The organism is Pseudomonas sp. FH1 (assembly GCF_000510895.2).
Taxonomy (GTDB): Bacteria; Pseudomonadota; Gammaproteobacteria; order Pseudomonadales; family Pseudomonadaceae; genus Aquipseudomonas; species Aquipseudomonas azotoformans_A.
On record NZ_AOHM01000064.1, the window covers coordinates 57,672 to 114,384 of the forward strand.

At 61.0% G+C, this 56,713-nt stretch carries 59 protein-coding genes (1 of these 59 running past the window's edge); 10 read left to right on the forward strand and 49 right to left on the reverse strand.

The genetic code is table 11. From position 1 onward, the window contains the following. Positions 1–202: 202 nt before the first annotated feature. From H096_RS20635 to H096_RS20685, 11 genes are all read right to left on the reverse strand, one after another. A complete protein-coding gene (locus H096_RS20635; RefSeq protein WP_010208429.1) occupies positions 203–544 on the reverse strand; it encodes a ribonuclease E inhibitor RraB in 342 nt (113 codons plus the stop codon). A 212-nt stretch (positions 545–756) separates the two neighbouring features. After that, positions 757–993: a hypothetical protein gene (locus H096_RS20640; protein WP_025999984.1), complete on the reverse strand. Its 237-nt coding sequence runs from the start codon at positions 991–993 to the stop codon at positions 757–759. 103 nt (positions 994–1,096) lie between these two features. Continuing rightward, on the reverse strand, positions 1,097–1,702 hold the full coding sequence (locus tag H096_RS20645) for an START domain-containing protein (protein WP_033901241.1): 606 nt from the start codon (positions 1,700–1,702) through the stop codon (positions 1,097–1,099). Between the two features lie 54 nt (positions 1,703–1,756). Beyond that, positions 1,757–2,011, reverse strand: a complete 255-nt coding sequence (locus H096_RS20650; RefSeq protein ID WP_016979374.1) for a YkgJ family cysteine cluster protein — start codon at positions 2,009–2,011, stop codon at positions 1,757–1,759. 162 nt (positions 2,012–2,173) lie between these two features. After that, on the reverse strand, positions 2,174–2,659 hold the full coding sequence (locus H096_RS20655; protein ID WP_033901242.1) for a hypothetical protein: 486 nt from the start codon (positions 2,657–2,659) through the stop codon (positions 2,174–2,176). Between the two features lie 104 nt (positions 2,660–2,763). Further along, the gene (locus H096_RS20660) at positions 2,764–4,203 is read right to left on the reverse strand and encodes a PLP-dependent aminotransferase family protein (RefSeq protein ID WP_015885400.1); all 1,440 of its coding nucleotides are present in this window, start codon (positions 4,201–4,203) and stop codon (positions 2,764–2,766) included. Between the two features lie 192 nt (positions 4,204–4,395). Then, entirely contained in the window at positions 4,396–5,211 is an 816-nt protein-coding gene (locus tag H096_RS20665; protein WP_033901243.1) for an OmpA family protein, read from the reverse strand. After that, positions 5,208–5,570: a DUF4398 domain-containing protein gene (locus H096_RS20670; protein ID WP_033901244.1), complete on the reverse strand. Its 363-nt coding sequence runs from the start codon at positions 5,568–5,570 to the stop codon at positions 5,208–5,210. The genes H096_RS20665 and H096_RS20670 overlap by 4 nt, the downstream gene beginning before the upstream one ends. A 9-nt stretch (positions 5,571–5,579) precedes the next feature. Beyond that, entirely contained in the window at positions 5,580–6,395 is an 816-nt protein-coding gene (locus H096_RS20675; RefSeq protein WP_033901245.1) for a transporter substrate-binding domain-containing protein, read from the reverse strand. A gap of 70 nt (positions 6,396–6,465) precedes the next feature. Then, entirely contained in the window at positions 6,466–7,395 is a 930-nt protein-coding gene (locus tag H096_RS20680; protein ID WP_016980004.1) for an FAD-binding protein, read from the reverse strand. A 2-nt stretch (positions 7,396–7,397) separates the two neighbouring features. Beyond that, positions 7,398–8,147 carry an electron transfer flavoprotein subunit beta/FixA family protein gene (locus H096_RS20685; protein ID WP_033901246.1) on the reverse strand — a complete coding sequence of 250 codons (750 nt, stop codon included), beginning with the start codon at positions 8,145–8,147 and terminating at the stop codon, positions 7,398–7,400. Positions 8,148–8,653: 506 nt separating this feature from the next. On the opposite strand from H096_RS20685, the gene H096_RS20690 reads away from it, so the two are divergent. Then, positions 8,654–10,318, forward strand: a complete 1,665-nt coding sequence (locus H096_RS20690) for an electron transfer flavoprotein-ubiquinone oxidoreductase (RefSeq protein ID WP_016980002.1) — start codon at positions 8,654–8,656, stop codon at positions 10,316–10,318. 42 nt (positions 10,319–10,360) lie between these two features. On the opposite strand, the gene H096_RS20695 is transcribed toward H096_RS20690, so the two are convergent. Further along, a complete protein-coding gene (locus H096_RS20695; protein ID WP_033901247.1) occupies positions 10,361–11,254 on the reverse strand; it encodes an AraC family transcriptional regulator in 894 nt (297 codons plus the stop codon). 181 nt (positions 11,255–11,435) lie between these two features. Here H096_RS20695 and H096_RS20700 point away from each other — a divergent pair, with 181 nt between their 5' ends. Beyond that, on the forward strand, positions 11,436–12,488 hold the full coding sequence (locus H096_RS20700) for an NAD(P)-dependent alcohol dehydrogenase (protein ID WP_033901248.1): 1,053 nt from the start codon (positions 11,436–11,438) through the stop codon (positions 12,486–12,488). Here H096_RS20700 and H096_RS20705 read toward each other — a convergent pair whose 3' ends face one another. From H096_RS20705 to H096_RS20730, 6 genes are all read right to left on the reverse strand, one after another. Continuing rightward, positions 12,489–13,292 carry an IclR family transcriptional regulator gene (locus H096_RS20705; protein ID WP_016979999.1) on the reverse strand — a complete coding sequence of 268 codons (804 nt, stop codon included), beginning with the start codon at positions 13,290–13,292 and terminating at the stop codon, positions 12,489–12,491. It lies immediately after the preceding gene. Positions 13,293–13,338: 46 nt separating this feature from the next. Next, complete coding sequence (araH, locus tag H096_RS20710) at positions 13,339–14,304, reverse strand: L-arabinose ABC transporter permease AraH (RefSeq protein ID WP_028617559.1); 966 nt, start codon at positions 14,302–14,304, stop codon at positions 13,339–13,341. A gap of 17 nt (positions 14,305–14,321) precedes the next feature. Beyond that, positions 14,322–15,821 (reverse strand): L-arabinose ABC transporter ATP-binding protein AraG, encoded by a 1,500-nt coding sequence (araG, locus tag H096_RS20715; protein ID WP_033901249.1) that lies wholly within the window; start codon positions 15,819–15,821, stop codon positions 14,322–14,324. Next, the gene (locus tag H096_RS20720; RefSeq protein WP_033901250.1) at positions 15,818–16,798 is read right to left on the reverse strand and encodes a substrate-binding domain-containing protein; all 981 of its coding nucleotides are present in this window, start codon (positions 16,796–16,798) and stop codon (positions 15,818–15,820) included. Before H096_RS20720 ends, araG begins: the two co-directional genes overlap by 4 nt. A gap of 32 nt (positions 16,799–16,830) precedes the next feature. Then, positions 16,831–17,652: an SDR family oxidoreductase gene (locus H096_RS20725; RefSeq protein ID WP_033901251.1), complete on the reverse strand. Its 822-nt coding sequence runs from the start codon at positions 17,650–17,652 to the stop codon at positions 16,831–16,833. A gap of 157 nt (positions 17,653–17,809) precedes the next feature. Continuing rightward, positions 17,810–18,289, reverse strand: coding sequence for a GNAT family N-acetyltransferase (locus H096_RS20730; protein ID WP_010208407.1), 480 nt, complete (start codon positions 18,287–18,289; stop codon positions 17,810–17,812). A gap of 184 nt (positions 18,290–18,473) precedes the next feature. Between H096_RS20730 and H096_RS20735 the strand changes: the two genes are divergently transcribed. The 3 genes from H096_RS20735 to H096_RS20745 all read left to right on the forward strand — a co-directional run bounded on the left by H096_RS20735 (position 18,474) and on the right by H096_RS20745 (position 20,397). Next, positions 18,474–19,664 (forward strand): MFS transporter, encoded by a 1,191-nt coding sequence (locus H096_RS20735; RefSeq protein WP_033901252.1) that lies wholly within the window; start codon positions 18,474–18,476, stop codon positions 19,662–19,664. A gap of 85 nt (positions 19,665–19,749) precedes the next feature. Continuing rightward, complete coding sequence (locus H096_RS20740) at positions 19,750–20,082, forward strand: hypothetical protein (protein WP_033901253.1); 333 nt, start codon at positions 19,750–19,752, stop codon at positions 20,080–20,082. Between the two features lie 51 nt (positions 20,083–20,133). Then, positions 20,134–20,397, forward strand: a complete 264-nt coding sequence (locus H096_RS20745) for a hypothetical protein (protein ID WP_033901254.1) — start codon at positions 20,134–20,136, stop codon at positions 20,395–20,397. Between the two features lie 122 nt (positions 20,398–20,519). Here H096_RS20745 and H096_RS20750 read toward each other — a convergent pair whose 3' ends face one another. The 20 genes from H096_RS20750 to H096_RS20845 all read right to left on the reverse strand — a co-directional run bounded on the left by H096_RS20750 (position 20,520) and on the right by H096_RS20845 (position 38,047). After that, entirely contained in the window at positions 20,520–21,437 is a 918-nt protein-coding gene (locus H096_RS20750; RefSeq protein ID WP_033901255.1) for a PfkB family carbohydrate kinase, read from the reverse strand. After that, a complete protein-coding gene (locus H096_RS20755; RefSeq protein WP_033901256.1) occupies positions 21,430–22,896 on the reverse strand; it encodes a cytosine permease in 1,467 nt (488 codons plus the stop codon). The genes H096_RS20750 and H096_RS20755 overlap by 8 nt, the downstream gene beginning before the upstream one ends. A 78-nt stretch (positions 22,897–22,974) precedes the next feature. Next, on the reverse strand, positions 22,975–23,976 hold the full coding sequence (locus H096_RS20760) for an ADP-ribosylglycohydrolase family protein (protein ID WP_033901257.1): 1,002 nt from the start codon (positions 23,974–23,976) through the stop codon (positions 22,975–22,977). Then, the gene (locus H096_RS20765; protein ID WP_033901258.1) at positions 23,973–24,686 is read right to left on the reverse strand and encodes a GntR family transcriptional regulator; all 714 of its coding nucleotides are present in this window, start codon (positions 24,684–24,686) and stop codon (positions 23,973–23,975) included. Before H096_RS20765 ends, H096_RS20760 begins: the two co-directional genes overlap by 4 nt. Before the next feature lie 70 nt (positions 24,687–24,756). Next, positions 24,757–25,317, reverse strand: coding sequence for a DUF1285 domain-containing protein (locus H096_RS20770; RefSeq protein WP_033901259.1), 561 nt, complete (start codon positions 25,315–25,317; stop codon positions 24,757–24,759). Between the two features lie 16 nt (positions 25,318–25,333). Next, positions 25,334–25,939, reverse strand: a complete 606-nt coding sequence (locus H096_RS20775) for a DUF4823 domain-containing protein (protein WP_033901260.1) — start codon at positions 25,937–25,939, stop codon at positions 25,334–25,336. A gap of 116 nt (positions 25,940–26,055) precedes the next feature. Then, positions 26,056–27,024, reverse strand: a complete 969-nt coding sequence (locus H096_RS20780; RefSeq protein WP_033901261.1) for a radical SAM protein — start codon at positions 27,022–27,024, stop codon at positions 26,056–26,058. Between the two features lie 115 nt (positions 27,025–27,139). Continuing rightward, positions 27,140–27,793: a TetR/AcrR family transcriptional regulator gene (locus tag H096_RS20785; RefSeq protein WP_016979740.1), complete on the reverse strand. Its 654-nt coding sequence runs from the start codon at positions 27,791–27,793 to the stop codon at positions 27,140–27,142. Between the two features lie 445 nt (positions 27,794–28,238). Beyond that, complete coding sequence (locus H096_RS20790; protein ID WP_033901262.1) at positions 28,239–29,024, reverse strand: TatD family hydrolase; 786 nt, start codon at positions 29,022–29,024, stop codon at positions 28,239–28,241. A 63-nt stretch (positions 29,025–29,087) separates the two neighbouring features. Next, on the reverse strand, positions 29,088–30,077 hold the full coding sequence (locus H096_RS20795) for a DNA polymerase III subunit delta' (protein WP_033901263.1): 990 nt from the start codon (positions 30,075–30,077) through the stop codon (positions 29,088–29,090). Then, complete coding sequence (tmk, locus tag H096_RS20800) at positions 30,070–30,702, reverse strand: dTMP kinase (protein ID WP_033901265.1); 633 nt, start codon at positions 30,700–30,702, stop codon at positions 30,070–30,072. The genes H096_RS20795 and tmk overlap by 8 nt, the downstream gene beginning before the upstream one ends. Positions 30,703–30,721: 19 nt before the next feature. Next, positions 30,722–31,855, reverse strand: coding sequence for an endolytic transglycosylase MltG (gene mltG, locus H096_RS20805; RefSeq protein ID WP_033901266.1), 1,134 nt, complete (start codon positions 31,853–31,855; stop codon positions 30,722–30,724). Between the two features lies 1 nt (position 31,856). Next, positions 31,857–32,672 (reverse strand): aminodeoxychorismate lyase, encoded by an 816-nt coding sequence (pabC, locus tag H096_RS20810; protein ID WP_033901267.1) that lies wholly within the window; start codon positions 32,670–32,672, stop codon positions 31,857–31,859. Beyond that, positions 32,672–33,916: a beta-ketoacyl-ACP synthase II gene (gene fabF / locus H096_RS20815; protein WP_016979749.1), complete on the reverse strand. Its 1,245-nt coding sequence runs from the start codon at positions 33,914–33,916 to the stop codon at positions 32,672–32,674. The genes pabC and fabF overlap by 1 nt, the downstream gene beginning before the upstream one ends. Positions 33,917–34,044: 128 nt before the next feature. Then, positions 34,045–34,281, reverse strand: coding sequence for an acyl carrier protein (gene acpP / locus H096_RS20820; protein WP_003175607.1), 237 nt, complete (start codon positions 34,279–34,281; stop codon positions 34,045–34,047). Positions 34,282–34,472: 191 nt separating this feature from the next. Then, on the reverse strand, positions 34,473–35,216 hold the full coding sequence (gene fabG, locus H096_RS20825) for a 3-oxoacyl-ACP reductase FabG (protein ID WP_005790544.1): 744 nt from the start codon (positions 35,214–35,216) through the stop codon (positions 34,473–34,475). Positions 35,217–35,240: 24 nt separating this feature from the next. Continuing rightward, positions 35,241–36,179 carry an ACP S-malonyltransferase gene (gene fabD / locus H096_RS20830; RefSeq protein ID WP_033901268.1) on the reverse strand — a complete coding sequence of 313 codons (939 nt, stop codon included), beginning with the start codon at positions 36,177–36,179 and terminating at the stop codon, positions 35,241–35,243. 126 nt (positions 36,180–36,305) lie between these two features. Then, positions 36,306–37,316: a phosphate acyltransferase PlsX gene (gene plsX / locus H096_RS20835; RefSeq protein WP_082461687.1), complete on the reverse strand. Its 1,011-nt coding sequence runs from the start codon at positions 37,314–37,316 to the stop codon at positions 36,306–36,308. Positions 37,317–37,320: 4 nt separating this feature from the next. Next, entirely contained in the window at positions 37,321–37,503 is a 183-nt protein-coding gene (gene rpmF, locus H096_RS20840) for a 50S ribosomal protein L32 (protein WP_008152339.1), read from the reverse strand. A 13-nt stretch (positions 37,504–37,516) separates the two neighbouring features. Further along, positions 37,517–38,047 (reverse strand): YceD family protein, encoded by a 531-nt coding sequence (locus H096_RS20845; protein ID WP_017737760.1) that lies wholly within the window; start codon positions 38,045–38,047, stop codon positions 37,517–37,519. 105 nt (positions 38,048–38,152) lie between these two features. Here H096_RS20845 and H096_RS20850 point away from each other — a divergent pair, with 105 nt between their 5' ends. Further along, entirely contained in the window at positions 38,153–38,731 is a 579-nt protein-coding gene (locus tag H096_RS20850) for a nucleoside triphosphate pyrophosphatase (protein WP_033901270.1), read from the forward strand. Positions 38,732–38,779: 48 nt separating this feature from the next. On the opposite strand, the gene H096_RS20855 is transcribed toward H096_RS20850, so the two are convergent. From H096_RS20855 to rluC, 3 genes are read right to left on the reverse strand one after another with little or no spacing between them, the layout of a single operon-like run. After that, complete coding sequence (locus tag H096_RS20855; RefSeq protein WP_033901271.1) at positions 38,780–39,763, reverse strand: S49 family peptidase; 984 nt, start codon at positions 39,761–39,763, stop codon at positions 38,780–38,782. 21 nt (positions 39,764–39,784) lie between these two features. Beyond that, entirely contained in the window at positions 39,785–40,447 is a 663-nt protein-coding gene (locus H096_RS20860) for an HAD-IA family hydrolase (RefSeq protein WP_033901272.1), read from the reverse strand. Continuing rightward, positions 40,434–41,393, reverse strand: a complete 960-nt coding sequence (gene rluC / locus H096_RS20865; RefSeq protein WP_033901273.1) for a 23S rRNA pseudouridine(955/2504/2580) synthase RluC — start codon at positions 41,391–41,393, stop codon at positions 40,434–40,436. The genes H096_RS20860 and rluC overlap by 14 nt, the downstream gene beginning before the upstream one ends. Positions 41,394–42,161: 768 nt before the next feature. On the opposite strand from rluC, the gene rne reads away from it, so the two are divergent. Next, positions 42,162–45,302 (forward strand): ribonuclease E, encoded by a 3,141-nt coding sequence (gene rne, locus H096_RS20870; RefSeq protein ID WP_191983018.1) that lies wholly within the window; start codon positions 42,162–42,164, stop codon positions 45,300–45,302. A gap of 63 nt (positions 45,303–45,365) precedes the next feature. On the opposite strand, the gene H096_RS20875 is transcribed toward rne, so the two are convergent. The 3 genes from H096_RS20875 to H096_RS20885 form a co-directional block, all read right to left on the reverse strand. Next, on the reverse strand, positions 45,366–45,950 hold the full coding sequence (locus H096_RS20875) for a nucleotidyltransferase family protein (RefSeq protein WP_033901275.1): 585 nt from the start codon (positions 45,948–45,950) through the stop codon (positions 45,366–45,368). Further along, positions 45,947–46,933 carry an XdhC family protein gene (locus tag H096_RS20880; protein WP_033901276.1) on the reverse strand — a complete coding sequence of 329 codons (987 nt, stop codon included), beginning with the start codon at positions 46,931–46,933 and terminating at the stop codon, positions 45,947–45,949. The genes H096_RS20875 and H096_RS20880 overlap by 4 nt, the downstream gene beginning before the upstream one ends. Positions 46,934–47,072: 139 nt before the next feature. Beyond that, positions 47,073–48,404: a dicarboxylate/amino acid:cation symporter gene (locus H096_RS20885; protein WP_033901277.1), complete on the reverse strand. Its 1,332-nt coding sequence runs from the start codon at positions 48,402–48,404 to the stop codon at positions 47,073–47,075. A 338-nt stretch (positions 48,405–48,742) separates the two neighbouring features. Here H096_RS20885 and H096_RS20890 point away from each other — a divergent pair, with 338 nt between their 5' ends. Continuing rightward, positions 48,743–49,741, forward strand: coding sequence for an AraC family transcriptional regulator (locus tag H096_RS20890; RefSeq protein WP_033901278.1), 999 nt, complete (start codon positions 48,743–48,745; stop codon positions 49,739–49,741). Positions 49,742–49,787: 46 nt separating this feature from the next. Here H096_RS20890 and H096_RS20895 read toward each other — a convergent pair whose 3' ends face one another. The 3 genes from H096_RS20895 to H096_RS20905 are packed head-to-tail and all read right to left on the reverse strand — an operon-like array spanning position 49,788 to position 52,135. Next, positions 49,788–51,134, reverse strand: a complete 1,347-nt coding sequence (locus H096_RS20895) for an ATP-binding protein (RefSeq protein ID WP_033901279.1) — start codon at positions 51,132–51,134, stop codon at positions 49,788–49,790. Beyond that, on the reverse strand, positions 51,131–51,808 hold the full coding sequence (locus H096_RS20900; protein WP_016973689.1) for a response regulator transcription factor: 678 nt from the start codon (positions 51,806–51,808) through the stop codon (positions 51,131–51,133). Before H096_RS20900 ends, H096_RS20895 begins: the two co-directional genes overlap by 4 nt. An 18-nt stretch (positions 51,809–51,826) precedes the next feature. Continuing rightward, positions 51,827–52,135 (reverse strand): hypothetical protein, encoded by a 309-nt coding sequence (locus H096_RS20905; protein WP_016979766.1) that lies wholly within the window; start codon positions 52,133–52,135, stop codon positions 51,827–51,829. Between the two features lie 146 nt (positions 52,136–52,281). On the opposite strand from H096_RS20905, the gene H096_RS20910 reads away from it, so the two are divergent. Beyond that, on the forward strand, positions 52,282–52,998 hold the full coding sequence (locus tag H096_RS20910) for a 4'-phosphopantetheinyl transferase superfamily protein (RefSeq protein WP_033901280.1): 717 nt from the start codon (positions 52,282–52,284) through the stop codon (positions 52,996–52,998). Here H096_RS20910 and H096_RS20915 read toward each other — a convergent pair. Together H096_RS20915 and H096_RS20920 are read right to left on the reverse strand one after the other, a co-directional pair. Further along, a complete protein-coding gene (locus H096_RS20915) occupies positions 52,995–54,605 on the reverse strand; it encodes an ATP-binding protein (RefSeq protein ID WP_033901281.1) in 1,611 nt (536 codons plus the stop codon). The two genes, H096_RS20910 and H096_RS20915, sit on opposite strands and share 4 nt — an antisense overlap. Beyond that, positions 54,602–55,327 (reverse strand): response regulator, encoded by a 726-nt coding sequence (locus H096_RS20920; protein WP_033901282.1) that lies wholly within the window; start codon positions 55,325–55,327, stop codon positions 54,602–54,604. The genes H096_RS20915 and H096_RS20920 overlap by 4 nt, the downstream gene beginning before the upstream one ends. 553 nt (positions 55,328–55,880) lie before the next feature. Between H096_RS20920 and H096_RS20925 the strand changes: the two genes are divergently transcribed. Continuing rightward, positions 55,881–56,713: the 5' end (the start) of a ribonucleoside-diphosphate reductase subunit alpha gene (locus H096_RS20925; protein ID WP_033901283.1), read on the forward strand. The gene runs 2,065 nt beyond the window's last position; the window shows 833 of its 2,898 coding nt (coding positions 1–833); the start codon lies at positions 55,881–55,883; the stop codon falls past the right edge of the window.

Genomic DNA, 56,713 nt, shown 5'->3' on the forward strand with positions numbered 1-56,713 from the left:
GCGGATAATCGGCCCCATCTGCTGAACAGGACTCGTCCTACAGTTTCAGCGAACCGCTCTTCCCTTTAAGCCACCCTCTTGGGTGGCCTTTTTTTTGGTGCGCAAAAATCGCGCGCAAGTTCCGAATATTTTCCCACGGCACAAACAAAATCGGCCGACCCAAAGGTCAGCCGATACGCTGTGTTTCTCATACTTCAAGCTGCTACATGGGTAACCCACGCACCTCCTGCTTCACGCCCCATCCCTCGATGATCCCGCCCAGCGGCTCGACCACAGCCCCAAAGTCTTGCTCGAAGTCGCCAATGCCGTCGTAGGTAGCGGACATGATCTTGCTCAGCTCCAGGTACCAGGCGCCATCGTCGCGCGCACTGACCTGGGCATTCAGGGATTCCCCACGAAACTCACCCGCAGCCCGGCGCGCACGTTCCTCATCCGGGAAAATGGCGTAGAACTCGATGGGGTGGAAACGCGAGAAGTCGAAACCGCCTTCTTTCATGCGGCGCAGAACGTTGGTGCTGATGTCTTCTTGATAGGCTGTGCTCATGAAAAGTGCTCCTCGAATTGATGGATAGACTTTCCGTGCTTCCCGAAGCCCACGCCTTACTGGCGTGGGAACTACGGCAACAACATCACCGCTGGAAAACAAGCATGTAGCTGACAAGACCAGAACTAGCGATTCATTCGCTGATCTCACTTGCAGAGTAGCGCGAAGCTATCACCTCCACCAGAGGTGCTTGAAGGGTGGACAGGGAATGTTCAGGCGGCGGGAGAGATGTCGAGGATCTGGATACTGTTCTGGTCTTTGAGGATCTTGACCGTAGGCTCGGGCTTGCGGCCCTCAAGGTCATTGAGGTCCAACTCGGCGGCAACGGGCACCAGCTTGTTGCGAATCATGTGTGCCGCATCTTCGAGGCTGGGCTTCTGCTCGCAGGTGAACTGCTCGACGGACTTCACGCCGTGATCATCAACGAAGGTAATCTGCCACTTTTGCATCGGTGCCTCCTCGATAAAACCCGTGTGTGGGCTTACCTCTATCTGGACCTTGGGGGCTCGGCAAACGTTCCACCCAAGGTAGGAGACACCTGATCAGCTGCGCTTACTTCTCAGCGTGTTCTTTCAAGGCTTTCAAGGTGTTGAACGGCGCGTCCACCACGAACTTGTTGGCCAGCCACGAGGGCACGCTGCCGCCTGGCTCGGTGTGAACCTGGTAGGTGACTTCGGTCTGGTTGTCGCCCTTAGGCACCAGTTTCCAGAAGCCGTCGACCTGGGCGACACGTACGTAGCCTTTTTCTTCCGGCTTGTAGGTCGGCACGCCTTCCAGCTTACGGGTCAACGTGCCGTCGGCCGCCTTGGTGGTGGTGATGTGCAGGTAGGAATCACGATCCGTCACAGGGAACGGGGCTTTGAATTGGGTGTAGGTCCAGCTCTCGTCGCCTTTTTTGTCGACAAGCTTCTGGGACTTGCACTCGTGGATCCAGGCACAGGCACCGGCGACGTCTTCCTGGAGTGCGACGATTTTGGCTACTGGCGCCTTGATCACGGTCACACCGCGATACGCCTTGTATTTGGAGCCGGCAATTTCGCTCAGGGACACCTTGATACCGTCTTCGTCCTTGGCGACTTGCCAATCCTCAGCCTGGGCAGTGGCAGCAAACAACACCGTAAACCCGCACACCACAGCCATTCGTTTCAGCGAACCCATTGTTGTATTCCTTATTGTCGAAGTTCCGAAAAAAAGTTCCGATAGTAAAGCCCATCAAGCCGCCGTCATCTGCTCCCACCAGCCGATCAAGCGGATCGCATCGGCCTGGTCGGTGCCGCAGACCTCGAGATCCGCCTTGAAATCACTGCACACTGCCGGTCGCTCCGGTTGGCCGAAAATCTGGCATAGCAGTTCGACCGACAGGTGCACACAGCGAACGCCCGCCGGTTTGCCCTGTGGCATTCCGGGTAATGGCGAACTGATGGAGGGGGCGATGCAGCATGCGCCACAGCCTTCACGGCAATTCATGACCAGCAGGTCCTCGACGACTCAATGTGGATGGCCGGGCTAGAGTACGCCCTAAAACAGCCGTTTTAAAATGGTCTAACAGGAGTTTTTCGCAGAAAACAAAAGTGACTGACCAGTCTCCGACACATGGTCGGCGGTCGACGTCACCTTTGTGGGAAAAGTTTACTGCTTGAATTCGAATTCCAACGCCGCGCCTTCCACTTCGCGCCGTTCTTCGTTGCGCAATTGCAGCTTCATTTCATTGCTGAGCAAGCGGCCATTGATCTGGAAGGCGCTGTTGTCGGTGGGCTTCTCGCCGAACATCGGCGGCAACAGGGGCACGCTTTTGGGTTTGGGCATGGTGCCGATAGGCTGCAAGTGCCTGACCATGTCCGACGGCAGCGACAGGTCTAACTGTGCCGGTGGCAATTGCGTCTGCGTCACTTCGCGGGACGCCTTGGACTTACTGGCCGCACGTTTCTTGGCGGCGGCGGTGGTTTTTTTCACCGTTGGCGCTTGTTTTACGGGGGCTGGCTTTTTCGCGGGGGTCTTCTGCTCGGTACTGGCGGCGGGCTTCGTTTCGCTCACAGGGGCTGCCGCCAGCGCTGTGCCGACGTTGCACAGGCTTAACAAGCCAATCACCAAAACCGCGCGAACAATCGAAGTCATATTGCCTACAGCATTAACGGCAGAGGGCCATATGCTCGCTTGTTGTGCGCGGCATGACAAGCGCGGTGATTAGCGTGCTATAGGATTTGTCCCCGTTCTGAGCGTCACAGTCCGGCTGCCGTCTCCTGGCACAACTGACTCGCCAGCATCCCCAAAGTCATGAGCGCACGCTCTGCCTCGCGGTTCCACGGCGTACCGCAGTTGAGGCGAATACAGTGGTTGAACTGTTCGGTATTACTGAAAATCAGCCCCGGCGCGATGCTGATGCCCTGTTGCAGTGCGCGCACGTGCAGTTCCTGGGTATTGACCCGTCCGGGCAAACTGACCCACAGGATGAAACCGCCGGTCGGACGCGTCATCTGTGTGCCTTCCGGGAAATATTGCTGCACGGCCAGTTGGAAGGCGCTGAGGTTCTTGCGGTACTCCTGACGGATGTAACGCAGGTGGCGATCGTAGCCGCCGTTCTCCAGGTACGCGGCGACGCCCATCTGCGTGACGCTGCACGCGGAGTGGGTGCTGAACATCTGCAAGCGCTGGATTTCCTGCTGGTACTTGCCGGCGATCATCCAGCCGATGCGCACGCCGGGGGACAGCGTCTTGGAAAAACTGGAGCAATAGATCACCCGATCCAGGCGGTCATAGGCCTTCAGGGCCTTGGTGCGGCCCAGTTCGAACATCAGCTCGCCGTAGATATCGTCCTCGACAATCTGGATATCGAAGTCCGACGCCAGGCGCAGCAACTGTTTCTGCCGTTCTTCAGGCATGGTGCCGCCCAGCGGGTTACTCAGGCGCGTGGTTAACACCAACGCCTTGATCGACCATTGGTTGGCCGCCAGTTGCAGGGCTTCCAGGCTCATGCCGGTGGACGGATCGCTGGGGATCTCGATGACTTTAAGGCCCAACAGGTCGGCCAGTTGCAGCAAGCCGTAATAGGTCGGTGACTCTGCGGCAATCAGGTCGCCCGGCCGCGTCAGCACGCGCAGCGACATCTGCAACGCATCGACGCAACCGTGGGTGATCACCACTTCGGAAGGGTCCACCACCACGCCCGCATCGCGCATGCGGATCGCCACCTGACGGCGCAGCGGTTCGAAACCGGGGCTGAACATGTAACTGAATGCCCGTGGGCTCTGGAAGCGCGTGACCTTGGCCAGTTGCTGATGTAGCGCACGTACTGGCAAGTAGTCCACGCTCGGCACGGCGGCGCCCAGTGGGAACACGCCTTCACGGCGCGACTCGCCCAATACCTGCTGGATGATGCTGCTGCGGGTGACCAAGCCCGGGCGTTCGACCCGGGCGATGTCCGGCGTCGGCGCGGTGAGTGCTGGCGTCTGGTGCACGTAATAGCCGGACTGCGGCCGCGCCCGGATCAGGCCCTGGTCTTCCAGGTTGGCGTAGGCCTGCAACACCGTGGCGTGGCTCACGTTCAACTGCGAGCTCATCTTGCGCACCGAAGGCACGCGCTCGCCCGGTTGATAGACACCGCGGCGGATATCCTCAGCCAGTTGCTGGGCGATACGTTGGTAAAGCAACAGATTGGTCATGACGCAGCACTCGATTTCACGGGTATTTTATTTTTGTGTGAAACATACCGGCACAGTTTAGAAGTGTACGGGGACAGTTGCCACAATAGTCGAGCGCGCGTTGGAGTGACAGCAAAAACTGTAAGGGTTGGGTCATGGAGTTACAGGCAACAAAAACCCGGGATAAACCCGGGCTGATGGGAGAAGGCAGGTTTATCGAGCGGCGCCCAATTGACCTTTCTCATCCGAGAACACAATTTCCACCCGACGGTTCTGCGCCCGGCCCCGCTCGGAGGCGTTGGCTTCGACAGGATACTGGTCGCCGTAGCCTTCGACCTGGATGCGTTTTTCGTCGATCCCCAGGTCGACCAGCACATCCGCCACCGACTGCGCGCGGTCACGCGACAGTTTGAGGTTTTCGCGTTCGCCACCGGTGTTGTCGGCATAACCCTCGATGCGCACCACGCGCTTAGGGTTGAGTTGCAGGAACTGTACGATTTTCAGCACCGTGCGGTTGGCTGAGTTTTTCAGCTCTGCTTCACCGGTATCGAACAGCACATCGCCCAGGGTCATCACCAGGCCGCGATCGGTCTGGGTAGTGGCCAGGCTGGCGATCTGTTCTTCCAGCCACTTGCCCTGTTGCTGCACACTGGTCAGCTTGTTTTCACGCAGGGCCAATTGCAGGCGCTGACGCTCCAGTTCGAGCTTGACGCGGCGTTCTTCGTTCAGCCCCTGCTCGGTGTGTTCGCGAGCAATCGCACTGTAGCGCTGGCTCAGGTAGGCGTAATGCACCACGTCGGCGCCGCTGCCCCAGTAGCTGGACAAACGGTCGGCACGGGCCAGGGATTCACCGGCGCGGATCACGTCCTTGGGCGCAAAGCGCAGCACGTTGGCGTCTTCCTTGACTTGCTGGAAGTCGTTACCTGCCTGCTGCAAGGCCTGCTCGCTGTCGGGATGGCTGGCGCAACCGCCCAACACGGCGGTGCCCAACAGCACCGCACAGCTCAAACTACGGATCATCGGGCTCATTGGGCTTCCCCCAACTGCAATTGCTTGCGCAGGCGGGTAATACGGCTGTTGAGCACGTTCAGTTGTTCCTGGCTCTTGCGCGTCAGCACCTTGGCTTCGGCCAGGCGTGCGTCCAGCTCGGATTGCTCGAAACGCATACGGGCATTTTTGTAGGATTGGTCGGCCATGCTCGACTTGGCCCGGGCGAACTTGGCTTCGGCCAGTTTCAATTCGGGCGATTCATCCGCGTTGGCCCCCACGGCACTGGCTTGCTCCAGGGCTTGCTGGGTGAGGCGCATTTGTTCATTCGGCGCAGGATCGGCTGCACATCCCGCCAGAGCGACAACGGCGAGGGCCGCGAAAAGAGGTCGAAGAGTCACTGAAAATCCCTACTTTGTTGGGGTGCCGACGGGTTGCTGCAATTGCGCTTTCCAGCGCTCCAGATTGCTCTGCAACGCAGCTTGCGCCACACCGGACGCGGGCAATTCTGTCATCTTTTTGGCCAGCTGTCCGCGTAGCCACGGATCATTGCAGGCCGAGTTGTGGGAAATCGCCAGGTACAGGCCCGGCTGGTCGATTGGGATATCGCGGGCCATCAGGTCGTTGCTCATGCCCAGGGTCTGCGCCATGGCCATGCCGGAATAACGCCCGGCCAGCACGTAGTCGACTTCACCCAGCAGCAGCTTCTGGAACGCCGGCGTCAGCGACGGCAGGCGTTGCAGGCTCAGTTGCTCACCGGCGAAGGTTTCGAAGGCCGCGCTCAAACGCGCACGTTCCGACACCGCGCCTTTGTGCCCGTGCAGGTCGGCGGCTGTGGCATAGGCCAGCGCCGAGTCCTTGCGCGTCCACACCAGGTAGTCGAGTTGCACCAAGGCTGGGTGGATGTAATCGAGGGTTTCCAGCTCACCCAGGTTCAGCGGTGCGTCGGCGAGGATGTCCATGCGCCCGCTGCGCACTTCCTCCAGGGCCAGGGAGCGCTTGCCACCGTAGAGCAGGTCGATTTTCAAGCCGAGGTCCTTGCCCACTTGTTGCAACACATCGGCGGTGGCGCCGATCAGGTGCGTGGGGTCTTGCGGGTCGCGCCAGAGCAACGGCGGCGCATCCGGGCTGCCGGTGATCACCAGGCGATCGCATTTGCCGGCGGCCAGCGACAGCGTCGGCAGCAATGTGAGGCCCAGCAGTACCGCCCAAGGGCGCAATTCCATGGCGTGTGTCTCCAAGTCAAAAAAAAGCCCGGTCACAAGGACCGGGCTCTTTATAAGTGAAGCCGCTGGTTTAGACCAGCTTCTCCAGCTCAGGTACAGCTTCGAACAAGTCCGCCACTAGGCCGTAATCAGCCACCTGGAAGATTGGTGCTTCTTCGTCCTTGTTGATCGCAACGATCACTTTGGAGTCTTTCATACCGGCCAAGTGCTGGATCGCGCCGGAGATACCGACGGCGATGTACAGCTGTGGCGCAACGATCTTGCCGGTCTGGCCGACCTGCATATCGTTGGGTACGAAACCTGCGTCGACGGCCGCGCGGGAAGCGCCGACCGCAGCGCCCAGCTTGTCGGCCAGGGCGTACAGGTGCTTGAAGTTGTCACCGTTCTGCATGCCACGCCCGCCGGACACGACGATCTTGGCAGCGGTCAGCTCAGGACGATCCGACTTGGCCAGCTCTTCGCCAACAAAGCTGGAAGTGCCAGCGTCGTGGGCAGCCGCGACGGCTTCAACGGCAGCCGAACCACCTTCGGCGGCAACCGGGTCGAAACCGGTGGCACGCACGGTGATGACTTTGACCGAAGCGTTGGACTGTACGGTAGCGATGGCGTTACCGGCGTAGATCGGGCGCTTGAAGGTGTCGGCGCTTTCAACCGAGATGATCTCGGAGATCTGGTCAACGTCCAGCTGCGCGGCAACGCGTGGCAGGATGTTTTTGCCGTTGGAGGTAGCGGCAGCCAGGATGTGGCTGTAGCCAGCGCCCAGCTCTGCAACCAGAGGGGCAACGTTTTCCGGCAGTTGGTGAGCGTACGCGGCGTTGTCGGCCAGCAGCACCTTGCTCACACCAGCGATTTTCGCAGCGGCCTCAGCCACGGCGCCAGCGCCCTGACCTGCAACCAGCACGTGGATATCACCACCGATTTTCGCAGCGGCAGCCACGGTGTTCAGGGTGGCCGGGGCCACTACCTTGTTGTCGTGTTCAGCGATTACCAAGATAGTCATGATCAGATTACCTTCGCTTCGTTTTTCAGTTTCTCGACCAGTTCGGCCACCGACTTGACCTTGATGCCCGCGCTGCGTGCAGCCGGTGCTTCAACCTTGATGGTCTTGTTGGTGGAGGCGGTGGAAACGCCCAAAGCTTCAGGAGTGACCGACTCAAGCGGCTTCTTCTTGGCTTTCATGATGTTTGGCAGGGACGCGTAGCGCGGCTCGTTCAAACGCAGGTCGGTGGTGACGATGGCCGGCAGTTTCAGGGAAACGGTCTGCGCGCCGCCGTCGATTTCACGGGTCACAGCCACGCTGTCGCCGCTCACTTCGACTTTGGAGGCGAAGGTGCCCTGGCCGTAACCGGTCAGCGCAGCCAGCATCTGGCCAGTCTGGTTGTTGTCGCTGTCGATGGCCTGTTTGCCGAGGATCACCAGTTGAGGCTGTTCCTTGTCGACAACGGCTTTGAGCAGCTTGGCAACGGCCAGGGAGGTCAGGTCTTCAGCGGACTCGACCAGGATAGCGCGGTCGGCACCCAGTGCCAGGGCGGTACGCAGCTGCTCTTGAGCAGTGGTAGGGCCGATGGAAACCACGACGATTTCAGTCGCCACGCCTTTCTCTTTCAGGCGGACGGCTTCTTCCACAGCGATTTCGCAGAAAGGGTTCATCGACATCTTGACGTTAGCAAGGTCGACGCCGGAATTGTCCGCCTTGACGCGAACTTTCACGTTGTAATCGACAACGCGTTTGACAGCTACAAGAACCTTCATGGATTCCTCGTTACTCTCCGGTGAAAAGAAAGTCGCCTAGGCGAACCTGGCGGTTGATGCTCATCGGCACACAAGGGCACCTCCAAAAACGCAGGCGGTGACCTTGCTCACGGGAAATGATGACCGTTCGTCAGTGGTGACTGAGAGGTCATTCTTTATCGCAGCGTGTAAACTGCGCGCCAGTGTCTGGACGCGCGCCACCTGTCTTGCTTTTGGACGTGCTCTTGAAACCTGCAGTCTGCCTACGGTTAGCGCAAAACCGACCGTATATTGACCGGAACACCTATTCTGGTCAATACGGCAAAATAGCCAGTCATAAGCCGCACCACTTTGATTTACCTAGCCTGCGGGCAATTCAAACGAACGTTTGTATTGGACGCTAGCAGTGGTGTAGATATAATGCGCCACCTAGAGAGAAAGGTGGGTCTTGCCGTTGCCGCAAGACGACACCGAACCTCCACCCATTAGAAAAAAAAGCCTGTTGAGCCTTGAGTAGGAGATAGCCTGTGGAACGCGAATACATGGAATTCGACGTGGTCATCGTCGGCGCTGGCCCGGCGGGACTGTCTGCCGCCTGCCGACTGAAGCAGAAGGCCGCCGAAGCCGGTAAGGAAATCAGCGTCTGCGTGGTCGAGAAAGGCTCCGAAGTCGGCGCGCATATCCTCTCCGGTGCCGTGTTCGAACCCCGCGCCCTGAACGAACTGTTCCCGGACTGGAAAGAACTCGGCGCCCCGCTCAACACCCCGGTGGTGCGCGACGACATCTATGTACTGCGCAGCCCCGAAGCCTCCACCAAGGTACCTGACTTCTTTGTGCCCAAGACCATGCACAACGAAGGCAACTACATCATCTCCCTGGGCAACCTGTGCCGCTGGCTGGCCCAGCAGGCCGAGAACCTGGGCGTGGAAGTCTACCCAGGCTTCGCTGCCCAGGAAGCGCTGTTCGACGAAAACGGCGTAGTGCGCGGGATCATCACCGGCGACCTCGGCGTCGACCGTGAAGGCAACCCGAAAGAAGGCGTCTACACCCCAGGCATGGAACTGCGCGGCAAGTACACACTGTTCGCCGAAGGTTGCCGTGGCCACATCGGCAAGCAACTGATCCAGCGCTTCAACCTGGACAGCGACGCCGACGCCCAGCACTACGGCATCGGTCTGAAGGAAATCTGGGAAATCGACCCCGCCAAGCACCAACCTGGCCTGGTGGTGCACACCGCCGGTTGGCCGCTCGACATCATGAGCGCCGAAAACACCGGCGGCTCGTTCCTTTATCACCTGGAAAACAACCAGGTAGTCGTTGGCCTGATCGTCGACCTGTCCTACAGCAACACGTTTTTGTCGCCGTTCGATGAGTTCCAGCGCCTCAAGCACCACCCGGTGCTGGCCCAGTACCTGGAAGGCGGCAAGCGCATCAGCTATGGCGCCCGCGCCATCTGCAAAGGCGGCCTGAACTCGCTGCCGAAGATGGTCTTCAAAGGTGGCGCATTGATCGGTTGCGACCTCGGCACCCTGAACTTCGCCAAGATCAAGGGCAGCCACACCGCGATGAAGTCTGGCATGCTCGCCGCCGACGCCGTGGCCGACCGCCTGTTCGCCGAATCCGAAGGCGGTGATGAACTGACCGCTTACGTCGACAGCTTCAAATCCAGCTGGCTCTACGAAGAACTGTTCGCCAGCCGCAACTTCGGCCCGGCAATGCACAAGTTCGGCCCGATCATCGGCGCCGGCTTCAACTGGTTCGACCAGAACATCCTGGGCGGCAAGATGCCGTTCACCCTGCACGACACCAAGCCGGACTACGCCTGCCTCAAGTTGGCCAAGGACAGCAAGAAGATCGACTACCCGAAACCCGACGGCAAGCTGAGCTTCGACAAGCTGAGTTCGGTGTTCCTCTCCAGCACCAACCATGAAGAAGAGCAACCGTGCCACCTGAAGCTGAAAGACCCGAGCATCCCGATCGGCACCAACCTGCCGCTCTACGATGAACCGGCGCAGCGCTACTGCCCGGCTGGCGTGTATGAAGTGATCACCAAGGAAGACGGCGAGAAACGCTTCCAGATCAACGCCCAGAACTGCGTGCACTGCAAGACCTGTGACATCAAGGACCCTTCGCAGAACATCACCTGGGTCACGCCGGAAGGCGCGGGTGGGCCGACTTACCCGAACATGTAAGCCCGCTGCTTGAACAAAAAGGCTCCCGAATGGGGGCCTTTTTTATGCGGCGCGCTCTTCGCCGGGATTGCGCAGGAAGTAGCGTTTATATTCCCGGCTGAACTGCGACGTACTCTGATACCCCACGCTATGCGCCGCCTGCGCCACACCCATGCCGTCCACCAGCAACAATTGCTGGGCCTTGAGCAACCGCAAACGCTTCAGGTACTGCACCGGCGACAACAACGTACAGCGCTTGAAATGCTCATGAAACGTCGACGCACTCATGTGCGCGTACCCCGCCAGTGTCTCGATATTCAGCGGCTCGGCGTAATGGGCATGCAAGTGATTCAACGACGTGGCGATCCGCGAAAACTGCCCCTGCTGTTCCACCAACGCCCGCAACACATCCGCCTGCGGCCCGCGCAATGCGGTGAACAACACTTCCCTGACCCTCGCCGGGCCCATGATCCGACTTTCCAGTGGATCGTGCAGGCATTGCAGTAACCGTTCTACGGCGCCGCGCATCGCGTCATCGAGCATTACCGAACTCATCGACTCCAGCGTCTGCGCCGTCGGTGGCGGCCCGGCCTGAATGCCCATGGCCATGACCAGTTCCCCCAGCACCACGCGGTCAATGCCCACCGTGACGCCGTACAACGGCGCATAGGACGCCATGGCAAACGTCTCGCATTCGAACGGCACCGGCATCGCCTGGATCAGGTAATGCCCGGCACCATACTCCAGCGTACGCGGGCCCAGGTAGGCGACTTTGCTGCCCTGGGCCACGAACATCAGGCTGGGTTCATAGATCTGCGGCCCACGCGCCACGTCGCAACTGGCGCGCAGCACTTGCACGCCAGGCAGGTTCGTCGGGGAAAAACCGTCGCAGGGCGTAAGCCCCTCAATCAAGGCCACCAGTGTGGCGTTGGCGTCGAGATGGCGGGTGAGCAGCATGGCAAAAAACTTCGCGAAAAGGGGATGAGAACATCATCGCAGGTCTGGCGTCACAAGGATCCAAACACGGGGCACTCCCGGACGAATAGGCATGAGACTCGGAGCAATCGCCATGGCCGCATCAGGACCCGGCGCGGAGAATGCGCCACCTCACCTGTCATTGCTTTTGCGAGGTTTCCCCATGTACACCGCCATCGGTTACGCCGCCCAGTCGGCCACCACTCCCCTCGCCCCCATGTCGTTCCAGCGCCGCAGCCCGCGCGTCGATGACGTGGCCATCGAGATCCTGTACTGCGGCGTCTGCCACTCCGACATCCACCAGGCGCGCAACGAGTGGGGCATCGCCGTGTACCCACTGATGCCCGGCCACGAGATCGTCGGCAAGGTCACCGCCATTGGCGCCAACGTCACCGCGCACAAAGTCGGTGACCTGGTGGGCGTGGGCTGCATGGTCGATTCGTGCCGTCACTGCGACGCGTGCCAAGCGGACCTGGAGCAATACTGCCTCGAAGGCCCGACCATGACCTACGCCACCCCGGACCGCGTCGATGGCAGCAACACCATGGGCGGCTACTCCAACAGCATCGTGGTCAGCGAACATTTCGTGGTGAAGATCCCGGCCAAGCTTGACCTGGCCAGCGCCGCGCCAATCCTCTGCGCCGGCATCACCACCTACTCGCCGCTCAAGCACTACGGCGTGAAGGCCGGCGATAAAGTCGGCGTGCTGGGCATGGGCGGCCTCGGCCATATGGGCATCAAGTTTGCCAAGGCCATGGGCGCGGAAGTGACCTTGTTCACCCGCTCGGCAAGCAAGGCCGAAGAAGGTCGTCGCCAGGGCGCCGATCACGTGATCGTGTCCACCGACGAAGCCCAGATGAAAGCCGCCGCCGGCAGCTTCGACTTCCTGCTGGACACCATCCCCGTGCAGCACGACCTGAACCCCTACCTCGACGTGCTGCGCTTTGACGGCGTGCACATCCTGGTCGGCCTGATCGAGCCGGTGGACCCGCCCGTCAACGCCGCCAAGCTGGTGCTGGGCCGCAAAGTGCTGGCCGGTTCGTTGATCGGTGGTATTGCAGAAACCCAGGAAGTCCTGGATTTCTGCGCCGAGCACGGCATCACCTGCGACATCGAAATGCTCGACATCCGCCACATCAACGAAGCCTACAGCCGCATGATCGCCGGCGACGTGAAGTACCGCTTTGTCATCGACATGGCGACGTTGAAGGCCTGATCAGGCCTTCGCGCCCAACTCCGCCGACAGCCGGGCTGCGACCTGTTTGACCACAGGAATCAGCTCGGCCATTTTCTCCAGCGGCATGTAGGGCACGGTACTGGCGATGCTGATGCCGGCGACGATGCGCCGGCTGGCATCGCGCACCGGAGCGGCCACGCAACGGATCGACGGTTCGTTGTCTTCCAGGTCGAACGCATAACCGCCCACCACGTATTCATGCATGCGCTGCTCGAACTGTGCCCAGGACTGCTCCGGGTGCTGCGGCCATTGCAGGCTTTTCCCACCCGCCGGCAAGCTGACTTCGTACAGGCGCTGCCACTCTGCGACCGTGTCATCTAGCAGCAACGCCTTGCCGATCCCGGTGCGCGCCAGCGGCATGCGATGGCCGACCCGTGAGCGCATTTCCGGACCGTTGCGGCCGGGGTTCTTGTGCAGGTACAACACGTCGTCGTATTCGCGGATGGCCAAGTGGATGGTGTCGCCGGTCAGCGCCGACAATTCATCCAGATAGGGGATCGCCAGAGTCACCAGCGGCAGCTCTTCCCGCGCCTGGAAACCCAGCTCGATCAACTTCGGCCCCAGCAGGTAACCGACCTGTGGCACCACCCGCAGGTAACGCTCTTCCACCAGGCAACTGGCCAGGCGGTGGGTGGTGCTGCGGGTGGTGCCGATGCGCTTGGCGATCTCTTTCAGATCCCGCGCACCGGCCGCCACCGCTTGCACCACGCCCAGGCCACGCAGCAGGGTCTGGGTGCCGGTGGGGGCGGCGTCTTTGACGGGGGTGTGGGCGTTTTCCTGCATATCGGGCCTATGTGGTGGTACGAAAACGGCGAGCATTATGACCCAATCAGCGCTGCTTCATGCGGTCGATGATGACGGCCAATAGCAGGATCGAACCGCGGATCACATACTGGTAAAAGGTGTCGATGTTCTTCAGGTTCATCGCATTCTCGATGATCGCCAAAATCAGCACCCCGGCAATCACATGACGGATCATGCCGATGCCGCCGCTCAGCGACACGCCGCCCAAGACGCACGCCGAGATCACGGTCAGCTCAAAGCCCTGGCCAATCATCGGCTGGCCTGAGGTCATGCGCGAGGCGAGGATCACCCCGGCCAGGGCGCCGATCAAGCCGTGCACGGCAAAGATGATGATCTTGGTGCGATCAACATTTACGCCAGCCAGCAACGCCGCTTCCTGGTTACCGCCGATGGCCATGGTGTTGCGCCCGTAGGTGGTGTAGTTGAGCAGCCAGCCAAAAAACACAAAGCACAGCACAGTGATGATGATCGGCACCGGCACGCCCATCAGTTGGCCGTTGCCGAACACGAAGAAGCCTTCGTCCATCACGCCGACGGCCTTGCCGTTGGAGAAGATGTACGCCAGTCCACGCACGATCTGCATGGTCGCCAAGGTCGCGATCAATGCGTTGATACGCAGCTTGGCGATGACGATGCCGTTGATCAGCCCCACCACCAGGCCCATGGCCAACGCAGCGGACACGCCGAGCACCACACTGTCGGTGTCGCGGATCACAATGCCCGCGACCACACCGGCACAGGCAATCACCGAGCCCACCGACAAGTCGAAGTGCCCCGACGCCAGGCAGAACAGCATGGTGCACGCCGCAATGCCCACGGTGGAAATCGCCAGGCCGAGCCCGCGCATATTCAACGGTGAAAGGAAGTTATCGATAAACAACGCACTGAGCACAAAAATGCTCAACGCGGCGAGCAACATCACCCAGTCATCGAGGAACTTTCGCTGGTTGAAACCCGGCCAGAAGCCCTTTGCAGTTTTTACCTCAGACATCATTCACCTCGAATTCTTCAAGCCCGCGAACGCGGGAGAGCCAGTTGCAGCAGCCGAGCCTCGTCCGCTTGGTCTCGGGTCAGTTCGCCGGTCAGGGCGCCTTCGCTCATCACCAGAATGCGGTCGCTGATGCCCATCACTTCCATCAGGTCGCTGGACACCACGATCACCGCAATACCGCTGGCGGCCAGGTTGTGGATGATCTGGTAGATCTCCGACTTGGCGCCGATGTCGATGCCACGGGTCGGTTCGTCCAACAGCAGCACCTTCATCGGCATCGACAGCCAGCGACCGAGAATGGCCTTTTGCTGGTTGCCGCCGGAGAGGTACATGATTTTCTGTTCGGCGTTGGGCGTCTTGACCTTCATCGCCTTGATCTGCCGATCGGCGTTGGCCGTTTCCCAGCCGTCGCGCAGCAGCCAGCCGAAGGTGGAATGGGCGCCCCGCGCGCTGATGTTGATGTTCTCGGCCACGCTGGACAGCGGAATGATGCCCTCCTTCTTGCGGTCTTCCGGGCACAGCAGCACGCCGGCTGCGATGGCGTCACGGGGTGACTGCAAGCGCAGCGTTTGCCCGCAGAGTGCCAGACTGCCAGCGGTGCTGCGGGTCAACCCGCTGAGCAGCCGAAACAGCTCCGTGCGCCCTGCCCCGACCAGTCCGAACAGGCCGAGAATCTCGCCCTTGTGCACCTGCAGATTGACCGGCTCACGCAGGCCTGGGCCAAGCAAGCCGTCGACCTTCAGCGCGACATTGCCCTGTTCCCGTGGCCGGTAATCGTAGATGTCCTGGATATCGCGACCGACCATGCACGTCACCAACTGGTCATGGGTCAACGCTTTCATGTCGTCGAAAGTGCGCACATAACGGCCATCCTTGAACACCGTCACCGCGTTGCAGATGCGGAACACCTCTTCCATACGGTGCGACACATAGAGCACGACTTTGCCCTCATCGCGCAGGCGCGTGATGATCGCCATCAAGCGGTCGATCTCCCGCGCCGACAAGCTGCTGGTGGGTTCGTCGAAGGCAATCACATGGGCGCCACGGGACAACGCCTTGGCGATTTCCACCAGCTGGCGCTGACCGAGGGACAGTCGACCGAGCTTTTCGTCCGGGTCGATTTCATCGGCCAGGCCCTTGAGACATGCCAGGGCCTGCTTGCGTAACTGGCTGCGGTTGACCACCCCGAAGCGCGTCGGCAAATGCCCAAGGAACAGGTTCTCGGCCACGGTCATTTCCGGCACCAGGTGCAGCTCCTGGTGGATCACCGCCACGCCGCTGGCAATGCTGTCGGCGGCGGACTTGAAGTCCATGGTCTGCTCGCCGATCTGCAGTGTTCCGCTGCTCGGCAGGTAGGCGCCGCCGAGGATCTTCAGCAGCGTTGACTTGCCCGCGCCGTTCTCGCCCATCAGCGCATGCACCTCGCGCGGCCGCGCTTCAAAGCTGATCTGCGCCAGGGCTTTCACACCGGGAAATTCCTTGCCGATGCCGTTGAAACGCAGGGCCGCGCCGGTCATTTCCACAGCCCGATTTTGCTCAACTCTTCCTTGAAGTTGGCGCGGGTGATCAGGGTCACGTTGTCCAACGCGGTGAACTTGGCAGGCTCGGTGCCCTTGGTGACCCACTCGAACATGGCGCTGGCGGTTTTGTAGCCGGAGGCGTCAGGGCTCAGCAGCATTGAGCCGTAGAAGCCGGTGTCGGTTTTCTTCAGCTCTTCAATCGCATCGGTGCCGTTGATGCCGACGCCGATCACGTTCGCCGCCTTGAAACCGGCGCTTTCGGTGGCGCGCACACCGCCCAGTACGGTGCTGTCGTTCATGCCACCAATGATCAGGTTTTTCGCGCCGCTGGGCAGTTTCACCAGGGCCGAGTTGGTGGCGTCCATGCTGCCAGGCACGTCGAGGGTTTTCTGCGCGCTGAACAGGATGTGATCGGCGGGCAAGCCGGCAGCCTTGAGGCCTTCGACCGAACCGTCGGTGCGTTTCTTGCCGGTCTCCAGCTCATCGAAGGTGTTGATGACGGCGTAGGTTTCCTTCCAATCCCAGTTGCGATGCTTGGCTTCGGCAGCCATGGCTTCGCCTTGTTTCTGGCCGATTTTGTAGGCATCCAGGCCGACGTAAGGCACGTCTTCCATGGGCTTGCCCTTGGCGTCGACGAAACGATCGTCCACCGCCAGCACCTTGAGGTTATTGAGCTTGGCCTTGGCCATGATCGCCGGGCCGAGGGACACATCCGGCGGGCAGATCACGAAGCCCTTGGCGCCGTTGGCGGCGAGGGTGTCGATGGCCGACAAGGTTTTTTCACCGTCCGGCACGGCAATCTTGATCACGGTGAAACCTTGGTCCTTGCCGGCTTTTTCGGCGAAGGCCCATTCGGTCTGGAACCAGGGTTCCTCCGCTTGCTTGACCAGGAAGCCGATCTTCACTTCTTCGGCGAGCGCCACGCTGCTGAACGCCATTGCCAGCGCCAGGGTGCCTAGAGTCTTCTTGAACATGGACCACCTCCTTCTTGTTATTGGAAAACGCTTTAGTCGTGGTACATCACAGAACGCCCGCCATCGATCATCAGGCAGGTTGCGTTGATAAAAGGGGCCTCGTCAGTCGCCAGGAACAGTGCCGACATCGCCACCTCCACCGGCTGGCCGATGCGCTTGGGCGGGTGCAGGTCGAACGCGCGCTGACGCTCGGCGTGGGGGTCGGGGAACCCATTCCAGTAGTCGACGTTGAGCTGGGTTTCGATGTAGCCCGGCGCGATGGCGTTCACGCGGATGCCTTTGGGCGCGTATTCGATGCCGAGGGCGCGGGTCAGGCCAAGCAGGCCGTGCTTGGCCACGGGATAGGGAAAGCAGCCGGGGATGATGTGGCTGGAATGGGTGGACGCAATGTTGATGATGTTGCCGATGCCCTGCTCGATCATGTGCGGCAACACCGCGCGGCAGCCGAACCAGGCACCGTCGAGGTCGATGGCGAAGCAGCGGCGCCAGTCTTCGTCGGTCATTTCCAGCGGGTCGCGGAACACATTGACCCCGGCGCAGTTGACCAGCACATCCACCCGGCCGAAGCGCTCGATGGCCAGGTTGACCAGCGCTTGCCATTGGTCTTTTGAGGTGATGTCGACGGCTTGCGCGTAGATCTCAGCGCCGCGTTCGCGCCAGTGGGCGGCGACCTTCTCGACCTTTTCGCCCTGGATATCCGCGATGATCAACCGCGCCTGCTGCGCCTGGAAACACGCGACGATCGCCTCGCCAATGCCTTGGGCGGCGCCGGTGATGATCACCACTTTGCCTTTGAGCCGGTCGCCGTAGGTGGGCTCGGGCACGGCGGGGAGTGACAAGGGTTGTGCCTGCATCGCTTCACCTGTTTTATTTTTGGTAGTGAGTGCTGATGCAGCCGACTATAAACCCATCATTTGAAATATCTCAATATATAAATTTGCGTCCCATATAGTGAGCATAAAAACAAAAAAACCGGCGAATCGTCGCCGGTTATTTGTAGGGCCTTCTCCATCAGCCGAGGGCGAAGTCGCGCAGTGCGTCGCCTTCCATGCGATAGCGCACCCACTCTTCCTGGGGCTGGGCGCCGATGGATTTGTAGAAGGCAATCGCCGGTTCGTTCCAGTCCAGCACACTCCACTCGAAGCGCCCGCAACCGTTATCAAAGGCGATCTTCGCCAAGTGGCGCAGCAGCTTCTTGCCCGCCCCGCCACCGCGCTGTTCCGGGTTGATGTAAAGGTCTTCCAGATACAGGCAGTTGCTGCCCAACCAGGTGGAATAGCTGAAGAAGAACACTGCAAAACCAATCGGCAAGCCGTCGCGCAAGCAGATCAGGCCATGGGCGGTGGCGCCCTCGCTGAACAGGCTGCGCTCGATGTCCACCACGCTGGCGATCACTTCGTGCCGGGCCTTCTCGTACTCGGCAAGCTCGGTGATAAACGTCAGGATCTGCGCAGCATCGCTGGGCACGGCGGGGCGAATCTCGATGGTCATGGGCGAGCCTTGGCAATTTCAAAGCACACATACTAAGGCGCTTTCGTGACGGATTGCAGTGCAATTTCACCACGTGCCCTTACTCCGCCCACAGGTAACGCTGGCACCAGCAACCCCACAACAATCGGCCAAGCGGTGCATGGTAAAACGTCCGGCATAACGCCAATGACTTCCAGGCCATCCCATGCATTCCAAATCTGCAGTGAGCACGCCGTTGTTCGCCCTGTTTTGCCTTGCCAGTTTTCTATTGTCGCTGTCTTACGGCTCGACCTTTCTGTTGTCGTTGCTGATTCATACGCGCGGCGGCAACGAGCACGATGCAGGCAGTGTGATCTCCATGGCAATGCTCAGCACCTTTGTGGCCGTGGTGGTCTCCGGGCATCTGGCCGATGCGCTGGGCGCGGCGCGGGCGATTGCGGGAATGGGCCTGCTGTTGGTGGTGGCGTGCCTGGGTTTTGCACTGATGCCTGGGTTCGGCCAGGGCTTGATGGGGTTTGGCCTCGCTCTGGGCCTCGGTTGGGGGGTGTTCTATACCTTGGGGCCGATCATCGTGGCCCTGCTGGTAGAACCGCAACAGCGGGCGAAGTACTTTGCGTTGTTGTCCGGCAGCATGATGAGCGGGATCGGTGCCGGCCCCTTGCTCGGCCGCGCGGCGAGCGCGTTGGGGCTGCCGCTGACCAGCGCGTTCTACATCGCGGCCTGCGCCAGCCTTGTCGGTGTGGTGATGTTCTGGCGACTGGGTGCTCATCTCAAGCAAGACGCAGCAGTGGCAAAAATCTCCTGGCGTGCCACCCGCCAGGTGCTGTCATCGAAGGCTGTGTTCGCGATCATCATGGTCGGCCTGGGCGGTTGTGTGTTCGGCGGGTTGTCCTCGTTCCAGACCAGCTATGCAGCGGCGCATTCCCTGGACTATTCGCTATTTTTCGTGGGTTTCCTGAGCGCAGCGATTACCAGCCGTTTGTTGATTGCCGGGCTTGTCGTCAAGCGGGATGCCTATCGCTCGGCGTGCGTATTGTCGGGGCTGATGCTGGTGTCGGTGTTGATGTTCGGCTTCACGGTGTCGGGGACCTTCAGCTACCTGCTCGCGGCCATCACCCTGGGCGTGGGTTATGGGCTGACGTACTCGGTGATCAACGGACTGGTGGCCAATGAAGCGCCCGTCGGCACCACGTCCCAGGCGTTGCTGCTGTTCAGCCTCGGGTACTTCGTCGGGGTGTTCGGTTTCCCGCTGCTGGCCGGGCGGATCATCGTCGAATATGGCCTGCAATCGCTGCTGCTGAGTGTGACGGCAGTGGCGTTGATCAATTGGTTGATCAGCGTCGCCAGGCTGGTCTGGCGACGGGTCTCGGCACACAAAATCTTACAGGTGAGCTAAGACCGTTCGTCGCCATCAAGGCACGAACACCAAGGCCGGGCTGACCAATAGAGGGTAAGGACATTAATCATATGGAGACACCCTCATGAAAAATTCCAAGTTTGCTGCCCTCGCCCTCACGGGCCTGTTGTCTGCTGCGTCGCTGAGCACCTTTGCCGCCAGCTCGACCACCGGGCCAACCGATCCAACGCCGAATGCCACCACTGAGTCGCAGAAATCCATGGGTACCGGCATGGACACCAACGGTGGCGCGGTCATCCAGCCCGGCGCCGATCCGCGCACCCAGGGCAATGACACCCAGCGCCAAGCGCCGGCTGCCGTCGGTAACGGTAAAATGGGGCCGGCCATCAACCAGCCCAACATCAACAAGGGCGATGACTCCAACGTCCCAGGTGCTCCGAAACAACCTGCGCCTTGATCCATCGAACGCAAGACGAACACCCGATCATTTCCCAGTGAAGAGGTACGCATGAACGTCGATAGAAACCTTGAGAAAGAAGTCCTCACCCGCCTGCTGCACGCCCATCCGCAAGGACTGGGCAAGGAGGTGCTGGATAACTACCGCGGCGAAAAAGAGGTGGCCAGTGTCTTGGCGTTCCTGCAGGACCGTGGGTTGATCAAGGATGGGCATGTGACCACTGACGCGGCCGGTGAGTACGCGTTGAATCTGCCGATCAAGCTGACGGCGTCGGGGGTGGATGAGGCGCGTAAGTTGGAATCTGAAACGCTCTAGCAGCCCTCATACAAAACTAAATGTGGGAGCGGGCTTGCTCGCGAATGCGGTGGATCAGTGGCAAATCTTTGCCTGACACTCCGCCTTCGCGAGCAAGCCCGCTCCCACAGTTTTGTCCGCATTCAGCCAGCGAGTAGAGCATCGACCTCGGCAGTGCCGGGTGACGTAGCCGGCCCCCAGCGTGTCACCGCCAACGCCGCTGCCGCATTGGCACGACGTGCCGCTTGAGCGGGTGCCAGGCCATTCGCCAACCCCGCAATAAACACCCCCGCATGCGCATCCCCCGCGCCATTGCTGTCCACCGCCTTTACCTTGAACCCCGGCACATGCTGCGCCTGGCCATTGCGGCTGACCCAGCAACCATTCGGTCCATCCCGCACCACCAGCAAGGCATCCACGGGCAGGTGACGATTGAGATCGACCAGCGCATCCGCCACCGCACCCGCTCCGGTGAATGCCAGGGCTTCGGGCCCATTACTGGTCCAGATATCGATACGCGGTAGCAACGCCACCATCAGCGCGGAATCCGGCGCCTTGACCAACGGGCCCGGATCGAACACCACGGTGATCGCTCGCGGCAGCGCCAGCAGCCAGTCGAGCAATGCCTGCGCCTTGCCGTCCAGCAACAGGCTATAGCCGCTGACATACACGTAATCGTCCGGTTGCGGGACCACGCGCGCCAGGTCCTCGGCACTCAAGTCACCTTCAGCGCCGAGATGGGAAATGAACGTGCGCTCGGTGGTGGCCTCGGTCAGCGATACACACAAACCCGTGTCTTTATCGGTGCTGGGCGCCTGGGCCATTTCGACCCCTTCGGCCTGCATTGCCGCACGGGCCAGGTCACCAAAGCGCCCATTGCCATGACGGCCGAGGTAAACCACCGGCAACCCATTGCGCCGCGCGGCCGCCATCACATTAAAGCCCCCTCCGGCCTCAAAGCTGGCCGATTGCGCCAGCACATCGCCGCCGGTGGCAGGCAAGGTATCGAGGGCCATGACCAGATCGACGATGACTTGGCCTGTGTGCAGCAATCTAGACATTAGGACGCTCTACCAAAGCCGGGCGACGGTCAGCTGCGCCACCCAGTACTGCATAAATCCCGCCGGCCACCACGAAGGTGACAATCCAGCCCAGACCATTGTGGCCCAGCCAGGAGTCGGACAAAGGCCCGGCGAACCAGATGTTTTCGGCGGTGGTGCCGATGGTGGTGAAGCTGAAGCCCAGTACGATCGCCACCGCCCAGGCGCCGAACGCACGCCATTCCACACCGCCGCGATACCAGTAGGCGCTGCTTGGGCTCACGTCCAGCAGGTCCTTGGGGCTGTAGTAGTGACGGTGGATCAGGTCAACCACGAAGATGCCGACCCACGCCGTAATCGGCACGGCCAGCAACGAGATGAAGGTGATGAACGGGCCGTAGAAGCTGTCGGCGATCAACATGAAGTAGATCGAGCCGGCGAAGATCGCCACGATGTCGACGATCACTGCATGCACGCGCTTGACCTTCAGCCCCAGCGTCAGCGTGGTCAGGCCCGCCGAGTACACCGACAGGTTGTTGGACAACAGCAAGCCACCAAACGCGGTGATCAGGTACGGCACCGCCATCCAGGTCGGCAGCATGTCGCGGATCGCGACGATCGGGTCGGTGGCCGAGGCCAGGTCGTTGTTGCCCACCGACAGCAGACCGCCGAGGGTGATCAGCAACACCAGCGGAATACCCGCGCCAAACGCGGCCGAGGCCACCAGGCGCACAGCCGTGACGCTGCGGTGCTGGTAGCGCGACATGTCGGCACCGGCATTCGCCCAACCGATACCCGTACCGGCAGCCATGGTACCGACACCGATGATCATCGCGCTCAACGGCGCCGGGGTCGCGTTGAACACCGCGCTCCAATCGATGGTGGCGCAGAGGAAGCCGCCCACCAGGATGTTCAAGGCGCCGAAGACGTAGGTGGCCCACTTCTGAATCACCAGCAAAGTGGCGTGGCCCAGGCCGGAAACCGACAGGGTCAGCAACACGAAGATCGCGATAAAGATCAGGGTCAGCACCGGCGCGCTTTTCGCCTCGACCGGCGAACCGAACAGGATCGAGCACAACGACAGCAGCACAAAGGCAGCGGTGGTGGTGTTGACCGTTTCCCAGCCCAGGCGCGACATCAGCGACACCAGCGTCGGCCCGATATTGCCACGCACGCCGAAGATGGCGCGGGACAGCGTCAGGCTCGGCGCACGACCACGACGACCGGCGATGGAGATGATGCCCACCACCGCGAACGAACCGGCAGCGCCGAGGATCGCGACGATAATCGCCTGCCAGATCGCCAGGCCGCGAAACGCCACCAACGTGGCGCCGAGCGGCAAGCCGAGGATGCTGATGTTGGCGGCGAACCACACCCAGAACAGTTGCAGCGGGTGCCCGTTGCACTCGCCTTCAGGGACCGGTTCGATGCCGCGTGTTTCCAATTGCCCGGCACTTTGGCCGGAAGAGGTGCTGCTCATGAGGGGGTGCTCCTGGTGCCTGTATTGTTGTGGTTGTGGCAGGGGTAGAAAGCGAATCGTGTTTCCGGTCGTCCTGACTCAGCGCATTTTCAACAGCTCTTGAACCAGCGGCTGCAACTCCAGGCCATTGACCTGCTTGACCTGTTCGATCATCGCCTCAGGCCAGCACTGCAGGCCCAGGCACGCGCCCAGCATGGCGCCGAGAATGGCGGCAATGGTGTCAGTGTCGCCGCCAAGGCTGGCGGCCAGACACAGTGCTTCGAAGGCGTTCAACTCGCCCACCGCCACTTGCTGGGCCAGGGCGAACGAGACCACCACCGACTCCTGGGACGCGACGGAAGTGCCGATCAATTCGTACAGCAGGTCGGCGAACAGGGCTTTGTCGCCGCTGCCAACGCTCAAGGTGCGCGCCCAGCTGATGCGCGTGGAAATACGTCCGCCGGCAATCCAGTGACCGTGCCCTTCCGCTTGCTGGGCAATCTGGGTGCCGATGTTCAGTGCTTCGCCCAGGTCCACGCCGTTGATGCCGGCCGAGACCACCGCCGCCACCGCCGCCGCGCTGGAAATCCCCAGGGTGGTGTTATGGGTGACCTGACAGGCCTGGATCACCGCCTGGATAAACCGCGCCGGGTCGCTGACATCGGCGGCGATCCCCACCGGAGTGATGCGCATCGCAGCGCCGTTGGTGGTGCCATAACGACCGGACTCTTCAGGAGTGTGACCGGCGAGAATCATGTCGATCGCACGCTTGGTGGACGGGCCGAGCAAATCCTGCGAGCCCTTGGCGCGCATCACCGCTTCCCAGTCAATCAAACGCTGGGCGAGCACCGTCGGCTCGATCACGCCCTGCCCTTCCACCAGCAACTCGCCCACCAGAATCGCCTGCTCGGTGTCATCGGTGATGGACCCGGCGGGCATGTTCGGCGCAATCGGCTGATCGGCGTCGGCGTCTTCCAGGCCAGTGATGGCACCGAAACGCGCGCGGACCTGCTCGCGGCTCAAGGACTGGGTCGGCATGCCCAGGGCATCGCCCAACGCCAAGCCGTAGAAAGCGCCGAGGGCGCGAGTGTGCGGGGTCATTTCGGGTTTCCAAACTGGAGGTGCAAGCGAAAGTGCAGCGGGTCGAGCAAGCTTTCGACATGCTCCATGAAACGCTCACGGCGGTCGTAGGTGGTCCGTGAGGCCTTGAGAAACACCGTGCCCGCAGGGCGGCCGAGCAATTCGGCATCTTCGTCGCTGAGGGGTTCGGCGCCGATCCATTGGTCACCTTCGGCGCCGACGTAACCGTAGGCGGCCAGGGTGATGGTCAGGGAATTATCGATCAGGCCGACTTTAGGCAGGCTTTCCAGGCCTCCAGATGCGGGCATCAACGAGCGTTCCAGCGAGACCGCCGTGCCGTCGGTGGTGCGGCGACGGCGATCAAGGGCAATGAATTGGTCGCTGCCGAAACGGCTGAACAGGTCGGGACGGGTCACCGCTTCCAGGCGCAGGATGTCGGTGTTCACTCGCGCGCCTGTGTCAGCCAGGGCCTGGGCCCAACCGCTGCGTTGGTCGAGCACCATGCCGTCAAAGGTGACGATGGAGCCGACGCCGCTCTGGGTCGCGATGTAGTTACGTCGCTTGAGCTCGGCGAGGGCTTCGCGCAGGGTGCCACGGCTGACCGCAAACTCTTCGGCCAGTTGGTGCTCGCCCGGCAGCAGGAAACCGTCGGCCATCACCCCACCCTCGATACGGCGGATGAGCTCGTCGACGACGCGTTTTTTCTTATCAAATCGAACATGTCTAATCATGTACAAATTGATAACCGAAAGCGGTCGTTTGCAGCAAGCGAATTATTTCAGGGAGATGAAAAAATCGGCCTCAGGGTTCCAGGCCGATACGGAAAAACTCGCCGCCGCTCCAGACGCCCAGCCAGTTCTGACCGTTGATCGGACGGCTCACCGCCAGCTCCACCAATTGGTAGAACGCGTTGCGGTGCACCAGGGCTTCGAGGTTGGTGCGCACCCGCAGATAGGGCGCAGGTTCCTGGGTGATTGGGTCGATCACCACCCGCAAGGGGTGTTCAAGGCCCGCTTCGATCTGATCATCCACGTTGGTGGTAAAGCGCAGCAACTGGCCTTCGCCCTGCCCTTCGACCTCAAGCGTTACCGCCACGAACGGCGCATCATCGACGCTGATGCCGACCTTTTCCACGGGAGTGACCAGGAAGTAATCATCGCCATCACGACGGATGATGTTGGAGAACAGTTTGACCATCGGCTTACGTCCGATCGGTGTGCCCTGGTAGAACCAGGTACCGTCGCGGGCGATGCGCATGTCGATGTTGCCGCAGAAGTCCGGATTCCACAGATGTACCGGCGCCGGCCCCTTGCCTTTGGGCAGTTGGGCCAACAGATCGTTGGCCTTGGCGGAATCGGTCATGGGGTTCTCCTGGTGCTTATTGATCACTCATGCCCAACAGACTGCGAGCGTACTGGCGCAGCGGGCGGGCAATCAGATCTTCTGGCTTGTTGTCGTGGAACGTCAGTAAACCGCCACGACTGCGAATACGTGCAGTATCAATCAAATACTGGGTGCTGGTCTCGATCAACATGATCTGGATGACGCCGCTGTCCAACCCGACACGGTCGAGGGCTTCCTGATCCGCCCATTCATCGGCATTGCCGATACGGTCATCAGCCTTGGCGAAACGGCAGTACAGCAGGTAGTGAGCGCCGGCCGCACGGGCTTCGGACATTGCCTGCTCCAGACCTTCCGGCTGACGGGCGCGACGCACCATGGGGAAATACTCGATGAAACCGTTGAAGGCTTCTTCGGCCACCACGTTTGGACGCGGATAAGCGCTGCCCGGCGGCACAAAGGCGCCTTGGGCGATAAATACGAAAGAATCCGGCTGTATGCGAACCGAGGCGGTGCGACGGGTATCGCTGTGATCCAGCAAACCGGCATCGCTCATCTGATAGCGGGTGCCTTCGGCCATATCGCTGACGGTCATGCAACCACTCAGCGTCAACGACGCCAGCAACAAAACCAGACTACGCATCCTAATCCTCCAGAAGCCGGTGACGGAAAACCGGCGAATGGGCGTGAGATGCAGGTTCTGGGCCAGGGGGGCAGCTGCAAGCCTCAAGCCTCAAGCTTGTAGCTTGCAGCTCGGCCTCAGCCGCCAATAATCTTCATAATGGTCGCGCCACCGGAGAAGGCGACTTCCTGTTTGTCGCCCAACGCCTTCATCAACAGGCCCTGCAGCGCCGGCAACGCTTGATGGCGGGGTTTGTCCAACAGGTCGCCGACATAGTGGCGGTTACTCGACGACAGGCAACCATGTAACCAACCCGTGGACGACAACCGCAACCGCGAGCAGGTCCGGCAGAACGGCACGCTTTCGTTGGCAATGACTCCGAAATAGCCCTTGCCGGGTATTTCATAACGCACCGCCGTCGCGTCAATGGGCGCACTGGCTTGCAGGTACTCATGCTGTTCGCCGATCAGGCCGAGCAGTTGTTGCAGGCTGACAAACTGCTGCAGAAACGCGTTGGAGTCCTTGGCCAGGTGGCCCATGCGCATCAACTCGATAAAGCGCAGTTCATAACCCCGCTCCAGGCAGTACTCAAGCAGCGGCATCACCTGGTCGAGGTTCTGGCCGCGCAATGGCACCATGTTGACCTTGATCTTGATTCCGGCGGCGCGGGCCTGGTCCATGCCGTCGAGCACGGTGGCCAGGTCGCCGCCACGGGCGATGCTGCGGAAGGCGTCCGCATCCAGGGTATCGAGGGAGACGTTGATGCGCTTGATCCCGGCGTCCACCAGCAGCGGCAGTTTGCGCGCCAGCAGTTGGCCATTGGTGGTCAGGCTGATGTCACTGAGGCCCATCTGCCCGACGGCGCCCATGAAGGCTTCCAGCTTGGGGCTGACCAGCGGTTCGCCGCCGGTGATGCGCAGGCGGTCGATGCCGGCGGCTTCGATCAGGTAAGCCACGCCACGGGCCATGGCCTCGGCCGAGAGTTCGTCCTGGGCAGCCACCAGCCGCTTGCCGTTAGGCACGCAGTAGGTACACGCGTAATTGCAGGCTGAGGTCAGGCTGATCCGCAAATTGCGAAAACGCCTGCCTTGACGATCAACGATCATGGATCACTCCGGCAGAGGATGATTCGGGCGCGCTAAAAGCTGACTGATAAATCAGCTTTTAGCAAGAGTCCTTGCCTGAGTATATTCCTGGGGTACTACGCGTGGCAGCAAATCATTATGTGGAAGGCGATTCCAGCGGCGGCTGCTCGGTGCTGTGCTTGCGCTTGTTGCCCATGCGCACACCGATGTCCATCAGGAACTGGAAGAACCCTTCCTGATCTTCCAGCACATTGCTCCAGAACGGCGAGTGATACAGCGCCACGGCGCCATGCACCAACGCCCAGGCGGCGCAGTAGTGGAAATACGGCGGTACGTCTTCGAGCTTGCCTTCGCTGATGCGGCCCTTGATCAACAGGGTCAGGCGTTCGAAGTTCGACGCACGAATCTTGTGCAGTTCCTCGACCATCTCCGGCACCTGATGGCCCTTGACCACCTTCTCTTCCAGGCGGTCGAATAGGCGATAGCGCTGCGGGTCGCGCATGCGGAACTCGAAGTAGGCGCGGGACAGCGCTTCCTTGTCCTTGTCCACATCGGCCGAATGCAGCAGCTCGTTCAAGTCACGCTCGTAGTCGAGCATCAGGCGCAGATAGATCTCGGCCTTGGACTTGAAGTGCTTGTAAATCGTGCCTTTGCCGATACCCACGGCATCCGCGATCATCTCGACGGTGACGCTGTCTTCACCCTGTTCGAGGAACAGTTTGAGTGCGGTGTCGAGAATTTCCTGCTCACGGCGGCGAAACTCACGGACCTTACGGGGTTCTTTGTGCATGAGGAAGAGGTCTGCAAAGGTCAAAATAGGGAGGGTTACGCAGGGCCACGGATACGCGGCGATACGATTTACCCGGTGCGAGGGATTATCCCGACTGAACGGTCGCTGGGCAATGCCTATGTGAACCCGAAACGCACTTTACTTTCAGTGCGCCAACGTTTTCATGGATCTCAGTCAGAAATAATACGCAACAACTGCCGCCGTACGCCTACCCAATGAGAACTCAAGCGAAGCGCGCGTATTCCAAATCTGTTTAAAAAACGACCAGTCGCGACTGGACTGAATCGGATACTGATCAATACTTGAACTGTCGGCGTGACATCTCCCCCAAGTGACGCGCCGACCTGGGTACCAACGGACCGCGTACCCTTGTTTTACTCCTAATGGTCTTAGCCCGGATTCACCCCCCAGAACCCGGGTTTTTTTTGCCTGGGATTTGGCCGCGTCAGCCAGCGACGTGAGCCAACGGAAACAGGCGCTTGAAGTTCTCGGTGGTCTGCTCGGCAAACCGCTCGTAGGACTCGCCGCGCAACATCGCCAGGTAATCCGCCACATCGCGCACATATTCGGGCAGGTTCGGCTTGCCGCGATGGGGGATGGGCGCCAGGTACGGCGAGTCGGTTTCCACCAGCAGGCGGTCGGCTGGCACCTGGCGTGCGACGTCACGCAGGGCGTCGGCGTTGCGGAAGGTGACGATGCCCGACAGGGAGATGTAGAACCCCAGGTCCAGGGCCGCCTTGGCCATATCCCAATCTTCAGTGAAGCAATGCAACACGCCGGCCTGGGGCAGCGCGGCTTCGCGCAGCAGGGTCAGGGTGTCGGCGCGAGCGCCACGGGTATGGACGATCACTGGTTTGCCGGTCTGCTGGGCGGCTTGCAGGTGCAGGCGGAACGAAGCCTGCTGCACCTGCGCCGCTTCGGGCTCGTAGTGGTAATCCAGGCCGGTTTCGCCGATAGCCACCACGCGTGGGTGATTGAGTTCAGTCAGCAGCCAATCAAGTGCTGGGGCTTCACCGGGCTTGAGGTCCAGCGGATGAATGCCCACCGAGCAATCCACATCGGCGTAGCGATCAGCCAGGGCCTTGACGTCGGCCGCGTTTTCCGCGCTGACGCCGATGCACAGGAAGTGCCCTACTCCGCGCTGGCGTGCAGCTTCGAGGGCGGCATCAAGGGAGCCGCCGTGCTGGGCCAGGTCGAGGCGGTCGAGGTGGCAATGGGAATCTACGAGCATAGGGATCTACAACTTAAATCACGAAAAATGTCTGGCCGACGATACACCTGTCGGCCACGGAAATTAACGGCGGCCAAGCAAGCCGACCCATTGCACCAGCAGCGCCTCAAGCAACAGCACGCGGTTAAGGTTGGCCTTGCCGAGCACCTTCTGGCGCTGGGCGAGGATCCAGTCCTGGATCGTCAGCACTTTGTCCTGGGCACTTTTCTGCGCCAGGTACTGCACCACTTTGCGCATGTCCGGCAGGCCCAGGCCATTTTCATCCTGGGTCAGCTGGTAGCGCAGGATCAGGCTTGACCAGTCGCAGAACCAATCGAACAGCAACAACAGAGGAATGTCCTTCCAGGCAGTTTCGGCCAGCTGGGTGGCGGAGACTTCCTGCTTGATGAGTTTCTTCACGCCCTCCACCACCAGCGCGCGTTGCTCACGCACGCCCTGGGCGTGCAGCTTCACCGCCGCCAAGGGTGAGCCGGCCGCCAGGGTCAGCAGTTCGACCCGTTCATCCGCGCTGCACTCCGGCAACGCCTGCGCGAGCCATTCGAGGCTCATGGCCTCGCTCGGCAGTGGGCACGCCTGCTGCACGCAACGGCTGCGGATGGTCGGCAACAAACGGCTGGACTGATGGCTGACCAGCAACAACACGGTATCGCCGGACGGCTCTTCCAGGCTCTTGAGCAAGGCGTTGGCGGCGTTGACGTTCATCGCCTCCACCGGCTCGATCAACACAACCTTGCGCCCGCCCATCTGCGCGGTCTGCACCACGAAGCTGACGAGGTCGCGCACTTGGTCGACCTTGATCGCCTTGTCGGCTTCCTCGGGCTCCAGCACGTAGTTGTCCGGGTGGCTGCCAGCCTTGAGCAACAGGCAGGACTTACACTCGTCGCAGGCTTCCAGGTTGACCGGGCGCTGGCACAGCAGGCTGGCCATGAGGCGTTCGGCAAGGTCACGCTTGCCGATCCCAACCGGACCATGCAACAGGTAGGCGTGGGCGTGCTGGGCACGGCCAGCCAGTTGTTGCCACAGACTGTCCTGCCACGGGTAGGCTTCAGCCACGGGCGCGCTCCAGCAGGGTCGGCAACAGCGCGTCGATGGCGTGTTGCACCTGGGCCAGCGGTTGGGCGGCGTCCAGCAAGTAGTAGCGCGCAGGCTCGGCCGCAGCGCGCTTGAGGAACGCGGTGCGTACGGCGTCGAAGAAGGCCTGGCCTTCCAGCTCGAAACGATCCAGGCGACCACGGGCGCTGGCGCGGGCCAGGCCCACTTCCACCGGCAGGTCAAAGACCAGGGTCAGGTCAGGACGCAGGTCGCCTTGAACGAAGGTTTCGAGCGTGGCGATGCGCTCCAGGGACAGGCCCCGACCACCGCCCTGGTAGGCATAGGTGGAATCGGTAAACCGGTCGCAGATCACCACGGCACCGCGCGCCAGGGCGGGGCGAATCACCTCGGCCAGGTGCTGGGCACGGGCAGCGAACACCAGCAGCAGCTCGGTGTCCGGGTTCATCTGCTCTTCACCCGGCGCCAGCAGTACCTCGCGGATACGCTCGGCCAGCGGCGTGCCACCGGGCTCGCGGGTCAGCACCACTTCGATCCCTTCGCTGCGCAAGCGCTCAGCCAGGTAATCGCGGTTGGTGCTTTTGCCGGCGCCTTCAGGGCCTTCCAGGGTAATAAACAAGCCAGTCACAGGCAGTCCTTAGTCAGAATTATTGCGGGTTTTGCGGCGCTTCAACATCTGGCGCAGACTCGGCCGGCTTTTCAACGGGCACATCGGCCGGCGGCGTTGCATCTTCCGCAGGCTTCACCACTGGCGCCGGGCTGGAGCGGTAATCGGCGCGGCGCTTGAGCTGGAACTCGCGCACGGCGGCATTATGCGCATCCAGGTCATCAGAGAAAATATGGCTGCCGTCGCCTCGTGCGACGAAATACAGGCTGCTGCCCGGCACCGGGTTCAGCGCGGCATGGATCGCCTCGCGACCGACCATGGCGATGGGCGTCGGCGGCAAGCCGGCGACCATATAGGTGTTGTAAGGGTTGGCTTCCTTGAGGTGGGCGCGGCTCAACTTGCCGTTGTAGCGCTCGCCCAGGCCGTAGATCACCGTCGGGTCGGTCTGCAACAGCATGCCGATCTTCAGGCGACGCACAAAGACGCCGGCGATCTGCCCACGCTCTTCAGGCACGCCCGTCTCTTTCTCCACCAGGGAGGCCATGATCAACGCTTGATAAGGGTCGGTGTACGGCGCATCGGCCGCACGCTTGCTCCACTCCTGGGCGAGTACATCATCCAGACGGTTGTAGGCTTTTTTCAGGAATTCGACGTCGGTCATCCCACGCACGAAGCGATAGGTATCCGGGAAGAACCGCCCTTCGGGAAACACGCCGGGGTGACCGAGCTTGTCCATCACCTCCGTGTCGCTCAGGCCTGCGAGGGTCTGCACGATCTTTTCATGCTTGGCCAGCGCCGAACGCACCTGGCGGAAGTTCCAGCCTTCCACCAGCGTCAGGCTGTATTGCACCACTTCGCCACGCTGCCACAGGCCGATCAGGCCTTGCGCCGTCATGCCAGGGGTCATGCGGTATTCGCCGCTGTGCAGCGGCTGGCCGTCGAGGTTGAAACGCCAGTACAGGCGCAACCAGAAGGCGCCATCCAGCACGCCGTCCGCTTCCAGACGATTGAACGTGCCGGTCGGGGTCGCCCCAGCCGGTACGTCGAGCAATTGCTCCTGGGTCAGGTTCAAGGGCTGCTTCAGGGCCGCGTCGTATTTCCACGCGCCATAGCCCAACAGCAACGCCGCCGAGAACAGACCGATCAGCAGCAGTACAACCAGTTTTCGTATCAACTCAAATTTCCAATAGCGCGCGAACAATGCCCTGCAGTTTACGGGTGAGCGGCCCAACCGGCCAGCTCATCCCAGCGCAACCGCGCACCGGCCAAATGCCATAAACGCTGTTGCACACGAAGACTTCGTCGGCCTGCTGCAACTGCTCAAGATCGATGTCGGCCACGGCCACCGGGAGGCCCAGGCCATCTGCCTGGGCCAGAATCTCGGCGCGCATCACGCCGGCAACGCCGCATCGGGTCAGATCAGCGGTTAGTAACAAGCCGTTGCGCACCAGGAACAGGTTGCTGAATACACCCTCAATGACACGCCCGGACACATCCAGCATCAAGCCTTCAGCGTGCTCGGCGTCTTGCCATTCGGCGCGGGCGATCACCTGCTCCAGGCGATTGAGGTGCTTGAGACCGGCCAGCAACGGCTGCTCGGCCAAGCGCGTCGCACACGCAAACAGACGGATACCGTCGACTGCATGGGCGTGGGGATAGGTAGCGGGCGGGTTGCCCTGCAAGATACGGCGCGCCGGCGCGCCAGGGTTGATGCCATAACCGCGCAGGCTGTCGCCACGGGTGAGGATCAACTTGAGGACACCGTCGCCGAGGGCGGCGGCATAGGCCAGCACTTCGCTGCGGATCACCACGGGGTCCGCAACCAAGGCGAGACGCCTGCAACCCTCAGCGAGGCGTTGCAGGTGACGGTCGAGCAGCACCGGCTGCCCGGCCCTGACGGCGATGGTCTCGAACAGCCCATCACCGTACGCCAGGCCGCGATCTTTCAGGGGCACGCTGTCCGCTGGCTGACCGTCGACCCAGCTGTGCATCACTCGGCGAACCGGCGGAACACCAGGGAACCGTTGGTGCCACCAAAACCGAACGAGTTGGAGATCACCACGTCGATCGGCATCGGTTGCGCTTCGTGAGGCACGAAGTTCAGGTCGCAGCCTTCGTCCGGCTCATCCAGGTTGATGGTCGGCGGAGCGACCTGGTCCTTAATGGCCATGACGCTGAAGATCGCTTCGACCGCGCCCGCCGCACCCAACAAGTGGCCGGTCATGGACTTGGTGGAGCTGACCGCCAGGTTGTAGGCGTGTGCGCCGAACACTGACTTGATGGCTTCGGCTTCCGCCAAATCGCCAGTCGGGGTCGACGTGCCGTGGGCGTTGATGTACTGCACCTGGTCCGCATTGACCTTCGCATCGCGCAGGGCATTGGTGATGCAGCGCGCAGCACCGGCACCGTCGGACGGTGGCGATGTCATGTGGTACGCATCGCCGCTCATGCCGAAACCGATCAGCTCGGCGTAGATGGTGGCGCCACGCGCCTTGGCGTGTTCCAACTCTTCCAGCACCAGGGCACCGGCACCGTCGGACAGTACGAAACCGTCACGGCCTTTGTCCCATGGACGGCTGGCGCGGGTGGGTTCGTCGTTACGGGTCGACAGCGCACGGGACGCACCGAAGCCGCCCATGCCGAGGCCGCAGGCCGCCATTTCGGCGCCGCCGGCGATCATCACGTCGGCTTCGTCATAGGCGATGTTGCGCGCCGCCATGCCAATGCAGTGCGTACCGGTGGTGCACGCCGTGGCGATGGCGTAGTTAGGCCCCTGTGCGCCCAAGTGGATCGACAGGAAACCGGAAATCATGTTGATGATCGAACCCGGAACGAAGAACGGTGAAATTCGACGGGGGCCGGAATCGTGCAACGTGCGGCTGGTTTCTTCGATATTGGTCAAACCGCCAATACCCGAACCCATGGCCACGCCGATGCGGTCACGGTTGGCGTCGGTGACTTCCAGGCCGGCGTTACGCACTGCCTGAAAACCGGCTGCCAGGCCGTATTGAATGAACAGGTCGAGTTTGCGAGATTCTTTGACCGAGAGGTATTCCTCGACATTGAAACCCTTTACCGAGCCGCCAAAACGGGTGGAATAGGCAGAAAGGTCCGTGTGTTCGATCAGACCAATACCACTGTGGCCAGCCAGAATGCCCTGCCAACTGCTCGGCACATCCGTGCCCAGTGGCGACAACATACCCATACCGGTGACTACGACGCGTCTACGCGACACAGCACTCTCCTTTTTCTAATGACGACACTTTTGCTTCAGCGCTTGTTTTTCATCAGGGCTAAAGAAAAAACCGCACGCCGTTACAGCAGTGCGGTTTTTCCCTGACAGCAAGCGACGACTACAAACTATTACGCCTGGTGGCTAGTAACGTAGTCGATAGCAGCTTGAACAGTAGTGATTTTTTCAGCTTCTTCGTCCGGGATTTCGGTCTCGAATTCCTCTTCCAGAGCCATCACCAGCTCAACGGTGTCAAGGGAATCGGCACCCAGGTCTTCTACGAAGGAAGCAGTGTTGACCACTTCTTCTTCTTTAACGCCCAGTTGCTCGGCGACGATTTTCTTGACGCGCTCTTCGATGGTGCTCATACCTTGTTTAACTCCTAATGGACAAATTCAGGCAGCTGGCCAGTGGGTAAGTGTATAGAAAGCCTTTTCAGCTTTTCAACTGAAAGCTTCACCCTGTACCCGGTCGGCCACCTGCCTATAAATTAAGTTGCAGCTTTATAACGGATTTTAGACAGCTCGTATGACATTTTTTTGAAGCGATCCGTCACAATTTAACTCATGTACATCCCGCCGTTCACCGGGATTGTAGCCCCAGTCACGTATGCCGCACCGTCGGATGCCAGGAAAGTGACCACATTCGCGATCTCTTGGGCCTGGCCCAGACGGCCCAGCGGAATCTGCGTCAGCAAGGCTTCACGCTGTGCTTCCGGCAGCTCACGGGTCATATCGGTGTCGATGAACCCTGGGGCAACCGAGTTGACCGTAATCGACCGCGAGCCGACTTCACGTGCCAATGCACGGCTGAAACCTTCCAGACCGGCTTTGGCGGAGGCGTAGTTTACTTGGCCTGCGTTGCCCATGGCACCCACTACGGAGCCAATATTGATAATTCGGCCCCAACGCGCCTTGGTCATGCCGCGCAAAACGCCCTTGGACAGGCGAAACAGACTGTTCAAGTTGGTGTCGACCACGTCGTACCACTCGTCGTCTTTCATGCGCATCATCAGGTTGTCGCGGGTGATACCGGCGTTGTTCACCAGAATCGCCGGCGCACCGAACTGTGCGGTGATCTCGGCCAGTACAGCAGCCACGGACTCATCACTGGTCACGTTCAGCTCAAGGCCAGTACCTTGCACGCCGTTTTCCTTCAGGGTCGCGGCGATACGCTCGGCGCCCGAAGCGGAAGTGGCGGTACCGATCACAACGGCGCCCTGACGGCCCAGTTCCAGGGCGATCGCCTGGCCAATGCCACGGCTTGCGCCGGTAACCAGTGCAACTTTACCTTGCAGACTCATGCAGGCTTCTCCTTAGTTCGGGGATTAGGCCAGTGCCGCGCGAGCGGCAGCGAAGGCATCCGGGGTATTGAGGTTGGCAGTCGACACGCCGTCGGCGCAGCGCTTGTTCAGGCCGGCCAGGACTTTGCCCGGACCGCACTCGACCAGCTCGGTGGCGCCGTTGGCCGCCAGGGTCTGGACCGATTCAACCCAGCGTACGGGCTTGTAGAGTTGTTCCAGCAGGTCGCGCTTGAGGGTGTCGAGGTCGGCAGCCACGGCGGCGCTGACGTTCTGTACCAGCGGAATCTGCGGCGCCTGCCAGTTGATGGCAGCGATGGACTCGGCAAACCGCTCGGCCGCCGGACGCATCAGCTCGCAGTGCGACGGCACGCTCACCGGCAATGGCAGCGCACGCTTGGCGCCACGGGCTTTGCAGCCTTCGATAGCACGCTCGACCGCAGCCTTGGCACCGGCGATTACCACCTGGCCAGGCGAGTTGAAGTTCACGGCGCTGACCACTTCGCCCTGGGCCGCTTCGGCGCAGGCTTCGATCACCACGGCGTCATCCAGGCCCAGGATAGCGGCCATGCCGCCCTGCCCGGCCGGAACGGCTTCTTGCATCAGTCGGCCACGGCGCTCGACCAGCTTGACCGCCTCACCGAGGGTCAGGCTGCCCGCGGCAACCAGGGCGCTGTATTCGCCCAGGCTGTGACCGGCGACGAATGCCGGACGCGTGCCGCCTTCCGCCAGCCACAAGCGCCACAGGGCGATCGAAGCGGTCAGGATGGCCGGCTGGGTCTTATCGGTTTGATTGAGCTGCTCTTCCGGCCCTTGCTGGGTCAGTGCCCACAGGTCGTAACCGAGGGCGTCGGAAGCCTCTTTAAAGGTGTCCAGGACCAGCGGGTATTGCGCGCCCAGCTCGGCCAACATGCCGAGGGACTGCGAACCCTGCCCTGGAAAGACGAATGCGAGGGATGTAGACATGTAACAAGCCCCTAATGATCTGGTCGTCAAAAATGCGCACTCCTACGGTGGGAGCGCACGAAACTGACAGATTGGATGGTCAATTGAACTGGCCGGTCACATTTAAGCACTCTCGGGCCGATTCGCCTAAGGCAACAGGTCCTCAAGACGGCCGTGCAAGCGTTGCGGCAGGTTTTCCTGGATCTCGATCAGGGCCCGCGCAATCGCACTTTGAAAGCCTTCCACACCCGCCGAGCCATGGCTTTTCACCACAATGCCCTGCAACCCCAGGAAACTCGCACCGTTATGCCGCGCCGGGGCAAGGTCGACCTGCAGTCGACGCATCAACGGCAACGCCAGGGCGCCAACCAGACGCGACGCCAGGTTCTGCTTGAACAACGCCTCGATACGCGTGGCGATCATGATCGCCAAGCCTTCGCTGGATTTAAGCAGGATATTTCCGACAAACCCGTCGCACACCACTACATCAGCTTCGCCACGGTACAAACCGTCACCCTCGACAAAACCGATGTAGTTCAAGCCACGCGCGCCTTGCAGCAAAGTGGCGGCCAGCTTGACCTGCTGGTTACCCTTGATGTCTTCGGTACCGATATTCAGCAAGGCCACCCGTGGCCGGGCAACACCCAGCGCTTCGGCGGCCACCGAGCCCATCACGGCAAACTGGAACAGGTGCTCGGCACTGCAATCGACGTTCGCGCCCAGGTCCAGCAGTTGGCAGTAGCCTTTCTGCGTCGGAATCGCCGCGACCATCGCCGGCCGATCAATACCGGGCAAGGTCTTGAGCACAAACCGCGACAACGCCATAAGGGCCCCGGTATTGCCGGCGCTGACACAGGCTTGCACCTTGCCATCACGCAGCAGCTCCAGCGCCACCCGCATCGAAGAGTCGGGCTTGCCACGCAAAGCCGCCGCTGGCTTTTCATCCATGGTGATGGTTTCGCTCGCTGGCGTAATCGTCAGGCGCGCGCGATCCACCGCCGGATGGCTGGCAATCAGTTCTTCAAGTAGGGAGGGTTGACCGACAAGGGTCAGGTGCAGCGAGGGTGTAGCAGACAGGCTGGCAATGCAGGCCTGAACAATGCTGCGGGGACCGAAGTCCCCGCCCATTGCGTCTATCGCGATGACTAGAGCAGACAAGTGATTACTCGTCAGCGCCCTTGTCGATCACTTTACGACCACGGTATACGCCTTCTGGCGATACGTGGTGACGCAGGTGAATTTCACCGGTGGTTTTTTCTACAGACAGAGTGCTCGCCGTCAGGGCATCGTGCGAACGACGCATGTCACGGGCAGAGCGGGATTTTTTGTTCTGCTGAACAGCCATAATTGATTAACTCCTAAACGTTTGGGTCACGCTTTAACTGCGCCAATACACTGAACGGGTTGGACCGCGTTACCTCGTCCTCGCTCGGTTCGGGCTCGTCATCGAGCCCCTCCGGCTGCTGGCATTCTTCCGGATGATGAGCAGGCACAATGGGCAAGGCGAGCAGAAGCTCCTCCTCGATCAGTGCATGCAGATCCAATGGATCTTCGCCCAGTTCCAGCACGTCATAACCTTTCGGCAACGACTGGGTATTCGCACCCTCCTTCACCACAGCATAACTGCACTCGCTGTGAATCGGCAGGGTGACCAGCTCAAGACAACGCTGGCAAACCATTTTGACTTCGGTGTCGATAAAGCTGTGGATTACCACAGACTTACGTTCATCTCGTTCAAAAACGAATTTGGCCTGCACCGTACCGACAGTGTCGGAAAGCGGGTCGCAGAGTCTCTCCAAATCGGCCAGCAGCAATTCACCTTGAAGGGAAGTGCCACGATCAGCCAATTTGCGCGGGTCAACGTGAGGTGGAATCGGGTCATTCAACATAGGCGCAGCATTATAGGGATGCACCCAGCCATGTCAAAGGAAATTCAGCCCTGTGCGTCAGCCGGTCGCCCCGCTAGAATCCCCGGCTGCCCTGAGGAGACGCCCATGCTGCCTTTATTACTCGCATCCAGCTCGGTTTATCGCCGGGAATTGCTGAGCCGCCTGCACCTGCCGTTCATCTGCAGCTCACCCGATATCGACGAAAGCCACCGTGAAAATGAGTCCGCCGTGGAACTGGTCAAGCGCCTGGCCGAACAGAAAGCCCGCGCCCTCGCCGCCAGCCATCCAGGGCACCTGATTATAGGCTCCGACCAGGTCGCGGCGCTCGATGGCCGGATCATCGGCAAACCCCACACCTTCGAAAACGCTCGCGAACAACTGCTGGCGGCCAGTGGCAAGCGTGTGAGCTTCCTGACTGGCCTTGCGCTGCTCAACAGCAAAACCGGTCAGTGCCAGGTCGACTGCGTATCTTTTACCGTGCACATGCGGGAACTGGACGCGGAACGCATCGAGCGTTACCTGCGGATTGAGCAGCCGTATGACTGTGCGGGCAGTTTCAAGGCCGAAGGGTTGGGCGTGAGCCTGTTCCAGAGCACAGACGGGCCGGATGCGACGAGCCTGGTAGGCCTGCCACTGATCCGACTGGTGGATATGCTGCTGGCCGAAGGCGTACAGATCCCCTGACCTACAAAAAACCGGCCGCAAGGGCCGGTTCTTTTTGACCTTGGACTGTCAGCGCAGCGTCGGGCCCTGGAAGCCCATATACAACGCCAGCTTCTCTGCCACGCTGGCACCCAGCCGCTTGGAGAACCGGTCAAATGGCGACTCTTCGACGGTGAAGTCCACCAACTCTTTCTCGCCAATCACATCCCGCGCCACCGAACTGGCACTGCCCAGGCCATCGATCAGGCCCAGCGGCAACGCTTGTTCGCCCGACCACACCAGGCCGGAGAACAACTCCGGATGGTCTTTATCCTTCAGACGATCGCCGCGCCCCTGCTTCACGCTGGCGATGAACTGACGATGCGTGGTGTCGAGCACGCCCTGCCAGAACTGGGTTTCGTCAGCCTTCTGCGGCTGGAACGGATCCAGGAACGACTTGTGCTCGCCCGACGTGTAGGTGCGACGCTCTACACCGAGCTTCTCCATGGTGCCGACAAAGCCGTAGCCGGCTGCCGTCACACCGATGGAACCCACCAGACTGGCCTTGTCGGCGTAGATCTGGTCGGCAGCACTGGCAATGTAATAGGCACCCGAAGCCCCCAGGTCAGAAATCACCGCATACAGCTTGGTATCCGGATGCAGGCCACGCAGGCGGCGAATCTCGTCATACACGTAACCGGACTGCACCGGGCTGCCGCCTGGGCTGTTGATGCGCAGGATCACGCCCTTGACCTTGGGGTCTTCAAACGCGGCACGCAGGCTGCTGACGATGTTGTCGGCGCTGGCGGACTCCTTGTCGGCAATCACCCCGCGCACTTCGATCAGGGCGGTGTAGTTGGCACCACGGGTTGCGCTTTTTTCCATGTCCATCAGCGGGCTGAACAATGCGAGCATGGCGATAAGCCAGACGAACGTCAGCAGCTTGAAGAAAATCCCCCAGCGCCGTGCACGGCGTTGTTCCTGGACGCTGGCCAGGAGGGTTTTCTCCAGCAGCTTCCAGCTTTTGTCGTCGCTGTTTTCAGCCTTTTCGGGCGCCTTCCACTCGTCACTCATGCCATCAACCCCAGCAAAGACTTATTGAGCCCGGCTGAGCCAGGCCTGCAATTCGGAAAAATGATCGATCGTCAGACGCGGCTCGTATTGCTGCAAGGCCTCGGCAGCCTGGGCGCCATAGCTGACTGCCACACTGTCCATGCCCGCATTGCGCGCCATCATCAGATCGAAGGAAGCATCACCCACCATCAAGGCCTGGCGTGGCGACACGCCGCAATGAGCCAGGATCTGCTCCAGCATCAGAGGGTGAGGCTTACTGGCAGTTTCATCGGCGGCGCGGGTGATATCGAAATAATCTTCCCAACCGTGAGCCTTGAGCACCCGATCCAGCCCGCGACGCGCCTTGCCGGTGGCGACCGCCAGGTGATAACCCTCGGCGCGAAACGCATCCAGTGACTGCACCACACCGTCGAACAACGGCGAAGGCGTGGCCTCCAGGGCGATGTAGTGGTCCGCATAGTGATCACGAAAGGTGACCAGTTCGGCGTCACTGATCTCGGGGTATAGGGTACGAATCGCCTCAGGCAGGCCCAGGCCGATGATGCCTTTGACCGCGTGATCAGTGCACAGCGCATAGCCCGAGCGGGTCGACGCCGCGTGCATCGACTCGACAATCCGGCCAATGGAGTTGGCCAGGGTGCCGTCCCAATCGAAAATCAGCAGTTTGTAATCAAGGTGCGACACTCAAACGCTCCACGGTCTTGGCCCACATCTCATCGACCGGCGCCTGCAGCTTCAACTCGCCACCATCAGGCAGTGGCACCGTGAGCATGTAGGCGTGCAGGAACAGGCGCTTGCCGCCCAGGTCGCGGATTTCCTTGGAGAAATCCTCGTCGCCGTACTTGGTATCACCAGCAATGCAATGGCCGGCGTGCAAGGTGTGCACGCGAATCTGATGGGTACGCCCGGTCACAGGCTTGGCCTCGACCATGGTGGCGAAGTCACCGAAGCGACGCAGCACCTTGAACAGGGTCAGGGCTTCTTTGCCCTCCTCGTCCACTTCCACCATGCGCTCGCCGGAGCGCAAGTTGCTCTTCTGCAACGGCGCGCGGACGCTTTTGATGGAACTGGCCCAGTTGCCGCGCACCAGCGCCATGTAGCGCTTGTCCACGCCATCGCCACGCAGGGCGGTGTGCAGGTGGCGCAACATGCTGCGTTTCTTGGCGATCATCAGCAGGCCGGAGGTGTCGCGGTCCAGGCGATGGACCAATTCCAGCTCCTTGGCGTCCGGACGCAACTGACGAAAGGCTTCGATCACGCCGAAATTCAGGCCACTGCCGCCGTGAACCGCAATGCCGCAAGGCTTGTTGATCACGATCAGCTTGTTGTCTTCGAAGACAATCGAGGCTTCCAGGCGTTGCAACAAACCCTGGGCCAAGGGCACAGGCTCGTCACGCTCGGGCACGCGAACCGGCGGCACACGGACGATATCGCCCGCCTGCAACTTGTACTCGGGCTTGATCCGACCCTTGTTCACCCGCACTTCACCTTTACGCAAGATGCGGTAAATCAAGGTCTTGGGCACGCCTTTGAGCCTGGCCAGGAGAAAATTGTCGATGCGTTGGCCGGCATATTCCGGCGAGACCTCGAGCAGCTGGACGCTGGGGGTCTGGGGGGCGGTAGTCGTCATGGCGGCGATGATAACAATTTTTTATGGAATTGAAGCACTTAATCATTGCTGCTATAGTCGCGAACGCCGCCAAAAGCGGCCTGGACAGAGGACTTGCGGCAAACTGCCGGCCCTGACCATCGCAATTCATCAGGACGCGAGGCCGTCCTACGGGGCTTTCGCCACCCTGGAAGGCTCAAGATTGTAACAAGCGCAGGTGACATGAGGCCTGAAGCGAGTGCAGAAAGCAGAGTGAATACTCGCGTTCTGCGCCGATATTTACGGCCAGTTCACAAAGTGCAGTCAGTCTTGGACCAGACCACGGCGAATGCTTCGGAAACAACGCCTGTTAAGAGCTGAGTGAGAGCGCAACCGCCCACACCTAGTCTTGTTTAGCCATGAGCGTGGACTCCCCATTGGAGAACACGGTAAATGCCAACCCGCTGCGGATTCTGCGCGCGGCAGCACCCGAATTATCAGGGATACGTGTAGGGTGGAGATGCACAACCGTCGGACCGTGTAGCACTAGGCTTATATTTAGACGCTTCATCTCGTCCACAGTCGCCGGTTGATTCCTCCTCCTGACCTTAGCTTTTGTTGAAGTGGTGCCTTTGTCACCACCGCTAACAAGCAGGACGCGTCCGTCGCGATACCGGCCCAATTGGCTGGTTTTTGCTGGACACTGGAGTGGCCAACCACTCTTGACGCACCTGACACCGACCGTGAGAAGTCGTGTGTGCCGAACGCCGTTTCCGGCAGCCCGGAAACCGACGGTACAACATGAAAAGAATGCTGATTAACGCAACTCAACCCGAAGAGTTGCGTGTTGCACTGGTAGATGGCCAACGCCTCTACGACCTGGACATCGAATCCGGTGCACGCGAGCAAAAGAAGGCCAACATCTATAAAGGCCGTATTACTCGCATCGAACCAAGCCTTGAGGCTGCCTTTGTCGATTTCGGCTCCGAGCGCCACGGCTTCCTGCCCCTCAAGGAAATCTCCCGCGAATACTTCAAGAAAGCCCCTGAAGGCCGCGTGAACATCAAGGACGTCCTGAGCGAAGGCCAGGAAGTCATCGTCCAGGTCGAAAAAGAAGAACGTGGCAACAAGGGCGCAGCCCTGACCACGTTCATCAGCCTGGCTGGCCGTTACCTGGTCCTGATGCCTAACAACCCACGTGCCGGCGGCATTTCCCGTCGCATCGAAGGCGAAGAGCGCAACGAACTGCGTGAAGCGCTGAACGGCCTGATCGCACCGGCCGACATGGGCCTGATCGTTCGCACTGCCGGCCTGGGCCGCAGCAGCGAAGAAATGCAGTGGGACCTCGACTACCTGCTGCAGCTGTGGACCGCTATCAAAGAAGCGTCCCTGGATCGTTCCGCGCCGTTCCTGATCTACCAGGAAAGCAACGTGATCATCCGCGCCATCCGCGATTACCTGCGCCAGGACATCGGCGAAGTGCTGATCGACAGCGTTGAAGCCCAGGACGAAGCCCTGACCTTCATCCGCCAGGTGATGCCGCAGTACGCCAGCAAGATCAAGCTGTACGAAGACAGCGTTCCGCTGTTCAACCGTTTCCAGATCGAAAGCCAGATCGAGACCGCCTTCCAGCGCGTCGTCGAACTGCCTTCCGGTGGCTCCATCGTGATCGACCCGACCGAAGCCCTGGTGTCCATCGACATCAACTCGGCGCGTGCGACCAAAGGCAGCGACATCGAAGAAACCGCCCTGCAGACCAACCTGGAAGCGGCTGAAGAAATCGCCCGCCAGCTGCGCCTGCGTGACATCGGCGGCCTGATCGTGATCGACTTCATCGACATGACCCCCGCCAAGAACCAGCGCGCCGTGGAAGAAAAAGTCCGCGAATGCCTGGAAGCTGACCGTGCCCGCGTACAGGTCGGTCGCATCTCGCGCTTCGGCCTGCTGGAAATGTCCCGTCAGCGCCTGCGTCCATCCCTGGGCGAGAGCAGCGGCATCGTCTGCCCGCGTTGCAACGGCACCGGGATCATCCGTGACGTTGAATCGCTGTCCCTGGCGATCCTGCGCCTGATCGAAGAAGAAGCCCTGAAAGACCGCACCGCCGAAGTCCGCGCGCAAGTGCCGATCCCGGTTGCAGCCTTCCTGCTCAACGAAAAACGCAACTCGATCACCAAGATCGAACTGCGCACCCGTGCCCGTATCGTCATCCTGCCGAACGATCACCTCGAAACCCCGCACTTCGAAGTGCAACGCCTGCGTGACGACAGCCCGGAAGCCCACAGCGGCCAGTCCAGCTACGAAATCGCCGCTGCCGCTGCCGAAGTGGAAGAAGTCCAGCCAGCCGCCGCGACCCGCACCCTGGTTCGCCAGGAAGCTGCAGTCAAGACCGCTCCAGCTCGCGCCAATGCACCGGTTCCAGCTGAAGCTGCAGCACCAGTTGCCGCGCCGGCCGCCCTGCCTGAGCCAAGCCTGTTCAAAGGCCTGGTGAAGTCGCTGGTCAGCCTGTTCGCCACCAAGGAAGAGCCAGTGGCTCCGGTCGTGGTTGAGAAACCGGCCTCCGAGCGCCCTGCGCGCAACGAAGAGCGTCGCAACGGTCGCCAACAGAGCCGTAACCGCAACGGTCGCCGTGACGAAGAGCGCAAGCCGCGCGAAGAACGTGCACCGCGTGAAGAACGCGCTCCACGTGAAGAGCGTGCCCCTCGCGAAGCCCGTGAAGAAACCCCGACCGTAGAACGTGCACCACGCGAAGAGCGCGCACCACGTACTCCGCGTGCCCCACGTGAAGACCGCAAGCCACGTGGCGAGCGTGAAGAACGTGTGCGTGAACTGCGTGAGCCGCTGGACGCAGCCCCTGCTGCCGTAGCCGGTGCCGCCGCTGCTACCGAAGAGCGCCCAGCTCGCCAGCCGCGTGAAGAGCGTGCGCCACGTGAAGAGCGCCAACCTCGCGCCCCGCGTGAAGAGCGTCAACCGCGTGCCGAACAAGCCGCTGCCGCCAGCGAAGAAGAAGTGCTGACCGGTGAAGAGCAACTGCAGGAAGACGGTCAGGAAGGCGCCGAAGGCGATCGTCCACGCCGCCGCTCCCGTGGCCAGCGTCGTCGCAGCAACCGTCGTGAGCGTCAACGTGATGCCAACGGCAACGTGATCGAAGGCTCGGAAGAGACCGGCGAAAACGCAGAAGCCGCGACCGGCGAACCGACTGGCGCCGAACTGGCTGCCGGCCTGGCCGTTACCGCTGCTGTTGCCAGCTCGGTCATCAGCGCTCCTGCTGAAGCCCAGGCTCACGAGCAGGCTGAACGCGCTACTGCTGCTGTCGAAGAAACCGTAGTGGTTGAAGCACCTGCTGCCGAGGCCCCAGTGGTTGAAGCGCCGGTTGTTGAAGCACCAGCAGTTGAAGCGCCAGTTGTAGAGACACCGGTTGTCGAAGCCACTACCCCAATCGAAGCACCGGCTGTTCCGGAAGTGGAAGTTGCCCAGGCACCTGAAGCCCAACCAGAAGTTGAAGTGGCGGTCGTTGAGCCTGAGCCAGTGGTTGAAGCGATTGTCGAAGCACCGGTTGTCGAAGCCGCTCCAGAAGCTCGTGAAGTTCGTGAAGTTCGTGAAGAACAGACCGCCTTCCAATGGACTGCCGAGCCAGCCGCTCCGGTTGAAGCGCCAGAACCTGCCCCAGTGGTAGAAGAAGCGCCGGCACCGGTTGCCGAAGTCGTGGTTACCGAGCCAGCCCCAGTGGTTGAGCCTGCTCCGGTCGTTGAACCTGCGCCCGTGGTTGAAGCACCGGTCGTTGCCGAAGTGGCAGCGCCAGTGGTTGAAGCCGCACCGGTCAGCGCCCTGACTGAAAACGGCCGTGCACCGAACGACCCACGTGAAGTGCGTCGTCGTCGCAAGGAAGCTGAAGCCGCAGCAGCTGCTGCCGCGGCACGGGAAGCAGAACACGAGAGCAAACCTCTCGCCTGATTCGAGCAGCCACTAAAAAGCCCCGCCTGAGTGATCAGGCGGGGCTTTTTTATGTGTGCTCGGTCAGGAGTAGCGCAACAACGCAGGCACATCCACATCCCATAAAACACCGGGGTCATCGACTGGCACCTCCCGCACCGTCGCCTGAGCAAACAACGGCTTGGCGCCACGATCACCCGTCAAGGCCATCAGCCCAGGCCCCAATGCCTGGCCAAACGCCACGGGATGCCCGTAGCGCCCATCCTGCAACGGCACGCTGATACCGCCCGCCTCCAGCCCATCGATTACGCGCTCAATACTCGACGACCGGATAAACGGCATGTCCCCCAGCAGCACCAGCCAGCCATCTGCCGGGCCACTGGCCGCCACCGCCGCTGCAATACTGTCGCCCATGCCAGCCGAACGCAGCAGCAGGACGTCACAACCAAAGGCTTCGGCCAACCGAATGACATCCGCACGATCAGGTGACGTCACCACCCAACGCCTCACGACGCGCTCAGGCAAGTTCACCAGCACCTGCTCGATCACCGGCCGCACCACGCCGTCCAGGCCAACGCAATCCGCCAACAACTTATCCTGGTCCGCCCCGGCTTCAGCGCGGAAACGACTGCCCTGCCCTGCCGCCAGCACAATCGCCGTGACGGTCACTCTGCGACCGCCGGCAACGGCTTCTTCTGCATCGGCGCTACACCGTTCTTGATCGCGACAATTTCCGCCATCAACGACAACGCGATTTCGGCCGGCGTGTGGCTGCCGATATGCAAGCCAATCGGCCCGTGCAGGCGCGCAATCGCCTCGGCGGATAAGCCAAGCGCTGCCAGGTTTTCCCGGCGTTTCTGGGTGTTGACCCGCGAACCCAGGGCGCCAATGTAGAACGCCGAGGAATTCAGTGCCGTGAGCAACGCCATATCATCCAGACGCGGGTCATGGGTGAGGCAGACGATGGCCGTACGCTCATCGGTCTGGATGTTCAGCACCGCCTCATCGGGCATGCCCGGCACAAAGCGACCGTGCTGTTCTTCCCAGCCGTAGACGAACTCGTCGCGGGGGTCGCAGATCAACACTTCGAAATCCAGCAAACGCGCCATTTCCGCCACATAACGTGACAGTTGGCCGGCGCCGATCAGCAGCAGGCGCCAGCGCGGGCCGTAGATGGCGCGCAAGCGTTCGCCGTCGAAGGTCACGACATCAGTCTTGCTCGCGTCGCTCAGGGTGACTTTGCCACTGGTCAGTTCCAGCTCACGTGCGACGATCTGATGATCTTCACATCGCGCCAGCAAGTCGGCTACCCACGCCCACTCGTCCACGCGCTCCTCGGTCAGGCGCAGGGTGCCACCACATGGCAGGCCAAAACGCGCGGCTTCATCGCGGGTAACGCCATAGGTGACCAACTGCACCGGTGGCCCGTCTTCGGGCAAGCGACCATCCTGCAGGCGTGCAATCAAGTCATCCTCGATGCAACCGCCCGACACCGAACCGATCACCACACCGTCGCCACGCAACGCCAGCATGGCTCCCGGCGGCCGTGGTGCGCTGCCCCAGGTCTGGACCACGCTGTACAACACCACTCGCTGCCCGGCGCGGCGCCATTCGAGCACGCTGCGCAGGACATTCAAATCAACACTGTCCACATAACCTCCTGCAAGCGTCACAACCGATTCACTTACTGTAAAACAAAAGCCGCCAAAGTAATGCGCCAGAAACGCAAACGCCCCGAACCAGTCGGGGCGTTTGTGGGTTGCTGTGGCGTCAGGTCACGCCAGCAGCGGCTTACTTGACGACAGGTGCAGGGCCTTCGGCCACGCCCAGGTCATCGATTTCGCGGGTTTCCGAGATACCGGTACCGCCGGACGCCAGCTCGCTTTGCAGCTTGTCGGTATCCAGTTCCTTGACCCACTTGGCCACAACGATGGTGGCAACGGCGTTACCTACCAGGTTGGTCAGCGCGCGGGCTTCGGACATGAAGCGGTCGATACCCAGGATCAGCGCCAGGCCGGCAACCGGCAGGTGGCCTACAGCCGACAAGGTCGCAGCCAGTACGATGAAGCCCGAACCGGTCACGCCTGCAGCGCCTTTGGAGGACAGCAGCAGCACCAGCAGCAGGGTGATCTGGTGGGTGATGTCCATGTGGGTGTCAGTCGCCTGGGCGATGAACACGGCAGCCATGGTCAGGTAGATCGAAGTACCGTCGAGGTTGAACGAGTAGCCGGTTGGAATCACCAGGCCTACTACGGATTTCTTCGCGCCCAGACGCTCCATCTTGATCAGCATGCGTGGCAGTGCGGATTCCGAGGAGGAAGTACCCAGTACGATCAACAGCTCTTCACGGATGTAGCGGATCAGTTTGATCACGCTGAAACCGTGAGCGCGGCAGATACCGCCCAGCACTATCAGTACGAACAGGATGCACGTGATGTAGAAGCAGATCATCAACTGGCCAAGCTGCACCAGCGAACCTACGCCATAGGCACCGATGGTGAACGCCATGGCGCCCAGGGCACCGATTGGCGCGAGCTTCATGATCATGTTGATGATGTTGAACATCACGTGGGCGAAGCGATCGATGAAGTCCAGGACAGGCTTGCCGTAGGCACCCAGGCGATGCAGGGCAAAACCGAAGATCACCGAGAACATCAGCACTTGCAGGATGTCGCCGTTGGCGAAGGCGCCGACGATGGTGTTAGGGATCACGTTGAGGATAAAGCCGACGATGCTCTGGTCTTTACCGGCAGTGACGTAGGCCGCCACTTTGGAGGCATCCAGGGTCGCTACGTCGATGTGCATGCCGGCGCCCGGCTGCACAACGTTGACCACGATCAGGCCGATCAGCAGTGCGATAGTCGAAACGATTTCGAAGTACAGCAGCGCGTAGCCGCCGGTTTTGCCGACCGATTTCATGCTTTGCATGCCAGCGATGCCGCTGACAACGGTGCAGAAGATGATCGGGGCGATGACCATTTTGATCAGTTTGATGAACCCGTCACCCAGCGGCTTGAGGGCCACACCGGTCTGCGGGTAGAAGTGACCGAGCAAAATACCGATTACGATTGCAACGATCACCTGGAAGTACAGGGATTTGTAGATTGGCTGACGAGTCGTCATTGCAAAGTTCCTCAATCGTCCCGTGTGGCAAATATCCGCCGTTGCCCACGACACTTGAATTGCGAACCCTCCTGCACTGGAGGGATTTGTTGTTTGCGAGATCTGTAAGACCAGGCCTGCGCTGTAATCCTTATCGCAAACGCCGTGCCACTTTGCTGAAAAACCTTAGAGGCCTTTAGACATCAGGGCTGGAGGTTTTCAGGCACCCTCCCAAGCGCCAAAGCAGGTGGCGGATTTCCGCCCACTCAACCAATCCCGTCCTACAATTTGGCGGATATCCGCCTTGTGACCCCCTCCGGGGATGGCTACCATCGCCACTCCAAGGACGAGGCCTTCGCATGCGTGAACGTACCATCGCCAGTCATTACGCCAGGGCCGCCCTGGGCGGGGCGCGTCGGGCCGGCTATGACTGCTCGGGCCTGCTGCAACAGGTAGCCATCACCCCGGAGTTGCTGACCGAACCCCGCGCCCGCATCGCCCCGGAGCAGTTCACCCGCCTGCTGCAAATGCTCTGGCTGGCACTGGACGACGAATACCTGGGATTCGCCGACGGCCCGAGTAAACGCGGCACCTTTGCCATGATGTGCCACGCGCTGATCCACTGCCGCACCCTGGAGAAGGCTCTGGAACGCGGCTTATTATTTTATAGCCTATTCCCGCAAGGCCCGCGCTGGCAGCTGACACGCGAAGGCGAAATGGCCCGCTTGAGCCTGGACGACTCGCAGTTGTGGGACCCGGATCATTTCTTGAGTGAGTGCCTGCTAGTGATCTGGCATCGCTTGGGCAGTTGGCTGATCGGCCAACGTATCCGGCTGCATCAAGCCACTTTCAGTTACCCCATGCCTGCACACGCCAGCGAATATGACCTGCTGTTTCCCTGCGCCCAGGTGTTCGGTGCACCGAACAGCAGCCTGGTGTTTCCCGCGCGCTACCTGAGCCTGCCGTTGTTGCAGGACGAACGCACACTCAAGCACTTCCTGGAACGCTCCCCCGCCGACTTGCTCTCTCGGCCGGACGAAGGCGACAGCTTGAGCAGCCAACTTCGCCGCCTGCTCAGCCGCGACCGCACGCCCTGGCCGGACCTGGAAGCCGTGGCCCAACACCTGCACATCAGCCCGCAGACCCTGCGCAGGCATTTGCGCGAAGAAGGCACCAGCTTTCAGGCACTCAAGGATGAGCTGCGGCGGGACATCGCCATCTATCATCTGGGCCGGGCGGATTTGTCATTGCAGGAGATTGCCGAGCAGCTCGGGTTTTCCGAACCGTCGGCGTTTCATCGGGCGTTCAAGAAGTGGACGGGGCTGACGCCGGGGGCTTATCGGGCCCAAGAGAGCTAGAGGAAAAAGTTATCTCTGTGGTGAGCGGGCTCACCACAAAAACCGATCAAACGGCGGGGAAGTGAATCTTGAACGCAGCGCCGCCCAACGGCGAATCACCCAAGGTCAGCCGCGCGCCATAGCTTTCAATGATGTCCTTGACCACCGCCAACCCAATACCTTGCCCCGGATGCTGGCGATCAAGCCGCTCGCCCCGCTGCAAAATCCTTGCCCGCTGATCCGGCGGCACACCGGGGCCATCATCTTCAATACACAGCTCACTGCCTTCGAGGTTTTCCACGAAGCTGATGCGCACTTCGCCCAAACACAGGCGGTAGGCGTTTTCCAGCAGGTTGCCGAGCAACTCCAGCAAGGCGCCCTTCTCGATCGGCACGTCGCACTCTTCCGGCAGTTCAAAGGACACGGTGACACGCTTGTCGCGGTAAACCTTGTCCAGCGTATCGCACAGGCTTTGCAGCACCGGCTCCAAGCGCACCTGGTGCCGCACCAAGCCACTTTTACGCAGGCTGGCACGTTGCAACTGGTAGCTGATCTGCTGGCTCATGCGCTCGATCTGCGTTTGCAGCACCCAGGCCTGGTCGCGGTCTTCCGGGCGCTGGGCCATGTCTTCGCTCACACCTTGCAGTACGGCGAGCGGGGTTTTCAGGCTGTGGGCCAGGTCGTCGAGGGAATCGCGGTAACGCGCCCGTTGCTCACGCTCGCTGTGCAGCAAGCGGTTGAGGGAGCCGGTAAGGCGCAGCAGTTCGCGAGGGTGTTGTTCGGACAGGCTCTCGCGGGTGCCGCCTTCGATCTGGTCGAGTTCCTGGCTCAGCCGTCGCAGCGCCTGCAACCCCCAGGTCAGGCCCAGCCAGAGCAAGGTCAGCAGCACCAGCAAGGCCGCACCGAAGCCCAGGTAGAGGTTTTCGCGCAGGCCTTCGAGGGTCAGTTGGTATTCGCGCACCGGTTGCAGGGCGACAATACTGAAGGCCGCGCTCTTGCCGCCGAGCAGCCTGACCTCCACGTCATAAACAAAGAACTCCTGACCGTTGGCCTCGCGAATCCGCGCAAATTCATTGCCGCGCCCGTCGTAGCGCGGTTTGTAGTTGATATTTTCTTCCTTGGTCGCCCGCGAACGCCACACCAAGTGGCCTTCACGGTCGTAGATATAGCCGAGCAGGCGGCTGTCAGTGAGATTGAAGCGTTCGTCCGGCAACTGCGCTGGCATCAGCAGGCGGTTGTTTTCGACCCGCGCGGCAGAGATCAGCGTGGTGACGTCCGAGGCCAGGCGCTGCTCGATGGAATCCTGCAACGCCAGGCTGAACGCCCCTTGCATGGCCGGCAACAAGCCCAGCATGAACAGCACGGCCAGGGTCGCGGCCGCCAGCATCAAGCGCACGCGTAGCGAGCGAATCAACGGCAGCGCTCATTGAACAGGTAGCCCAGGCCACGCACCGTGTCGATTGGCTTGAACCCGGCCGGGCCTTCCAGCTTACGACGCAGGCGGCCGACCAGCACTTCGATGACATTCGGATCGCGCTCGTCGTCATCGGGATAGAGCTGTTCCATCAAGCGGTCCTTGGCCACCACTTGCTGGTGGTGACGCATCAGGTACTCAAGGATTCGGTATTCGTAGGCCGTCAGCGCCAGGGGCTGTTCGTCGAGGGACGCCTGCTTGCGGTTGAGGTCCAGCAGCAGCGGGCCTGCGACAATCGTCGACTGGGTAAAGCCACTGGAGCGGCGCAACAACGCGTTCATCCGCGCCTCCAGCTCTTCGAACTGGAACGGCTTGACCACGTAGTCGTCGGCACCGGCCGCCAGGCCTTCGACCTTGTCCTGCCAGTTGCCACGGGCGGTGAGGATCAGGATCGGGAAGGTCTTGGCCTGGGTGCGCAGTTGGCGGATCAGGTCCAGGCCGCCCATGCCGGGCAGGCCCAGGTCGATGATCGCCAGGTCATGGTTGAACTGGCCGGTCTGGTACAGGGCCTCTTCGGCATTGGCCACGGCCTCGACCACATGCCCGCTGTCGGTCAGGCGGGTCAACAGGTGATGACGCAGCAGCGCCTCATCTTCCACCACCAGCAATTTCATAAGGCTCTCCAAAGCAAATCAACTGTCCGACAGAGGGATATCATAGCGGCCCTGCAAGTCTTGCGGGCGCAGTTTAATGCCATTGAACTGGCCGGTCAGGTGTTCATAGCCGGCGCGATAGGCCGGCTGCGGGGTTGCCAGGCCCAGGGATTGGCCCCAGGGCGTGGGTTGGCTGGCAGACTCTTCGAAACTGACACGCTGGATCAAAGTGCTGGATTTCTTGGTTTTCTCACCGCCGAACGCAGCAAAGGCACGATCGCCTGCCTGGGCTCCGGCAGTGGCACTGAGCATGGTTAACGCCAACATCAGCTGTTTGATCACGGTCATGGTGTTACCTCTACGCGTTTGGCTGCTGCCCTTGTGTGAGTTCCAGACTACGCAGGCGCCCCTGAACTCCCCCTGAACAGCCTCTGAACCTCAGCTGAACCGCAGCGGGCTATCCTGTTGCCCATCAACTCGGCAAAATACCGCCCATGAATTCCCTACCCGCTTGCTGCACCCCACTCGACGCCCATTGGCCGCTGCCCGAACCCTTGCCAGGCACGGTGTTTCTCAGCACGCGCTTTGACCCTGCCTTATTAACGGCCGGCGATTTCCAACGTAGCGCCGTACCGCCACCGGCCAGCATCCAGCGCTCGGTGGCCAAGCGCCAGGCCGAATTCCTGGCCGGTCGAGTGTGTGCCCGCGCGGCCCTGCAACAACTCGATCACCTCAACTATATCCCGGCGATCGGTGAAGACCGCGCGCCGGTGTGGCCTGCGCATATCTGTGGCTCCATCACCCACAGCACCGGGCATGCGGCGGCGATTGTCGCGCACAAGGCGCAATGGCATGGGCTGGGGATGGACTTGGAGAACGTGCTGAGCCTGGAACGGGCGGAGCGGCTGGCTGGGGAAATCCTCACGCCCGATGAACTGCAACGTATGGCAACGCTACCGCGAGAGCAGATCGCACAATTGGTGACATTGACATTTTCGGTCAAGGAGAGCCTGTTCAAGGCGCTCTACCCGATTGTGCAGAAGCGCTTCTATTTTGAGCATGCCGAAATGCTGGAGTGGTCGGATTCGGGCCAATTGCGACTGCGGTTGCTGACGGATCTGTCCAGCGAGTGGTGCCATGGCAAAGAGCTGACAGCGCAGTTTTCGGTGAACGATGGGCAACTGTTGAGCCTGGTGGCCATCAAGGCTTAGGTTTTCTCCTGATCCCTCGGCCAACTCAGGCTGAAACACGCCCCACCCAGGTTATTGCTCTTGCCAATCAGCGCCCGTCCGCCGTGCCAATAGATGATCCGCCGCACGATCGACAGCCCCAGCCCATGCCCGCCGGAGGCACGGGTGCGGCTGTCGTCCAGGCGCAAGAATGGCGTGAAGATGCGCTCCCAGGCACTCTCAGGTACACCGGGGCCGTCATCCTCCACGTCGATGCGGCAACGCACCTGACCCACCTGATAACTGATCAACACCTGGCCCTGGGCATGGCGCATGGCATTGCTCACCAGATTCTGCAGCGCACGGTGCAGGTAACGTGGCTCGGCATCCACCCACGCATCATCCCAATGCGCCGAAGACAGGCAAATGCCCCTGCTCACCCTAACCTGCGGACGCAGTGGCGATAATTCGCCTATCACCTGATCGAGCAGCGCATCGAGGTCGACCCGCTGGAAATTCAGCTCCGGCGAGCCTTGCTCCAACCGCGCATACGTGAGCATTTCATCGACCAGGCCATCGAGGTCCTGGATATCGCTGTCCATGCCTTCCAAGTATTTACGCCGCGCCTCGGCCGTAGTGGCATCACCGACCATCTCCAGGCCGAACCGCAAGCGTGCCACCGGTGTGCGCAGTTCGTGGGACACCGCGCGTACCAGCTCACGCTGGATCGCCAGCAACTGCTGCAAGTGCTCGGCCATGCCATTGAATGCCGCGGCCAGACGCCCCACCGAGTCAGCGCCACGGGCCGGCACACGCACTTCCAGGTTGCCCTTGGCGATGCGGGTGGCGGCGGCTTCCAGGCCGCGCAGCCGACGCTCAAGCTGACGCACCAATAGATAGACGATCAAACCGATCAGGGTCAGGCCGATCAACGCGATCAAGATCAGCCATTGCGGCGGGTAAGGGTTCATCTGATACAAAGGCCCCAGTTCCAGCACCCATGGCGTGCCGACCATGCCAGCGAACACGCGGATCGAATCGCCGCCCTTGCCCAAGGCCATCACTGTGTCGCCTTCCGAGACGCGGCGGCGCTGGTCTTCGTCCATGTCGGCCTGGTCGAGGGTCATCAGGTGCATGTCGAAGCCAAATCCCTTGGCGTCTTTTATATCCGCCAGGCGTTGCGGCTGTTCAGCCACCGGGAAGCGCACCAGTTCGTCGGCGAGCAGGTAGATAGTCGCGCGCGCCAGCTGTTCGCTGATCTGCTGCACTTCGCCCGTAAGCACCAGTTGCGACTGATCACTGACCAAGCGCAGCACCCGCGCGGCATGAGGCCCGGTCTGCTCCACCAGCACCTGGCCGCGTTGTAGGCGATTGCGCTGGCTCAAGTCCAGCTGCGCATCGGCCAGGGGGCGCAGCTCCAAGGGAATGCCGAGCAAGCGCTCCCACACGGCCAAGGCGCGCTGGCGTTCGATGGGGCTCATGGGTTGCAGGTTGTCGCCCATCAAGGCGAAGGTGCCGTGGGCCAGGCGCTCGCGGTATTGGCCGCTGCGCACTTCATTGAGCAGGTGCAGGGCCAGCACGCCGAGCAGTGCGACCAGGATCAGCGCCGCGCACATGCCGCCGTAGATGCGCAGGAAGATCGAGTTCACAGCGGCATGTCGGCAGCAGCTTCAGGGACGAACAGGTAGCCCTTGCTGCGAATGGTCTTGATCAGGCGCGGATGGATCGGGTCGTCACCTATCTTGGGGCGAATGCGTGAGATACGCACGTCGATGGAGCGGTCCTGGCCGTCGTAACCGATACCGCGCAGGGCGATGAAGATTTCTTCGCGGGACAAAATGCGCCCGGCATTGGCCACCAGCAGCCACAGCAGGTCGAATTCGGCACTGGTCAGCTCGATACCCTCATTATGCAGCCAGGCTTCGCGCAATGCGTTGTCCACCACCAAGGGGCCGAATTGCAGGCGACGCTGGTTCTCCACTGCCGCCGGTTCCGCCGGTTCGCTGCGCCGCAGCAAGGCCTGGATACGAGCCAGCAACAGGCGCGGGCGCACGGGCTTGCACACGTAGTCGTCGGCGCCCATGTCCAGGCCTAGCACCTGGTCCATGTCATCGGTGCGTGCGGTGAGCATCAGGATCACGCCGTCATAGCGCTCGCGCACCTTGCGGCAGATGCTCAAGCCGTCTTCACCGGGCAGCATCAGGTCGAGGATCACCAGGTCAGGCTGTTCGTCGATGATGCGCGCCGCGGCCAGGGCGCCATCGCCTTCCACGGACACCCGCAGGCCGTTGCTCTCCAGATACTCACGGGTCAATTCGGCCAATCGCTGGTCGTCTTCGACTATCAATACCTGCCAGGCTTCTTGCTCCACGGGTGACCTCAATGTCTGTCATAAAAGGCGGGCATGATCTGGGTAACTGCACAGCCCGATACGGCCGATTGTAGCCATGGGCCAGCCCTCAAACACAAGCCGGGAAATCCATTCGGTGATCGCGTTTTTTTGTGATAGGGTTCGCGCCCTTCGAAAATGGGCAGGTTGTTTTAAGCCCGAAACATTTAATGACAAACGGCGTAATCCAGCAGCAGTGCGGCCTACACACCCATTCAACCTTTCTTACACATTTTACCCACAGCGTTATCCACAGGTTACTGCGTTGCTAACCCCTCGAAAACGCATTATCTTGTACCTCGGCACTGGAGAAGACCCTACATGTGGGGTTTTCGAAGAAAGCGCCCAACCACACAAGTGGCAAGAAATTCAAGCGTTTTATTGCTAGCGCAGCATGGAACCAACCGATTTTCAGTAGACCAAACCGCTCACGCGGATGGCAGCTGTTTCCCATCCCCGATATGGAAAACGGTACGGGTGTTGCAGGAAGAGCCTGGCACTCGCAATCAAATATAGAACGTGGAGACACCCCCCCATGCAAACCGACACAACTCGCGAGAACCCGCAAGGCTCCGTGCCGCAGGCCGCCGATTCGAACCTGGATCTGTCCGCCACTGCACCCGGCCAATTGCGTGTGATCAAGCGTAACGGCACTGTCGTTCCTTACACCGATGACAAAATCACCGTCGCCATCACCAAAGCGTTTCTTGCAGTTGAAGGCGGCACCGCTGCCGCCTCGTCGCGCATCCACGACACCGTTGCCCGCCTAACCGAACAAGTCACCGCGACCTTCAAGCGTCGCATGCCTTCGGGCGGCACCATCCACATCGAAGAAATCCAGGACCAGGTCGAACTGGCCCTGATGCGTGCCGGCGAACAGAAAGTCGCCCGCGACTACGTGATCTACCGTGACGCCCGTTCCAAGGAACGCGCTGTACGCACCCCAGCTGAAGAAGCTGCGGTACAAGCTCACCCATCGATCCGCATCACCCTGGCCGACGGCACGTTTGCACCGCTGGACCTGGGTCGCCTGAACACCATCGTCACCGAGGCCTGCGAAGGCCTGGAAGAAGTCGACGGTGACCTGATCCAGCGCGAAACCCTGAAGAACCTGTACGACGGCGTGGCCCTGACCGACGTCAACACCGCCCTGGTGATGACCGCCCGTACCCTGGTTGAACGCGAGCCGAACTACTCGTTCGTGACCGCGCGCCTGCTGATGGACACCCTGCGCGCCGAAGGCCTGGGCTTCCTGAAAGTCGCCGACAGCGCCACCCACCACGAAATGGCCGATTTGTACGCCAAGGCCCTGCCTGCCTACATCGCCAAGGGTATCGAATTCGAATTGCTGAACCCGATCCTGGCCAC

What these genes read in the sequence shown, in the direction of transcription:
- H096_RS20905 (WP_016979766.1), bottom strand. Translation starts at nt 52,135, where the DNA reads ATGACCGTGATCAAACAGCTGATGTTGGCGTTAACCATGCTCAGTGCC.
- H096_RS20650 (WP_016979374.1), bottom strand. Translation starts at nt 2,011, where the DNA reads ATGAATTGCCGTGAAGGCTGTGGCGCATGCTGCATCGCCCCCTCCATC.
- H096_RS20765 (WP_033901258.1), bottom strand. Translation starts at nt 24,686, where the DNA reads ATGATTAGACATGTTCGATTTGATAAGAAAAAACGCGTCGTCGACGAG.
- H096_RS20665 (WP_033901243.1), bottom strand. Translation starts at nt 5,211, where the DNA reads ATGAGCCCGATGATCCGTAGTTTGAGCTGTGCGGTGCTGTTGGGCACC.
- H096_RS20910 (WP_033901280.1), top strand. Translation starts at nt 52,282, where the DNA reads ATGAATTCCCTACCCGCTTGCTGCACCCCACTCGACGCCCATTGGCCG.
- H096_RS20700 (WP_033901248.1), top strand. Translation starts at nt 11,436, where the DNA reads ATGTACACCGCCATCGGTTACGCCGCCCAGTCGGCCACCACTCCCCTC.
- H096_RS20775 (WP_033901260.1), bottom strand. Translation starts at nt 25,939, where the DNA reads ATGCGTAGTCTGGTTTTGTTGCTGGCGTCGTTGACGCTGAGTGGTTGC.
- H096_RS20845 (WP_017737760.1), bottom strand. Translation starts at nt 38,047, where the DNA reads ATGTTGAATGACCCGATTCCACCTCACGTTGACCCGCGCAAATTGGCT.
- araG (WP_033901249.1), bottom strand. Translation starts at nt 15,821, where the DNA reads ATGACCGGCGCGGCCCTGCGTTTCAACGGCATCGGCAAGGAATTTCCC.
- rne (WP_191983018.1), top strand. Translation starts at nt 42,162, where the DNA reads ATGCTGATTAACGCAACTCAACCCGAAGAGTTGCGTGTTGCACTGGTA.
- H096_RS20660 (WP_015885400.1), bottom strand. Translation starts at nt 4,203, where the DNA reads ATGACCAATCTGTTGCTTTACCAACGTATCGCCCAGCAACTGGCTGAG.
- rpmF (WP_008152339.1), bottom strand. Translation starts at nt 37,503, where the DNA reads ATGGCTGTTCAGCAGAACAAAAAATCCCGCTCTGCCCGTGACATGCGT.
- H096_RS20790 (WP_033901262.1), bottom strand. Translation starts at nt 29,024, where the DNA reads ATGCTCGTAGATTCCCATTGCCACCTCGACCGCCTCGACCTGGCCCAG.
- H096_RS20730 (WP_010208407.1), bottom strand. Translation starts at nt 18,289, where the DNA reads ATGACCATCGAGATTCGCCCCGCCGTGCCCAGCGATGCTGCGCAGATC.
- H096_RS20635 (WP_010208429.1), bottom strand. Translation starts at nt 544, where the DNA reads ATGAGCACAGCCTATCAAGAAGACATCAGCACCAACGTTCTGCGCCGC.
- H096_RS20655 (WP_033901242.1), bottom strand. Translation starts at nt 2,659, where the DNA reads ATGACTTCGATTGTTCGCGCGGTTTTGGTGATTGGCTTGTTAAGCCTG.
- rluC (WP_033901273.1), bottom strand. Translation starts at nt 41,393, where the DNA reads ATGACGACTACCGCCCCCCAGACCCCCAGCGTCCAGCTGCTCGAGGTC.
- H096_RS20780 (WP_033901261.1), bottom strand. Translation starts at nt 27,024, where the DNA reads ATGATCGTTGATCGTCAAGGCAGGCGTTTTCGCAATTTGCGGATCAGC.
- H096_RS20680 (WP_016980004.1), bottom strand. Translation starts at nt 7,395, where the DNA reads ATGACTATCTTGGTAATCGCTGAACACGACAACAAGGTAGTGGCCCCG.
- fabD (WP_033901268.1), bottom strand. Translation starts at nt 36,179, where the DNA reads ATGTCTACATCCCTCGCATTCGTCTTTCCAGGGCAGGGTTCGCAGTCC.
- H096_RS20890 (WP_033901278.1), top strand. Translation starts at nt 48,743, where the DNA reads ATGCGTGAACGTACCATCGCCAGTCATTACGCCAGGGCCGCCCTGGGC.
- H096_RS20885 (WP_033901277.1), bottom strand. Translation starts at nt 48,404, where the DNA reads ATGACGACTCGTCAGCCAATCTACAAATCCCTGTACTTCCAGGTGATC.
- H096_RS20785 (WP_016979740.1), bottom strand. Translation starts at nt 27,793, where the DNA reads ATGCACAAAGAACCCCGTAAGGTCCGTGAGTTTCGCCGCCGTGAGCAG.
- H096_RS20770 (WP_033901259.1), bottom strand. Translation starts at nt 25,317, where the DNA reads ATGACCGATTCCGCCAAGGCCAACGATCTGTTGGCCCAACTGCCCAAA.
- H096_RS20755 (WP_033901256.1), bottom strand. Translation starts at nt 22,896, where the DNA reads ATGAGCAGCACCTCTTCCGGCCAAAGTGCCGGGCAATTGGAAACACGC.
- H096_RS20745 (WP_033901254.1), top strand. Translation starts at nt 20,134, where the DNA reads ATGAACGTCGATAGAAACCTTGAGAAAGAAGTCCTCACCCGCCTGCTG.
- H096_RS20900 (WP_016973689.1), bottom strand. Translation starts at nt 51,808, where the DNA reads ATGAAATTGCTGGTGGTGGAAGATGAGGCGCTGCTGCGTCATCACCTG.
- pabC (WP_033901267.1), bottom strand. Translation starts at nt 32,672, where the DNA reads ATGCACAGCTGGGTCGACGGTCAGCCAGCGGACAGCGTGCCCCTGAAA.
- H096_RS20705 (WP_016979999.1), bottom strand. Translation starts at nt 13,292, where the DNA reads ATGCAGGAAAACGCCCACACCCCCGTCAAAGACGCCGCCCCCACCGGC.
- H096_RS20750 (WP_033901255.1), bottom strand. Translation starts at nt 21,437, where the DNA reads ATGTCTAGATTGCTGCACACAGGCCAAGTCATCGTCGATCTGGTCATG.
- H096_RS20760 (WP_033901257.1), bottom strand. Translation starts at nt 23,976, where the DNA reads ATGACCCCGCACACTCGCGCCCTCGGCGCTTTCTACGGCTTGGCGTTG.
- acpP (WP_003175607.1), bottom strand. Translation starts at nt 34,281, where the DNA reads ATGAGCACCATCGAAGAGCGCGTCAAGAAAATCGTCGCCGAGCAACTG.
- H096_RS20720 (WP_033901250.1), bottom strand. Translation starts at nt 16,798, where the DNA reads ATGTTCAAGAAGACTCTAGGCACCCTGGCGCTGGCAATGGCGTTCAGC.
- H096_RS20725 (WP_033901251.1), bottom strand. Translation starts at nt 17,652, where the DNA reads ATGCAGGCACAACCCTTGTCACTCCCCGCCGTGCCCGAGCCCACCTAC.
- H096_RS20850 (WP_033901270.1), top strand. Translation starts at nt 38,153, where the DNA reads ATGCTGCCTTTATTACTCGCATCCAGCTCGGTTTATCGCCGGGAATTG.
- H096_RS20685 (WP_033901246.1), bottom strand. Translation starts at nt 8,147, where the DNA reads ATGAAGGTTCTTGTAGCTGTCAAACGCGTTGTCGATTACAACGTGAAA.
- H096_RS20855 (WP_033901271.1), bottom strand. Translation starts at nt 39,763, where the DNA reads ATGAGTGACGAGTGGAAGGCGCCCGAAAAGGCTGAAAACAGCGACGAC.
- H096_RS20735 (WP_033901252.1), top strand. Translation starts at nt 18,474, where the DNA reads ATGCATTCCAAATCTGCAGTGAGCACGCCGTTGTTCGCCCTGTTTTGC.
- fabG (WP_005790544.1), bottom strand. Translation starts at nt 35,216, where the DNA reads ATGAGTCTGCAAGGTAAAGTTGCACTGGTTACCGGCGCAAGCCGTGGC.
- H096_RS20740 (WP_033901253.1), top strand. Translation starts at nt 19,750, where the DNA reads ATGAAAAATTCCAAGTTTGCTGCCCTCGCCCTCACGGGCCTGTTGTCT.
- araH (WP_028617559.1), bottom strand. Translation starts at nt 14,304, where the DNA reads ATGTCTGAGGTAAAAACTGCAAAGGGCTTCTGGCCGGGTTTCAACCAG.
- H096_RS20645 (WP_033901241.1), bottom strand. Translation starts at nt 1,702, where the DNA reads ATGGGTTCGCTGAAACGAATGGCTGTGGTGTGCGGGTTTACGGTGTTG.
- H096_RS20675 (WP_033901245.1), bottom strand. Translation starts at nt 6,395, where the DNA reads ATGGAATTGCGCCCTTGGGCGGTACTGCTGGGCCTCACATTGCTGCCG.
- H096_RS20695 (WP_033901247.1), bottom strand. Translation starts at nt 11,254, where the DNA reads ATGCTGCTCACCCGCCATCTCGACGCCAACGCCACACTGGTGGCCTTG.
- H096_RS20640 (WP_025999984.1), bottom strand. Translation starts at nt 993, where the DNA reads ATGCAAAAGTGGCAGATTACCTTCGTTGATGATCACGGCGTGAAGTCC.